This window comes from Streptomyces longispororuber (genome assembly GCF_024448165.1).
GTDB classification, from domain to species: domain Bacteria; phylum Actinomycetota; class Actinomycetes; order Streptomycetales; family Streptomycetaceae; genus Streptomyces; species Streptomyces longispororuber_A.
This window is the reverse complement of sequence record NZ_JAMOLN010000035.1, coordinates 1-57,671: the sequence shown is the minus strand read 5'-3', so window position 1 is coordinate 57,671 and position 57,671 is coordinate 1. Positions and strand designations below refer to the sequence as shown.

Here is a 57,671-nt window from a genome sequence, read left to right as displayed (position 1 = left end):
CCTCGACGGCGCCCTCCGTGACGTGCATCAGGACGTCGTTGCGGAGCTGGAACTCGCGGCCCGGGTCGTGGTCGCCGACGAACTCCTGGGCGTGCATCTGGTGGTGGCCGCGCACCAGGGACCGTACGACGAAGTCGGTGCCCTGCTCGGCGACGGTGGTGTCGTCCGCGCGGACCAGGTCCACGGTGCGGGCCGGGTCGGCGGCGGCGAGGAGTTCGACGGCGGTGGTGCCGAGGGCGTCGGCGACCTTCTCCAGGGAGCGGCGGCTGGGCCGGGCCCGCTCGTTCTCGACCTGGCTGAGGAAGGGGACGGAGAGACCGCTGCGCTCGGCGACGGCGGAGAGGGTCAGTTCGAGCGTCCGACGGCGCCGGCGGACGGCCGCGCCCACGCGAAGTGTCTCCTTGTGTTCATCCATGACGTCCGCTCCCTCCCACGGCCGGCCCTGTTCGTTTGAATGCACCCTACGCATGTTCGTCAAACAGTTTCATGCGAGCGGAGGAAGCCGTGGGTCACGATCGGGCCGTCTGCTACAGCTCCCGCCAGTAGACGAGCTGCCCCTTCTCCCCCGGCGCCGCGCCTTCCCCGGGGACGAACAGGCTCACCAGCAGCGCCGGGTGGCCGTCCGGATCGGTGATCAGGGTCGCCGAGGGATTGGCGAACGCGGTGGAGCCACCGTGGGTGCGCAGCGCGAGCCGGTCGGCACGGCCGGTGACGGGATCGTAGGCGTAGGTGGCCCAGCTGCCGAAGTCGTCGCGCCACCGCTGCCCCTCGATGAGCACCATCCGCCGCCCGGCCAGGTCGAGCGGGGCGCGGTCGCCGATGTTGCCGCTGTTCCCGTACGCCTCTATGGCCCGGTCGACGCGCGGCGCGGCCGTGGCGTGCCAGGTGGTGAAGTCCGTCAGCGTCGCGGTGAGTTGGCGGTCGGTGTCGCAGTCGGCGCGGTAGTGGCCGGTCAGTTCGACGGTGCGGCCGTGCGCGGCGGTGATCGCCGGGGTGCCCTCGGCGCAGGCGGAGAGGGTGCGGGGCGCGTCGAAGGCGTCGGCGGCGCGGCCGGCGAGCAGGTCGGCCAGGCCGGCGTAGCCGCGCACCGCGATGTGGTTGTCCGGGTCCTTCTCGTACGCGAGGACGTAGCCGCCCCGGTCGTCGGCGGCGAGCGTGGGCTGGCTGGAGCCGGGGCCGAAGTCGTGGCGGTGCTGCCAGTGCGCGAGGTCGGTGGAGGTGGCGACGGCGGAGTGGAAGCGGCCGTCGGCGAGCATCGTGTGGTACACGGCCAGGTAGGTGCCGTCGGCGTGCTGGACGATCTGGGCGGCGTCCATGGTGCGGCCGGTGTCGTCGGTCGCGGCGTAGTGGTGGCCGTCCGCCTGGGTGACATCGGCCGCAAGTGCCGCAAAACGGGCGGTGGCCGGCGAGGCCGGGGAAGCGCTGGCGGCGGGCAGCTGCGCGATGAGCAGGACGGCGGCGAGCGCGGCGGCGACGAGGGCGCCCACCCAGGCGCCCTGACGGACATCGATCACGGCGTCTTCGAGCGTAGGGACGCGGGCGCCGGGACCGGAACGGAAAGAGGGGTGGGTTGCCTCACAGCCTCAGCCGTGCGGCGACCCACCCCCCTTCGGGACGCGGAGGTCAGGATCAGGAAGCGGTCATCCGCTTCTCGACGTCCTGGTGCGCCTTGAGCCACGTGGTGACGGCGTCCTCCTCGTGCCCCTGGCCCTGCTTCTTGATCTCGGCCTCCAGGCTGCCCAGCTCGTCCTCGCTCATCTTGAAGTTCTTGAACCACTTCGTGAGCTGCGGGTACTTGCTCGGGAAGTCCTTGTTGGAGATCGTCCGGATCGTGTTGCCCTCGCCGAACTTCTTCTTCGGGTCGGCCAGCTTGGTCAGGTCGTACTCGCTGTACGCCCAGTGCGGCGACCAGAGCACGACCGCGATCGGCTCCTTCTTCGCCAGGGCGCGCTTGAGCTCGGCCAGCATCGCCGGCGTGGAGCCGTCGACGACCTCGTACTCCTTGTCCAGGCCGTAGCCCGGCAGCACGTCCTTCTTCAGGAGCTGCATCTCACCGGTGCCCGGCTCGATGCCGACGATCTTCCCGTCGAAGGTCTTGGCCTTGCCCTTGAGGTCCGCGAGGGACTTGACGTCCTTCACGTAGGACGGCACGGCGAGCTCCAGCGAGGTCGGGCTGTACCAGGTGCCCAGGTCCTTCAGGTTCGCCTTGTTCTTGTTCCAGTAGTTGCTCTGGGCGTACGGCAGCCAGGCGTCGAAGTTGACGTCGAGGTCACCGCTGGCCAGGCCGGTGTAGACCGGGCCGACGTCCATCTGCTTGAGGTTCAGCTTGTAGCCGCGCTTCTCCAGGACGTTCTTCCAGAGGTACGTGACCGCGATGTCCTCGTCCCACGGGAACCAGGCGACGTTCACCGGACGCTTGTTCTCGTCCGAGTCGGACTGCTTCTTGACCGGAGCCCACTGGTCGACGACGTCCGGGTTGTCCTTCAGCCATGCCTTGACGGCGTCCTGCTGGTTGCCCTTGCCCGCCTTGTTGATCTCGGCCTCGAGACTCGTGAGCTGCTTCTCGCTCATCTTGAAGTCCTTGAGCCACTGGGCGACCTCGGGGTTGTCCCCGCTGAAGCCCTTGCGGGACAGCGTGTGCACGCCGTCGCCCTTGCCCCAGGCGCCCTTCGGGTCCTTGAGCTTCTTCAGCTTGAAGTCGCTGTACGCCCAGTGCGGCGACCAGAGCGTGACGAGGATCGGCTGCTTCTTGGCGTACGCGCGCTTCAGCTCGGCCAGCATCGCCGGCGTGGAGCTGTCGACGACCTTGTACTCCTTGTCGAGGCCATACTCCTTGAGCACCGTCTTCTTGAGCATGCCCATCATGCCGGCGCTCGCCTCGATGCCGGTGACCTTGCCGCCGAACTTCGACGCCTGGCCCTTGAGGTCCTCGAGGGAGTTGACGTCCTTCATGTAGGCGGGGACGGTCAGCTCCAGGGACGTGGGGCCGTACCAGGATCCGAGGTCCTCGAGCTGCTTGCCGTACTTCTTCCAGTACTCGGCATGCGTCGTCGGCAGCCAGGAGTCCGTCTCGAAGTCGGTGCTGCCCTGCGCGAGGGAGGTGTAGAGCGGTCCGGCGTCCATCTGCTTGGCCTCGACGTCGAAGCCGCGCTGCTCCAGGATCTCCTTCCAGAGGAAGGTGGAGGCGACGCCCTCGTCCCACGGGATGTAGCCGATGGAGAGCTTCTTGCCCTGGCCGACGTTCGTGCTGTCGCTCGCCGTGGTGGAGGCGGGCGAGCTGCCGAACATGCCCATGCCGCCCGCGACGAGCGCGAGGACGACGACACCGACCACGGCGACGACCGGACGGGGCCGGTACGACCAGATCTTCAGGCCCTGCGCGGAACGCACCTTGGCGAGCGCGCGGCGGCCGAGCGGGGAGACCTGCTGGCCGAGCGAGCTGGTCATCCGGTCGAGGTAGATCGCCAGGATCACGATGGAGATGCCGGCCTCGGCGCCGAGGCCCACGTTCAGCTGGCCGATGGCCTCGTTGACCGCGCCACCGAGACCGCCGGTGCCGACCATGCCCGCGATGGCGGCCATGGACAGGCCCAGCATGATGACCTGGTTGACACCGGCCATGATCGTCGGGAGGGCGAGCGGCAGCTGGACGCGCCACAGGGTGTTGCTCGGCTTGGTGCCGAACGCGTCGGCGGCCTCGACCAGCTCCTTGTCGACCTGCCGGATGCCCAGCTCGGTCATGCGCACGCCCGGGGGCAGCGCGAAGATCAGGGTCGCGACGATGCCGGCGGGGGCGCCGGAGCCGAAGAACAGGATGGCCGGGATCAGGTAGACCATCGCGGGCAGCGTCTGCATCAGGTCGAGGACCGGCCGGAACAGGCCGCTGACCCGGTTGGAGCGGGCCGCCCAGATGCCCAGCGGCACCGAGATGACCAGCGCGATGATCGTCGACACCAGGACGAGCGACAGCGTCAGCATCGCGTCGTCCCACAGTTCCAGGTTGTCGATGAACCAGAACCCGACGAAGGTCAGCACCGCGCCGAGCGTGCCGCGCAGCCAGAACGCGATGACCGCGAAGATGCCCGCGAGGAGCAGCGGTTCGGGGGCCTGCAGCACGTCGGCGATGCCGTTGTAGAGGCCGTCGAAGACGGTCTTGAAGAAGTCGAAGAGCCACGACATGTGGTTGAGCAGCCACTCGACCACGTCGTTGACCCAGTCACCGAAGGGAATCCTAGGCACCGGCGTTCACCTTCTCCACCGGTCCGTCGCCCTCGCCACGCGGCGTCGGGACGGCGTCCTTCGGTTCCTCGTCCTGCTGCACCACGGAGGTGCCGTTCTCCACGGACTTCATCGGCTCGCCGAGCACGGCGAGCAGCCGCTCCCGCGGGACGACACCGACCAGCTTGCCGTCGTCGCCGGTCACGGCGACGGGCGTCTCGCTGGTCGCGCAGGGCGTGAACAGCTCGATGATCGGGGTGTCCTCGGTGACCGTGGCCGGGGCCTCGGCCGCCCGGTACGCCTTGTCGGGCGTGGCCATGATCGCGCCCGCGGTCAGCACGCGGGAGCGGTCGACGTCCTGGGTGAAGGACGCGACGTAGTCGTTGGCCGGCGTGACGAGGATGTCCTCGGACGAGCCGATCTGGACGATGCGGCCGTCCCGCATGACGGCGATGCGGTCGCCCAGGCGCATGGCCTCGTTCAGGTCGTGCGTGATGAAGACGATGGTCTTCTTCAGCGTCTTCTGGAGCTCCAGGAGCTGGTCCTGCATGTCGCGCCGGATCAGCGGGTCGAGCGCGCTGAACGACTCGTCCATGAGGAGCAGGTCCGCGTCGGTGGCGAGCGCGCGGGCCAGGCCCACACGCTGCTGCATGCCGCCGGACAGCTCGTCGGGGAAGGACTTCTCCCAGCCCTTCAGACCGGCCAGCTCCAGCGCGTCGTGGGCCCGCTTCTCGCGCTCGGCGCGCGGGACGCCCTGCACCTCGAGGCCGTAGGCCGCGTTCTCCAGGACGGAGCGGTGCGGGAAGAGCGCGAAGTGCTGGAAGACCATGCTGATCTTCTTCGAGCGCACCTCGCGCAGTTCGCGTGCGGACAGCTGCGTCAGGTCCTGGCCGTCGAAGCGGACGTGTCCCGCCGTGGGCTCCAGGAGTCCGTTGAGCATCCGCAGAAGCGTGGACTTGCCGGATCCCGACAGACCCATGACGACGAAGATCTGGCCGGGTTCCACCGTGAAGGACGCGTCGATCACGGCGGCAGTGGTCCCGTTGGCGCGCAGCTCCTCACGGTCGGCTCCGCGGCGGAGTTCTTCCACCGCCTCAGTGGGTCGTCTGCCGAACACCTTGTACAGGTCTTCGGCTTCAAGCCTGGACACATACACCTCTCGGGTCGAACCAAGACGGCCCGCCTCCCCCGCCGGCGGGCCGTGGAGCGGCGCGGGTTCCGCCCGCCTGACCGGTCAGGCGTTCAGTAGTTGAATGCGTGACCGGATCCGTTCCGGGTCGGCGCCTGCCCGGGCTTATGCCGATCAAACAGAAGAGTGGTCCAGTTCACATTGCGTTCACATCGCGGGCGACTCCCGCACCACCCGTGACGGTCGGCGATTGTCGGAGGGCTGCGGCATGATGCGGAGGGTGACCCAAGGAACCTCGGCGACTCAGCGCCTGATGCTGCTCGACACCGCGTCCCTGTACTTCCGGGCCTACTTCGGGGTGCCGGACTCCGTGAAGGCCCCGGACGGCACACCGGTCAACGCCGTGCGCGGGCTGCTGGAATTCATCACCCGGCTCGTCCACGACCACCGGCCCACCCACCTGGTGGCGTGCATGGACGCGGACTGGCGCCCGCAGTGGCGGGTCGACCTGATCCCGTCGTACAAGGCGCACCGGGTGGCCGAGGAAACGGCGGCCGGGACCCCGGACGAGGAGGAGATCCCCGACACGCTCTCCCCGCAGGTGCCGATCATCGAGGCGGTGCTCGACGCGGTGGGCATCGCGCGGGTGGGCGTCGAGGGGTACGAGGCGGACGACGTGATCGGCACGTTCACCGGCCGGGCGACCGGCCCCGTCGACATCGTGACCGGCGACCGGGACCTCTTCCAGCTGGTCGACGACGAGCTGGAGCGCCGGGTCCTCTATCCGCTCAAGGGCGTGGGCACGCTGCAGATCACGGACGAGGACCTGCTGCGCGAGAAGTACGGCGTGGACGGTTCGGGCTACGCGGAGATGGCGCTGCTGCGCGGCGACCCCAGCGACGGGCTGCCGGGGGTGCCGGGCATCGGCGAGAAGACGGCCGCGAAGCTGCTCGCGCAGTTCGGGGACCTGGCCGGAATCATGGCCGCGGTCGACGACCCCGGGGCGAAGCTGACGCCGACCCAGCGCAAGCGGCTGGACGAGGCCCGGCCCTATCTGGCGGTGGCGCCGACGGTGGTCCGCGTCGCGGGCGACGTCGCCCTGCCGGACGTGGACACGGCTCTGCCGCACGAGCCCCACGATCCAGTGGCCCTTGAGGAGTTGGCGGCACGCTGGGGTTTGGGGGGTTCTTTGCAGCGACTCCTCACCACCCTCTCAGCTTGAGGTGTTAGCTTAGGTATACCTAAGTTGCACTGGATCGAGGGAGACCGCAGATGGCCGAGCGTCCCGCACGCAAGCCCCGCAAGGCCCGCTCCGCGCAGGTCGTGCGCACGGAGCGGCTCACGCCGCACATGCAGCGGGTGGTGCTCGGCGGGGACGGCCTCGCGGACTTCCCGGAGCAGCTCGAACACACCGACCACTACGTGAAGTTGCTGTTCGCGCCGGAGGGCGTGAGCTACGACGAGCCGTTCGACGTGGAGCGGATCCGCGAGGAGCTGCCGCGCGAGCAGTGGCCCGTGACGCGGACGTACACGGTGCGCGCCTGGGACCCGGCCGCGCGGGAGCTCACCCTCGACTTCGTGATCCACGGCGACGAGGGCCTGGCCGGCCCGTGGGCGGCCTCGGTCCAGCCCGGCGGACCGGTCCGCTTCATGGGTCCCGGCGGCGCCTACCACCCCGACACCTCGGCGGACTGGCACCTCCTCGTCGGCGACGAGAGCGCCCTGCCGGCGGTCGCCGCCGCGCTGGAGGCGCTGCCGGAGGGGGCGCGGGCCCACGTCTTCCTGGAGGTCGAGGGACCCGAGGAGGAGCAGAAGATCGACTCCCCCGTCGAGATCACCTGGCTGCACCGGTCCGGCCGCCCCGTCGGCCAGGCGCTGATCGCCGCGGTCACGGAACTCGCCTTCCCCGAGGGCCGGTTGCACGCGTTCGTGCACGGTGAGGCGGGCTTCGTGAAGGAGCTGCGGCGGCACCTCCGGGTGGACCGGGAGGTCCCCCGCGAGGACCTCTCGATCTCCGGCTACTGGCGGCTCGGGCACAACGAGGACGGCTGGCAGGCGTCGAAGCGGGACTGGAACGCGCAGGTGGAGGCCGAGCAGGAGCCTCCGGCGGTTTCCGGGTGAGGTTGCCTTGCGGCGCTTCCCCGGGTGAGGTTGCCTCGCGGCGCTCCCCCGGGTGAGGGTGCCTCGCGGCGCTTCCCCGGGTGACTTCGCCTTGCCGCGGCTTGGGGTGGCACCCGGGGCCTCGCGCCGTTCTGTGTTGCCGGGGTGTTGGCCTCTGTCGCGTCGTCGTGGCTGGTCGCGCAGTTCCCCGCGCCCCTGAAGGGGCGCCGTCGTGGCTGGTCGCGCAGTTCGCCGCGCCCCTGAAGGGGCGCGGCCCTGGCTACACCTTGCGTTGGTACGACGCGAACGTGCGGGTGGAGAGCCAGACCGCGGCCAGTGCCAGGGTCAGCAGGGCGCCGGAGCGGAGCAGGATCGAGGGCCAGTCCGGGTGGGCGGACATCGCCGAACGGCCCGCCACCATCGCCCAGTTGAGCGGGTTGAAGTCCGCGACGTGGCGCATCCACGGCGGCATCTGGGCCGGGGCCATGAACGCCGACGACAGGAACGTCAGCGGCAGCAACAAGAACGTGTTGATGCCGATGATCGACTCCCGCTCCTGCACCAGCACGCCCAGCGCGCTGGAGAACGCCCCGAAGACGGTGCCCAGCAGGACCGAGGTCACCACGAGGATCACGATGCCGGCCGGCCCGCCCGGGTAGCTCGCCCCACCGGCCAGACCGAGCAGCACGATGATCACGGACTGGAGCGCGGTGACCAGGCCGTTGTTCACCACGGTGCCGTTGGCGAGGGCGGCGCGGCTGACCGGCGTGGTGAGGAAGCGGTTGAGCGTGCCGCGCTGGATCTCGTCGAGCGTGGTCATGCCCGCCCACATGTTGGAGCTGAGCGCGCTCATCACGACGACGCCCGGCACCAGGTAGTCCAGGTACGACGTGGTGCCGAAGCCGCCCAGTTCGACGACCTTCTTGAAGAGGTTGCCGAACAGGAACAGCCAGACGACCGGCTGGATCAGGGTGATCAGGAGATAGGCGGGCTGGCGCAGGAACACCATCAGCTGACGCTGCGTCATGTACCAGGTCTGGGCGAGGGGATTGACCCTCGCCGTGATCTCGGCGCTCATCGCGCACCTCCGGCCGTGGCGAGCTCCGCGGGGGCGTCCGCCTCGTCGTACCTGCGGCCCGCGTACCGCAGGTACACGTCGTCGAGCGAGGGCCGGGCGACCGTGGCGGCGGCCACCGTGACGCCCGCCCGCTCCAGGGCGCCGAGCAGCAGCGGCACCGCCGCCGCCCCGTCGTCCGCGCGCACGCTGATGCGGCGCTCGTCGAGGTGCGCGTCGTGGACGCCGGGGAGTCCGCGCAGCGCGCCGTCCAGCAGGGTGCGGCCGGCGTCACCGACGGCCGCGCGCAGCTCCAGATGGACGGCGTCGCCCCGCAGTTCGCCCTTGAGTTCGTCCGGGGTGCCGGTGACCACGACCCGGCCGCGGTCGACGATGGCGATGCGCTCGGCGAGCCGGTCGGCCTCCTCCAGATAGTGCGTGGTGAGCAGGATGGTGAGACCCTCGGCGCCGGCGAGGCGGCCGATCTCGCCCCACATCGCCGTGCGCGCCTCGGGGTCGAGGCCGGTCGTCGGCTCGTCGAGGAAGAGCACGTCGGGGCGGTGGACGAGGCCGAGTGCCACGTCGAGACGGCGCTGCATGCCGCCGGAGTACCCCTTGACCGGGCGCTTGGCGGCGTCCGTCAGGGCGAACCGGTCCAGCAGTTCGTCGACCCGGCGGTTCAGGGCCGGGCCCGTCAGTCCGTAGAGCCTGCCCTGGAGCTGGAGGTTCTCGCGGCCGGTGGCCTGCGGGTCGGCGCCGGACTTCTGGGCGACGACACCGATGGCCCGGCGCACCCGGTCGGGATGGCGGAGCACGTCGTGGCCCGCGACCTCGGCGCTGCCCGAGTCGGGCCGGGCCAGGGTGGTGAGGATCTTGACGGTGGTGGACTTGCCCGCCCCGTTCGGCCCGAGGAGGCCGAAGACGGTGCCGGGTTCGACGGTGATGTCCAGGCCGTCGAGGGCCCGGACGTCGCGTGGATAGGTCTTGACGAGTCGTCGCGCCTGCACGGCAGGCGCCTCGGTGTTCATGACAGAGCTCTCCCCTGTGGGGTGGATGACGACCGATCCACGTGAAGAGCGCCGGGCTATTCTGGGTGTGCCGCACCTCGACTGCCTGGCCCGCTGCACGGTGGGTCGGTCCGGGGTTCGAGACCCTGGCGGGGCTGCTGCAACAGCTCCGCCGGGGTCGTTTCGGTTTCATGGCTTGTCGGTGGGCGGCCCCTCCAGGTCCAGGAACTCCTGCGGGAATTCGCCCGTCTCATGGAACGACCGCCACTGCTCGACGCCCTCCAGCGAGCCGTCCCTGACCTCGGCGAGGAAGGTCCGGACCCACTCGGCCTGCGCCCTGAGCATGTGGAGCTGGTACTCGGTCTCGACGAGGAACATCCGCGGCAGCGTCTCGTACAGCTTCGCGAGCCCGCCCTGCGCGCTCGCGATCCGCACGTCGAGGTCGGCGACCCGGTCCTCCAGGAGCCGCACCACCTCGTCGGGGTGGACGACCCCGATCAGGGAGAGCGCGGTCTCGAAGATCGGGTACTCCTGGGCGGGCACGGCCAGCAGGTCGGACAGCCACTCGACGGCTTCCTCACGTCCGGCGTCGGTGATGCCGTAGAGCGTGCGCTCCGGCCGGTTCCCCTGCCGCTGCACGCCCGCCACCTCGACGAAGCCGTGCTTCTCCAGGTTCTGCACGACCGTGTAGAGCGAGCCGTAGTTGATCTTCGTACTGGTGTCCTTGCCGCGACGACGCAGCGTCTGCGCGATCTCGTACGGATGCATGGACTTCTCCATGAGCAGCACCATGACCGCGAGCGCCAGCGGGTTGCCGAGCTTGCGCCGCTTCGTCGCCATCCTCATCACCTCGTTCACGAATACTCGTAGCCGAACATATCGCGAACCTCCGGACCGGTCAATACGTGTGCACGATCCATTCGCGATGCATCGCGAATGGCCGGGAGGGCTTCGCGCCGGGTGAGGAGTTGGGCGCGGTCGCGACACGGACGCGTGACGCCGCCGAAACAGCGCGCCCCTAATTTCTGTCGCCCGACAGGAACCCTCTCCGGCCCGCCGAGGGCCCGCTGAAGGCAGGTGCGCCCACGTGACCACCCTCGCCCCCACGCACGACCCCTCGCCCCCGTCCGGCGACGACGCCTCGCTCACCGAGTTCGGCTACCGGCAGGAGCTGCACCGCAGCCTGGGCCGGTACGCGTCGTTCGCCGCGGGCTTCTCCTTCATCTCGGTCCTGACGACCGTCTTCCAGTTCTTCGCCGTCGGGTACTCCTTCGGCGGCCCGGTGTTCTTCTGGACCTGGCCGGCCGTACTCGCCGGGCAGTTGCTCGTCGCCGCCTGCTTCGCCGAACTCGCCGCCCGCTACCCGATCTCGGGCGCGATCTACCAGTGGTCGTCGCGGCTCTCCACGCCGTCCTTCGGCTGGTTCGCCGGCTGGATCATGGTCATCGGGCAGACCGTGGTGGTCGCGGCCGCCGCGCTCGCCCTGCAGATGGTGATGCCGCCGTTGTGGTCCGGCTTCCAGCTGCTCGGCGGCGACCCGTCGCCCACGTCACCCACCGGCGCGGCGAACGCGGCGGTCCTCGGCGTGCTCCTGCTGGCCCTGACGACCCTGGTGAACGTCGTCGACAACCGGGTGATGTCCCTGGTCAACCGGATCGGCGTGACCGCCGAGATCGTCGGGGCCGTGCTCATCGTCGTCCTGCTCCTGACGCACTCGGAGCGCTCCCCCGGCATCACCTTCCACACCGGCGCGGCGGGCCAGTCCGGGCTCCTGGCCGCCCTGCTGACGGGCTCGCTCACCGCCGCGTACGTCCTGATCGGCTTCGACAGCGCGGGCGAGATGAGCGAGGAGACGCACCACCCGCGGCGCACCTCGCCGCGCACGATCCTCACCGCGCTCGGCGCCGCGGGCCTGCTGGGCGGGCTGCTGGTGCTCGGCGGGATCCTCGCCGCGCCGAGCCTGACGGACGGCCGGCTCGCGTCGGACGGACTGAGCTACGTCCTGACGAGCAGCCTCGGCGACGGGGTCGGACGGGTACTCCTGGCGGACGTGGTGATCGCCGTCGCGGTGGCCACGCTCGCCATCCAGACGGCGGCCTGCCGGATGCTCTTCTCGATGGCGCGCGACGGGGTCCTGCCCGGGTCCCGCTCCCTGGCGAAGGTCAGCCCGCGCACCGGCATGCCGGCCGGCCCGGCCCTGGTGGTGGGCGCCTTCGCCGCGGCCCTGCTCCTGCTGAACTTCGCGTCGCCCGACGCCTTCCTGGCCATCGGCACGACCTGCATCGTGCTGCTGTACCTGGCGTACGCGATGGTGACGGGGCCGATGCTGCTGCGCAGGCTGCGCGGCCGGTACCGGGGCGCGGCCGCCGACGGCACCGACGAGACCGGCCGCCCGCTCTTCTCCCTGGGCCGCTGGGGCCTGCCGGTCAACGCGCTGGCACTGCTCTACGGCCTGTTCATGACGGTCAACCTGGCCTGGCCGCGGCCCGCCGTGTACGACCCGGCGGGCGGGCACTGGTACTTCCGGTGGTTCACGGCGCTGTTCCTGGCCGCGGTGCTGGCGACGGGCGCGGCGTACCGGTGGCGGCGCCGTACCCTTGCCCTCGATGAGACGCCGCAAGCCCCCGACCCCGCCCTCCCCGCTCCCCCAGCGTGACGGCGTCGACCCGGTGCGGGTCCGGCAGCCGCTCGACGGTTCGTGGGCCACCGTGCGGGACCACCTCGTGGGGCGGCTCGCCGCCGGGGACGGGGTGATCGACGCGATGATCGCCGAGGGGCGGATCCTGCGGGCCGACGGCTCCCCCGTCACCGACCGCACCCCGTACGAGCCCGGCGGCTACGTCTGGTTCCACCGGGACCTGGCGCCCGAGACGCCCGTCCCCTTCGACGTGCACGTCGTGTACCGCGACGAGCACATCGTCGTCGCGGACAAGCCGCACTTCCTGGCCACGACGCCGCGCGGCAGCCACATCGCCGAGACCGTGCTGGCCCGGCTCCGCAGGGACCTGGGGATCGCCGGACTCGGCCCCGCGCACCGGCTCGACCGGCTGACCGCGGGCCTCGTGCTGCTCGTCGTGCGGCCGGAGGAACGCGGCGCGTACCAGACCCTGTTCCGCGACCGGCTGGTGACGAAGGAGTACGAGGCCGTCGCCGCGTACGACCCGGACGTGGCGCTGCCCGTCACCGTGCGCAGCCGGATCGAGAAGGAGCGCGGGGTGCTCACCGCCCTGGAGGTGCCCGGCGGGGAACCCAATGCCGTGAGCGAGGTGCGGCTGACCGCTCACCGGGGCGGTCTGGGGCTCTACCGGCTGACCCCGCACACCGGCCGCACCCATCAGCTCCGCGTCCACATGAACAGCCTCGGGCTGCCGATCCTCGGCGATCCGCTCTATCCGCGGATCGCCGAGCCCGTCGCGTCCGACGACTTCCGCAGGCCCCTGCAACTCCTCGCGCGGACACTGGAGTTCAGGGATCCCGTGACCGGGCGCGAGCACCGCTTCGGCAGTGATCGCGCCCTGGCCGCCTGGGAGTCGTACGAGAGCTGGGATCAGTAGCCGCGCCACCAGCGCAGGAAGCGCTGCCAGGCGCCGAGGGGGCGCTGCGGTTCGGCGGCGGCCGGGACCGGCGCCGGCGCGGTGGGTGCGGGCGCCGCCGGGGCCGGCATCGGGGTCGCCGCGGGCGCGGGCGTCGAGACCTGCCACTCCTTGTGCTGCTGCGGCGGCACCGTGCTCGGCTTGGACACGACGTCCTGCTGCGCACGCGGCGAGAACGCCACCGGAAGCGCCACGAGGTGCCGCGACAGGATCGTCGAGCGCCACTTCAACTCGGCCTCGGAGACCGAGAGTTCGGCGTCCGGCAGGCGCATCAGGAACGCGTCGACGCCGATCTCGGCGATGGCACGGCTGACGTCCTGCCCCGGGCACTCGTGCGGGCCGCCGCCGAACGCGAGGTGCGAGCGGTTGCCCATCATGTGGGCGGTCGGGTCGGGGCGGACGTGCGGGTCGACGTTGCCCGGCTGGATGCCGAAGATCAGGCCGTCGCCGGCCCGGATGTGCCGGCCGCCGAGCTCCGTGTCCACCTTGGCGAAGTAGCCGACCATGGCGCTGAACGGGGGCTCGTCCCACAGCGACTGCTCGACCGCTTCGGGGACCGTCATCTGCCCGCCGTTGAGCTGGGCGCGGAACCGCGGGTCGGTGAGGACGACGCGCAGCACGTTCGCGATGAGGTTGGCCGTGCCCTCGTACGCGGCGATGAGCGCGAGCCGCAGGTGCTGGCCGACCTCGTCGTCGCTGAGCCCGGCGGGGGCGGTGACGAGGGCGCTCGTGAAGTCGTCCTCGATCGGGTCGGCCCGGCGCCGCACCGCGAGGTCCATCAGGACGCTCATGATGAACTCGTTGCTGGCGATGGCCGTCTCGGTGCCCTTGATCATGTCGCGGGCCGCCTGTACGAAGCGCTCGCTGTACGCCTCGGGCGCGCCGAGGATCTCCAGCATCACCATCATCGGCAGGTGCTCGGCGAACTCGCTGACGACGTCGCAGGTGCCGCGCTCGGAGAACCGGTTGATGATCTCCTGTGTCGACTTGTTGACGACGCGGCGCAGGGTGCGGTGCTCGATGGTCTCCATGGCGAGGTTGTTGGCCTCGCGCAGCCGGCGGTGCTCCTGGCCCTCGGTCATGGAGGAGATCGGCTGCCAGGTGAAGACGGGCGCGAGCGGGTGCGTGGGCTTGACCGTGCCGTCCTTGACGGCGGTCCACTCCCGCGAGTCGCGGTTGTACTGCGAGGTGGTGCTCACCATGTGGAGGTTCTCGGCGTGGCCGAGCACCGCCCACATCCGGACGTCGTCGTGGATCAGCACGGGGGCGACGGCGCCGTGCTCGGCGCGGAGCTTCTCGTAGACGGTCGCGAGGTCCTCGTCGGCCTCGGGTCCGTAGAGCCGGCGCAGTCCGTCCGGGCCGAGGGCGTGCGCGGGGCAGCCGGGCGGCGGCGCGGCCGCGGGGTCTGCGTACGAGTCGTGTCCGGCGGGTGACTGGGAGGGCTGGGAGGGAGGCGTCACGGTGATCGCTCCGGTCGTCGGGTCAACTGAGTTCGGGGTCAAGGATGTTCGGGGGCACGGGGGTTCCGGTGCCCTGCCCTCAGGCGTGGTGCAGTGCCATCTCGTGCAGATAGCGCATGAGGGTCATGAGGACGTCGCGGCTGGAGGCCCTGCGGCGCGCGTCGCACTCGATGATCGGGACGTGCGGGTCGAGGTCGAGCGCGTTGCGCAGTTCGTCGGCGGGGTAGCGCGGCCCGTCCGGGAAGGCGTTGTTCGCGATGACGAACGGCACGCCGCGCTCCTCCAGGCGCCCGATCACGTCGAAGCTGACTTCCAGCCTGCGGGTGTCGATCAGGACCACGGCACCGAGCGCGCCCTCGAACAGGCCGTTCCACAGGAACCAGAAGCGCTCCTGGCCTGGCGTCCCGAAGAGGTAGAGGACCAGCTCGTCGGTGATCCTGATGCGGCCGAAGTCCATGGCCACGGTGGTGGCGGTCTTGGTCTCCGAGCCGTAGTTGTCGTCGACGCCGATGCCCGCCTGCGTCATCGTCTCCTCGGTGGTCAGCGGACGGATCTCGCTGACGGAGCCGACCATGGTGGTCTTGCCGACGCCGAAGCCGCCCACGATGACGATCTTCACGGCGGACGTGACCGTCTCGGGCATCCGGTCCTCGGCCCGTGGGCCGGGGATGTGCACACTCCCGAGCACGGTGTCCGTGCTGTCAGAGCTTCTGTAGTCCATGCATCACCGCTTCGAGGAGGGAACGGTCGGCGGTCGCGCCGCGGATCACCGGGGCGCGCGCCTGGACCAGTTCGGCCGCGAGGAGTTCACCGAGCAGCACGGTGACCACGCTGAACGGCAGGTTCAGATAGGCCGAGATCTCGGCTGTGGACAGAGGTGTCCGGCACATGCGTAAGACGGCCGCCTGCTCCGGCGCGGCGGACGGCGGGGGGTCGGCGCGGGCCACGATCAGGGTGACCAGATCGAGGGGCGCCCGCTCGGCCCCGTCGGTGCCGCCGGTGATGACGTAGAGGCGCTCGGGGTCGACCGGTTTGCCGTCCTGTGCGGACCGGCGCTCGCGTTGCGGCGGCTGTTCTCGGAACGGGGGATCCGGGGGGCGCGGACTCATACGGTCTGGCCGTTGCGTCGCGGCGGGCTGGTCAGGTGCGCGCCGATCCGGATGACGAGATCGCGCATCTGGTGGCTGACGAGCCCGGCGTCGACGAACTGGTCGGCGAGGACGGCGAGGTACGCGCCCTTGCCTGCGGCCATCAGGTAGAAGAAGCCGCCGTGGACCTCGATGATGACCATGTTCATGGAGCCGTCGCTGTCCGGGATCTCGGTGGCGACGGCGGAGGCCAGCGACTGGAGTCCCGCGCAGGCGGCGGCGATCCGGTCGGCCGCGTCCGGGTCACCTCCGTAGCGGGCGATGCGCAGTCCGTCCGAGGAGAGCACCACCACCTGGTGGACGTTGGGCACGCACTCGGCGAGCTCCTTGAGCATCCAGTCGAAATTGGCCCGTTGCTGGATCACTGGCGGTCTCCCTCGTCGACCTGCTGGTTGTACGCGTCGTCATGCGGCTTCTCCGTGCCGCCGTCCGGGGCCGGGGCGTCGGGCTTGAGCCCGTTCATGAACGCCTCGACCCACAGGCCGGGTTCGGGCTGCGCCGGCTTGTCGTGCTCCGGCTCCGCGGAGGGCACGGGGCCGGTCGTCGGCGCGCCGTGGGTCTCGGGCGGCGGCATGGTGAGGTCCGGGTTGCGCGGCGTCACGATGATCTGGTCCTCGATGATCTTCGTGTCGTACTTCCTGCGGCGCTGCGGCAGCCCGTTGGCCCGCCATTCGGTGACCACAGGGACGTCGTCCTCCGCCGCGGCGACGAGCGGGGCCGAGGGGCGCGGGCCCGTGGTGGGGCGGCGCGTCTTCTTCAGGCGCGGCTCTTCCTTGATGGGTACGCCGTTGTGGTCGACGCGGGGCACGGCGGTGACGCCGATGCCGTGGGCGAGGCCGGGCGCGGGCTCGGTGCTCATCATGTCGCGCGGGACGACGAGGACGGCGCGCACGCCGCCGTAGGCGGACTGGCGCAGCGAGATCTGCATGCTGTACATGGAGCAGAGCCGGCCGACGATCGCGAGGCCGAGGCGCGGGTTCTCGCCGAGGTCGTTGAGGTCGACGCCCGCCTTGGCCTTGTCGAGCATCCGCTCGACCTTGGCCTGGGCCTCCTCGCCGAGGCTGACGCCGCCGTCCTCGATCTCGATGGCGATGCCGGTCTGCACCTCGACGGCGGTGACGTGCACGCGGGTGGTGGGCGGCGAGTAGCGGGTGGCGTTGTCGAGGAGTTCGGCGACGGCGTGGATGACGGGCTCGACGGAGACGCCCTTGATGGCGACGTCGCAGATGGCGTGCAGGTCGATGCGCGGGTATTCGAGGATGCGCGACATGGCGCCGCGCAGCACGCTGTAGAGCTTGACGGGCCGCGGCCACTGGCGGCCGGGGCGGGCGCCGCCGAGGACGGTGACGGAGTCGGCGAGGCGGCCGATCAGGGCGGTGCCGTGGTCGATCCGCAGGAGGTCGTCGAAGACCTCGGGGTTGCGGCCGTGGTCCTCCTCCATCTCGCGGAGTTCCTGGGCCTGCTTGTGCACGATGGCCTGGACGCGGCGGGCGACGGAGACGAAGGCGCGCTGCGCCGCGTCGATCTCGGAGTCGCCGCGGTCGATCTCGCGCAGGCAGAGCCGGAGCAGTTCGCGCTCGCCCTGGGTGACCTCGCGGAAGTCGGGGTCGGCGTCGCAGGTGCGGGTGACGGCGTCCTTCGGGTTGTCGCCGGTGCGCAGCCGGTACAGGGCGTGCGGGAGGACTTCCTTGGCGACGCGCATCGTGCGGTGTTCCTGGGCGGTGATGCGGGCTTCCAACTCGCTCACGTGCTGGGCGTACCGGGCGCGCAGTCCCGTGAGGATGCGGCCGCGCCGGACGGCCTCGGCCGCGACGGCGATCACGAGGAGCGTGCCGAGCGTGCCGCACAGGGCGACGGCGAGGCGGGCGGGCTGTGTGACCACGGCGACGGCCGCTCCGGTGGCGGCGGCCATGACCATGGCGGGCAGCAACAGCACGCGTGTGTAGGGGACTTCTCGGCCACCGGGAGGCGATTGAACACTCACCATGTATGCCCTCAGAACGGTCGGGTCGGGGAAGGTCGCGGTGGTTCGCCGCACTTTGTTCCGTGGATCAAAGCGAACCATCGGCGCACAGGGGAACAAGCGCCCGAATACATCTCAACTCGGTGCGCTGCGGGCGAGCTTAGTCCGACCGGATCATCGCCGAGTCATATTCAGCAAGGCCCTGAAATAACCCCGGGGACAGGAATACACTCACGCCCATTTGCACGCTCAGCGTCGAATCGCACACATGGAGTGAGGGCGTCCGCCCGTCCGTGGGAACAGGTGTGTCAGATTCCGGCGATGCGCAGCGCCGCGTCGGCCGTGGCCTCGGCGAACACCGCGACCGGCCGCTCCGGATCGGACCGGTGCACGAGGATGACGCCTTCGATCAGCCCGAACAACAGGTCGGTCCGCAGGGCGAGTTCGCCCTTGCCGAGGGTGGCTCCGACGGCGGTTCCGGCCAGCAACTGCCGGTAGGCGTCCTTGAGTTCGGCCCGTACGGCGTGGAAGCCGGCGAACCGTTCGGCACGCACCTCGGGCAGCAGGTAGAGGCCGCCGAGGTTGTGCGGGCCGCCGCACAGCAGCTCCACGTCGGAACGGCACAGTTCCCACAGCCGGTCAGCGGCGGACGCGTCGGCGTCGGCGAGCAGGGTCCGGGCCAGGGCGAGGGACGGCGTGACGGTCGACTCCAGGAGCTCGGCGAGCAGCTCCTCCTTGCCGGAGACGTAGTGGTACATGGTCGCCTGCCGCATCCCGGCCCGTTCGGCGACGGCGCGGGTGGTGGTCGCCGCGTACCCCTTGGTGGTGAACAACTCGGCCGCGGCCGCCAGGAGTTCGGCACGCGGCGCGAGCCCGCTGTCCGGCCGCTGCGCGGCCCGCGGGCGTCCGACGCGACGCGCTCCCGGAGTGCTCATGCGGCCGATCGTTGCACATCCGCTCGGACCGGCGGCGGGGTGAGGACTCGGTAACGGACGCGCAATGGCCGGGCAACGCGCCGGAAGCCGCCTCTCCCTAATTTCTGTCGGGCGACAGAAACCAGGCCCACGACGTCCAGCCGGAAGGTCCCGCCATGGCGACAGCGACCACCTACGGAGCCCGCGACCACGCCCGCGCCCAGCAGGGCACCCGCACCGAGGCGATGCCGGTGGTGCCCGCCCGCGACTGGGCCGAACCCCCGTGCGAGGCAGGCCACTTGGTGTGGGCGGAGACGGTGGCGGGCGGCGGCTACACGCACCGCGTGCTGGCCCGCGGCACCGAACTGCGCCTCACCGACCCGACGGGCACGGCCTGCGCCCACCTCCTCCTCCACGTCGACGGCCGCCCCTGGGAGCGGCTGAACGTCGCCGACACCGTGAAGGTGCAGTGGAACGCCTACCTCGGCGAGGGCAGGCTGCTCCTGTCCGACCAGGGCCGCGTCCTCGCCTCGATCGTGGCCGACACCACCGGCGGCCGGCACGACGCGCTGTGCGGCACCTCCACCCTCGTGCGCAACGAGCGGCGCTACGGCGCGGGGACGCCGGAGTCGGCGTCCCCGGCCGGACGTGAGCTGTTCAAGCTGGCGGCCGCGAAGAACGGGCTGACGCCGCGCGACCTGCCGCCGTCGCTCTCCTTCTTCCAGGGGGTCAGGATCGGCGCGGACGGCGAGGTGGAGTTCACCGGTCCGGCCGGTCCCGGCGCGAGCGTGACGCTCCGCGCCGAGCAGGACGTGACGGTGCTGCTCGCGAACGTGCCGCACCCCTGCGACCCCCAGGAGGCCTATGTGTGCGGCCCGTTGGAGGTCCTCGCCTGGCGGGCCGCGCCGACCACGGAGAAGGACCCGCTGTGGGACGCCACGCCCGAGGGCCGTCGCGCCTTCCTGAACACCGCCGACTTCCTCGCCTCCAGGGGGATCCTGTGACCACCGTCGCCGCCCGTGCCGCCTGGTCCGCCGTCGTCCGCGCCGGCCGGACGCTCACCCTCACCGACCTGAAGGGCAACCAGGCCGTGGACTTCCTGGTGTACGACGCCCTGGACACGGCCGTCCGCTACAGCGCGCCCGACACGATCCAGGCGCAGGGCGGCATCTTCCTGACCACCGGCAGCGTGCTGCTCAGCAACGAGCACACCCCGCTGATGACCGTCGTCGCCGACGAGGTGGGCCGCCACGACACGGTCGGCGGCGCCTGCTCCAAGGAGTCCAACACGCTGCGCTACGGCCACCACACCTGGTCTCAGCACGCCTGCGTCGACAACTTCCTCGCGGAGGGCGCCCGGTACGGCCTCGGCAAGCGGGACCTCGTCTCGAACGTCAACTGGTACATGAACGTGCCGGTGGAGCAGGACGGCACGCTCGGCATCGTCGACGGCCTGTCGTCGCCGGGGCTGCGCGTGACGCTGCGGGCGGAGCGCGACGTGCTCGTACTCGTCTCCAACTGCCCGCAGATCAACAACCCGTGCAACGGCTTCGAGCCCACCCCCGTCGAGCTGACCGTGGCGGGTGGGGCATGAGCTTCGACACCCTGCTCGTCGCCAACCGCGGCGAGATCGCGGTCCGCGTCATCCGTACGGCCCGCGAGCTGGGCCTGCGCACGGTCGCGGTGCACTCCGACGCGGACCGCGGCGCCCCGCACGTCCGCCTCGCCGACGAGGCCGTCAGGATCGGCCCCGCGCCCGCCAAGGAGTCGTACCTGGACGCGGAGCTGATCCTGCGGGCGGCGAAGGACACGGGGGCCGGGGCCGTCCACCCGGGCTACGGGTTCCTGTCCGAGGACGCCGCCTTCGCGCGGCGCTGCGAGGACGCGGGCATCGCGTTCGTCGGCCCGACCCCCCGCCAGCTGGAACTGTTCGGCGCGAAGCACACCGCGCGGGCCGCGGCGCAGGCCGCCGGGGTGCCCCTGGCTCCCGGCACCGGGCTGCTCGCGGACGTGACCGAAGCGCTCGCCGCGGCCGAGGCGATCGGCTACCCGGTCATGCTGAAGGCCACCGGCGGGGGCGGTGGCATCGGCATGTCGGCCTGCCGCGACGCGGCCGGACTGCGTCACGCGTGGGAGCGGGTGCAGCGGGTCGCGGCGGCGTCGTTCGCCTCTGCGGGGGTGTTCCTGGAGCGACTCGTCGAGCACGCCCGCCACGTCGAGGTGCAGGTCTTCGGCGACGGCGCGGGCCGGGTCGTGACGTTCGGCGACCGCGACTGCTCGCTGCAGCGCCGCAACCAGAAGGTGGTGGAGGAGGCCCCGGCCCCCGGCCTGCCCGCGCATGTGCGCGCCCACATCCACGCCTCCGCACGGGAGTTGTGCGCGTCGGTGGAGTACCGGTCCGCCGGGACGGTCGAGTTCGTGTACGACGCGGCGCGCGAGGATGCCTCCTTCCTGGAGGTCAACACCCGGCTCCAGGTGGAGCACCCGGTCACCGAGGAGATCTACGGGGTCGACCTCGTCGCCTGGATGCTGCGGCTGGCCCGCGGCGAGTCCGATGTCGTCCGCGACCCGGGATCCCCTCGCGGCCATGCCGTCGAGGCCCGGATCTACGCGGAGGACCCGAGCCGCGAACACCGGCCGAGCGCGGGCCTGTTGACCCGGGTGGAGTTCCCTGCGGGGGTCCGCGTGGACGGCTGGATCGAGACGGGGACCGAGGTCACCACCGCGTACGACCCGATGCTGGCGAAGGTGATCGCGTACGGCAGCGACCGGGCGCACGCCGTCGCCCGGCTCGACGAGGCCCTGGCCAGGACCCGCGTCGACGGCATCGAGACCAATCTGGGCCTGGTCAGGGCGGCGCTCGCCGAGCCGTCGTTCACCGGGGCCGCGCACTCGACGGCGACGCTCGCGCACGTCACCGACCCCACCCCGCGCATCGAGGTGGTCGCCGGCGGCACGCTCACCACCGTGCAGGACTGGCCGGGGCGGATCGGGCACTGGCAGGTCGGGGTGCCGCCGTGCGGGCCGATGGACGACCGCTCGTTCCGGCTCGGCAACCTGGCGCTCGGCAACGAGGAAGGCGCACCGGGCCTCGAATGCACCCTGCGGGGGCCGGAGTTGAGGTTCACACACGCGACGACGGTGTGCGTGACGGGAGCCCCGGCGCCGGTCACGGTCGACGGCGTGCCGGTCGCCCGGTGGGAGCCGGTGACGGTGCCCGCCGGTGGGACGCTCGCGGTGGGCGCGCCCGACGAGCACGGCCTGCGCACGTACGTCCTGTTCGGGGGCGGCGGGCTCGACGTGCCACCGTTCCTGGGCAGCGCGGCCACATTCACGCTCGGCGGCTTCGGCGGACACGGCGGCCGGGCGCTGCGCACGGGCGACGTGCTGCACGGCGGGGGCGTGGTCACGGGGACGCCGGTCGGGGCCGCCGACCGGCCCGCCTTCACCTCGGCCTGGACGGTCGCCGCCCTCGAAGGCCCGCACGCGGCACCGGAGTTCTTCACCGAGGAGGACGTCCGCGACTTCTACGCGGCCGACTGGAAGGTGCACTTCAACTCGGCCCGCACCGGCGTCCGCCTGGTCGGCCCGAAGCCGCGCTGGGCCCGCGCCGACGGCGGCGAGGCGGGCCTGCACCCCTCGAACATCCACGACACCCCGTACTCGGTCGGCGCCGTCGACTACACCGGCGACATGCCGGTGCTGCTCGGCCCCGACGGCCCCTCGCTCGGCGGCTTCGTCTGCCCGGCGACGGTCCCCACCGCCGAACGCTGGAAGCTGGGCCAGCTCCGCCCCGGCGACACGGTCCGCTTCGCCCCGGTCACGGCGGACGGTGCCGACCGCCCCGCGATCGTCGACGGCGGTGTCCTCGCCCGCGACGGCGACGTCACCTACCGCCGCAGCGGCGACGACAACCTGCTCGTCGAGTTCGGCCCGATGCAGCTCGACCTGGCGCTGCGGATGCGCGTGCACGCGCTGATGGAGGCGGTGGCGGCGGCCGCTCTGCCGGGGGTGCGCGATCTGACACCGGGCATCCGCTCGCTCCAGATCCAGACGGACCCGGCCCTGCTCTCCCAGGACCAACTCCTCCGCACTGTGCGGGAGATGGCGAGGGACCTGCCTGCGTCGGACGAGCTCACGGTGCCCTCCCGCACGGTCCACCTGCCCCTCTCCTGGGACGACCCGGCGACGCGCGAGGCCATCGCCCGCTACATGGCCGGGGTGCGGGACGACGCGCCGTGGTGCCCGTGGAACATCGAGTTCATCCGCCGGGTCAACGGCCTCGACTCGGTCGACGACGTGTACGCGACGGTCTTCGACGCGGAGTACCTGGTGCTCGGCCTCGGCGACGTCTATCTCGGCGCGCCCGTGGCGACCCCGCTCGACCCGCGCCACCGCCTGGTGACGACGAAGTACAACCCGGCCCGCACCTGGACCGCCGAGAACTCGGTCGGTATCGGCGGCGCGTACCTGTGCGTCTACGGCATGGAGGGGCCGGGCGGCTACCAGTTCGTGGGCCGCACGACGCAGGTGTGGTCGGGGTGGCAGCAGCGCGGCGCGTTCGAGCCGGGCGCCCCGTGGCTGCTGCGCTTCTTCGACCGGATCAAGTGGTATCCGGTGTCGCCGGAGGAGCTGCTCGCCCTGCGGGCGGACATCACGTCGGGGCGTTTCGTGCCGCGGATCGAGGAGGGCACCTTCTCGCTCGCCGAGTACCGCCGCTTCCTCGACGCGAACGCCGCCTCCATCGAGGAGTTCCGGGCCCGCCAGGGCGCCGCGTTCGGCGCGGAGCGCGACGCGTGGCAGGCCGCGGGCGAGTTCGCCCGCGCGGCGGCGGCGAGCGATCCGCCACCGCCCGCCGACGACCTGGTGATCCCCGAGGGCGGCACGCTGATCGAGGCCGAGTTCGCCGCGTCGGTGTGGCAGGTGAACGTGGCGGAGGGCGATGCGGTAGGACCGGGTCAGCAGTTGGTGGCCCTGGAAGCGATGAAGATGGAGTCCCCCGTGCACGCGGATACGGCGGGCCGCGTCCATCGGATTCTCACCAAGGCGGGGGCCCAGGTGGAGGCGGGCACACCGCTCCTGATCCTGACCCCCTGAGCCGCGCACGAAGTGCGCCCCTCAGGGGCGCGGGGAACTGCGCGACCAGCCACGACGAACCCGCACTCGCACACGGAGAAGGACCCCTACGGCGAGAAGAAACCCTACGGCGAGAAGGAGCCCACGTGACACGGGCCGTAACCCGAGTCCGCACCGCCTACGCCCGCATCCGGGAGGTGGACCGCCCCGAGATCTGGATCGGCCTGCGCCCCCAGGCGGAGGCCGAGGCGGAAGCCGTCGCCCTCGACGCCCGCGTCGCGGACGGTGAACGCCTCCCCCTCCACGGCACCCTGTTGGCCGTCAAGGGCAACATCGACGTCGCGGGCCTGCCCACCACCGCCGCGTGTCCCGCCTACGCGTACCGGCCGGAGGCGGACTCCCCGGCAGTGGCCCGCCTCCGCGCGGCGGGCGCGCTCGTCATCGGCTCCACGAACCTCGACCAGTTCGCCACGGGCCTGGTGGGCACCCGCTCCCCCTACGGCGCGGTGCGCAACGCCCACGACCCGGCGCGGATCAGCGGCGGCTCCAGCTCGGGCTCGGCCGTCGCCGTGGCCCTCGGCCTGGCCGACCTCGCGCTCGGCACGGACACCGCGGGCTCGGGCCGGGTACCGGCCGCGCTGAACGGCATCGTCGGCCTGAAGCCGACGTACGGCCTGGTCCCGACGGAGGGCGTGGTCCCGGCCTGCGCCTCGCTCGACTGCGTCACCGTGTTCGCCCGTACGCTCCCCGAGGCCTCGCGCGCGCTGTCCTTCATGGTGGACGCCGCTCCCCCGGCCCCGGCCCGCGCTCCCGGCCCCTGGCGGATCGCCGTCCCGCGCCCCGGTCAACTCGGCGACCTGGCACCGGGATGGGCGGCCGCGTACGAGCGGGCCGCCCAGGAACTCGCGCGGTCCGGCGCCGAGTTGACGGAGATCGACCTGACTCCGTTCACGGAGGCGGCCGCGATGCTCTACGACGGCGCGTTCGTCGCGGAGCGCTACACGGCGGTGGGCGCTTTCATCGACAAAGCGATGAACGGTTCGGGCGACGCGTCCGACGCAACCGAAGCCACCGGCTCCACCGACTCCACCGACTCCACCGACGGCACGGGCCTCGATCTCACGGTCGCGGACATCATCACGCGCGCCCGCGACATCCCCGCCCACCGGCTCTTCGCCGACCAGGCCCGCCTGGCGGCCCTCCGCACCCGGGCGCTCGATCAACTCGCCTACGTGGACGCCCTGTTGCTGCCCACCACCACCGAGCACCCCACCCTCGATGAGGTCGCCGCCGACCCGCTGGGGGTCAACGCCCGCCTGGGCCGATTCACCAACTCGACCAATCTGTTCGGGCTGTGCGCGGTCGCCGTCCCCGCGGGCACGGCGCACGGCCTCCCGTTCGGCGTGATGCTGATCGGCCACGCCCACACGGACGACCGCGTGGCCCGCGTCGCCGAGGCCCTGACCACTCCGGCCACCCGGGTCGCGGTCGTCGGCGCCCACCTCACCGGCCAGCCCCTCAACGGTCAACTCCTCGCCCTGGGCGCCGAGTTCGAGCGGACCACGACGACCGCCCCGACGTACCGTCTGCACGCCCTCGACACCCGCCCCGCCAAGCCGGGCCTGGTGCACGTCGGCGCCGCGGGCGGGGCGGCGATCGAGGCGGAGGTGTGGCGCATTCCGGCGGCGGGCCTCGGCCGGCTGCTCACCGTGCTCCCCCGCCCGATGACGCTCGGCCGGGTCACGCTCGCGGACGGCTCCGAGGTCCCCGGCTTCCTCTGCGAACCGTCCGCGCTGGCCGGCGCCGAGGACATCACGGCACACGGCGGCTGGCGCGGCTACCTCGGCCGGCCCACGCCTCCCACCGGAACCGGACCCCGTTGACGCGGAGGCCACCCTCCTGTTCCACTGAGCCCATGCGTCCTCAGCTGCGGCTGGTCACCCGCGACCACATCGACTTCGGTCGGGTGTGGTCGGCGGCGTGTTGCGCCTGACCACGTCCAGGCCCTCACCCGACCCCCTTTCGACAGCTGAAGAGGCGTATCACCATGCCCGTAGAGTTCCTCGGCATCGCCGCGACGAACGAAGGCTCCGAAGTCACCGCCCGCACCGGCCCGTCCTTCGACAAGGACTACACGCTCCGTCTCGCCCGCGCCCACGAGGAGTACGGCTGGGACCGCATCCTCTTCGCGTACGGCTCCGGCTCCCCCGACCCGTCGCCGGCCGCCGCCTACATCGCGGCCCGCACGGAGAGGATCCAGATCCTGGTGGCGCACCGGCCGAACGTCTCCTACCCGACCTTCGCCGCCAAGACCTTCGCGACGCTCGACCGGATCAGCGACGGCCGCCTCGCCGTCCACTTCATCACCGGCGGCAACGACCACGAGCAGCAGCGCGAGGGCGACTTCCTCACGAAGGACGAGCGCTACGCCCGCACCCGCGAGGCCATCCAGATCATCAAGAAGGCGTGGACGTCGCACGAGCCCTTCGACCACGAGGGCACGCACTACCGCTTCCACGACTTCGTGAGCGACACCTTCCCGGTCCAGCAGCCGCACCCGCTCGTCTCGTTCGGCGGCTCCTCCCCCGCGGCGTACGCGGCGGGCGGCGCGGAGGCGGACGTCTACTGCCTGTGGGGCGAACCGCTCGCCCAGACCGCCGAGCAGATCGAGTCCGTCAGGGCGGCGGCGAGGGCGGCGGGCCGCACGGACGTCCCCCGCATCCAGGTCGCGTTCCGCCCGATCATCGCGCCGACCGAGGAGCTGGCCTGGGAGAAGGCCCACGCCACCCTGGACCGCATCAGGGCCCGCAAGGCGGGCAGCCCGATATCACGCCGCCACCCCCTCCAGAACCCGGAGAACGCGGGCTCCCGGCGCCTCCTCGCGGCGGCGGCCCAGGGCGAACGGCACGACCGCGCCCTGTGGACGCCGACGGCGGCGGAGACGGGCGGCGCGGGCAACTCCACGGCGCTGGTCGGCACCCCGGAAACGGTGGCGCAGGCACTGCTCGACTACTACGACCTGGGCGTGGAGATCCTCTCCGCACGCGGCTACGACCTGCTCGACGACGCGATCGACTTCGGCCGCCACGTCATCCCGATCGTCCGCGAGGAGGTCGCCAAGCGGGACGCCGCCCGCACGGCCGCCTGACGGACACCCCGCACGGACGGGCACCCCGCACAGCAGAGAAGCCCCTACGGCGCGTAGGGGCTTCTCCCGGTCAGGCGGCGGCGCTCACTACTGGACGGACGAGTACGCCACGACCCCGCGCAGCACCTCGTCGACCGCCTTCCGGGCGTTCCGCGCCACCGAGGAGCCGCCGGGCGCGGCCGCGGAGATCTGCCCCAGTACGTCGATGACCTGCTTGCACCACCGCACGAAGTCCCCGGCCGGCATCTCCGCCTCCCGCAGCACCTCGTCGAGCCCCTTGCCCGAGGCCCACTGGTACACGGCCCAGGCGAATCCGAGATCGGGCTCGCGCTGCCCGACCCCCTCGGCCTGATTGATCCGGAACTCCTCCTCCAGGGCGTCGAGCCGGCCCCAGATCCGCACCATCTCACCGAGCGCGGCCTTCGCCTTGCCGGCCGGCAGCTTCGGCGCCAGCGCGTCGTCGCCGACCCGCGCCTCGAACACCAACGCCGAGACGCACGCGGCCAGTTCGGCCGGGCTCAGGCCCTCCCAGACGCCGTCCCGCAGGCACTCACTGGCGAGCAGGTCCAGCTCGCCGTACAACCGGGCGAGCCGCTTCCCGTGCTCGGTGACCTCGTCGCCCCGCAGGTAGTCCATCTCGGTCAGGAGCTTCACGATCCGGTCGAAGGTCCGCGCGATGGTGTTCGTCCGGCCCTCGATCCTGCGCTCCAGCTGCGCGGTGTCCCGGCGCAGCCGGTAGTAGCGCTCCGCCCAGCGCGCGTGGTCCTCCCGCTCCGCGCAGCCGTGGCACGGATGCGCCCGCAGCTCGGTGCGCAGCCGCGCGATCTCACGGTCGTCGGCGGCGGCCGCACGGCCCTTCTTCTGCCGGTCGGGCACGATGTGCCCGGCCTTGGTGCGCAGCGCCGACGCCAGGTCCCGGCGCGACTGCGGCGAGCGCGGATTGAACGACTTGGGGATCCGCATCCGCTCCAGCGCCTCCACGGGCACCGGGAAGTCGATCGACGCGAGCCGCTTGACCTGCCGCTCGGCGGTCAGCACCAGCGGGCGCGGGCCGTCGTGGTGCTCGAACCCGCGGTGCCCGTTCGACCGGCCCGCCGGGAGTCCCGGGTCCAGCACGAGCGCGAGCCCGGCGAACTTCCCGGTCGGCACGTGGATGACGTCGCCCGGCTTGAGCTTCTCCAGCGCGGCCGCGGCCTGGGCCCGCCGCTGGGCCGCGCCCTGCTTGGCCAGGTCCGTCTCGCGGTCCTTGAGCTCACGCCGCAGGCGCGCGTACTCCTCGAAGTCCCCGAGGTGGCAGGTCATGGACTCCTTGTAGCCCTCGAGCCCCTCCTCGTTCTTCTGGACCTGCCGCGAGATCCCGACCACCGACTTGTCGGCCTGGAACTGCGCGAACGACGTCTCCAGAAGCTCCCTCGACCGGTGCCGCCCGAACTGCTCGACGAGGTTCACCGCCATGTTGTACGAGGGCTTGAAGCTCGACTTCAGCGGGTACGTGCGCGTACCGGCCAGGCCCGCCAGGTGCTCGGGGCTGAAGCCGCGCTGCCAGAGCACCACGGCGTGGCCCTCGACGTCGATGCCGCGGCGGCCGGCCCGGCCCGTGAGCTGGGTGTACTCGCCGGGGGTGATGTCGGCGTGCTGCTCCCCGTTCCACTTCACCAGCTTTTCGAGGACCACGGATCTCGCCGGCATGTTGATGCCGAGAGCGAGCGTCTCGGTGGCGAAGACGGCCTTCACCAGACCCCGCACGAACAGCTCCTCGACGACCTCCTTGAAGGTCGGCAGCATGCCCGCGTGGTGGGCGGCGATGCCCCGCTCCAGGCCCTCCAGCCACTCGTAGTAGCCGAGGACGTGCAGGTCCTCGTCCGGGATGGACGCCGTCCGCTCCTCGACGATCTCGCGGACCTTGATCCGCGCCTCCTCGTCGTTCAGCCGCAGCCCCGCGTACAGGCACTGCTGCACCGCGGCCTCGCAGGCCGCCCGGCTGAAGATGAAGGTGATGGCGGGCAGCAGTCCCTCGTTGTCCAGCCGCTCGATGACCTCGGGGCGGCCCGGCGTCCAGATGCGGGACCGCTGGCGGCGCTCCCGCTCCCGGTCCGCCTCCCGCATGTTCCGCCCGCGCCGCCGGTCCTGGTAGGACGGGCGGCTCGCCTCCATGCGCGCCATCCGCGTCAGATCGGGGTTGACGGCCTTCTTGCTGCCCTCGCCCTCCTCGAAGAGGTCGTGCATCCGGCGGCCGGCGAGCACGTGCTGGAAGAGCGGCACGGGCCGGTGCTCGGAGACGATCACCTCGGTGTCGCCGCGCACGGTGTCGAGCCAGTCGCCGAACTCCTCCGCGTTCGACACCGTGGCCGACAGCGAGACGAGGGTGACGGACTCCTGGAGGTGGATGATCACCTCTTCCCAGACGGCGCCCCGGAAGCGGTCGGAGAGGTAGTGCACCTCGTCCATGACCACGTACCCGAGGTTGATCAGCGCCTGCGACCCGGCGTACAGCATGTTCCGCAGGACCTCGGTGGTCATCACGACCACCGGCGCGTCACTGTTCACACTGTTGTCGCCGGTGAGCAGGCCGACCTTGTCGGCGCCGTAGCGCTTGGCGAGGTCCTGGTACTTCTGGTTCGACAGCGCCTTGATGGGCGTCGTGTAGAAACACTTCTTGCCCTGCTGGAGGGCGAGGTGCACGGCGAACTCGCCGACGATCGTCTTGCCGGAGCCGGTGGGGGCGGCCACCAGAACACCCTTGCCGGCCTCGAGCGCCGTACACGCCTCGATCTGGAAGGGGTCGAGGCCGAAGTCGTACATCTCGCGGAAGTCCGCGAGCGCGGTGGCCTGCTCGGCGGCCCGCTTACGGGCTGCCGCATACCGCTCGGCCGGTGAGAGGTCCTCTGTCATCGTGCTTTCGAGCCTACCGGCCGTCACTGACATCGGACGATCATTATCCGGTAAGGCCTCCGGTGAGGACCCGCACCGCCGCCGGTACGCACTCCGCGACCAGTGGCAGCGCCCCCACCGGTTCCCCGTCCGCGTACCCGGTGATGTCCGGCGCGGCCAGCTCGACGCGCGCCGCCCGGTACACGCTCACCACCGGATGATCGAGATGGGTTCCCTTGTAGACCCGCGGGAACACGCGCAGCAGCGTCGTGCGGGAGCAGTCACCGACGACGGTCACGTCGAAGAGGCCGTCGTCCATCTCGGCGTCCGCGCAGATCCGCATGCCGCCTCCGTAGGAGGTGCCGTTCCCGACGGCGACGAGCGTGGCGGGGACCTCGCGCACGGAACCGTCGTCCAGGGTGAGCCGGAACGGCACGGGCTTGAAGGCGGCCAGCTCGGCGACGATCGCCAGGTCGTACTTGAAGCGGCCCAGCGGCAGCCACATCCGGTTGCCCCGGTCGTTGACGCGGGAGTCGAAGCCGGAGGCGAGGACGGTGCCGAACCAGTGGTCGCCGATCCGGCCCAGGTCGATGTCACGGACGAGCGAGCCCTTGAGCGCCTCGGCGACGAGGGTGCCGGCCGCCTCCGGGGCGCGTATCGGCAGTCCGAGGGAGCGCGCGAAGTCGTTCCCCGTCCCGACGGCGATCACTCCGAGCGGTGTGCGGGTGCCCGCGACGGCCTGCAGCGCGAGGTTCACCAGACCGTCCCCGCCGACGGCGACCAGCGCGCCCGTGCCCTCGGCCACGGCGGCACGCGCGCGTGCCAGGGCGTCGGGGGCGTCCACACCGATGACGGTGCGCACGGAGAATCCTGCGGCCCGCAACGCGGAAGCGGCCGGCTGCGCAGCGTGTGCGCCCCGGCCGCGTCCTGCGGTGGGATTGACGAAGAGGGTGATCTCACTGCTCACGGCCGGACCCTAACAAGTGCCCCGTCGCGAACTGGAGTTACCTCAGGTCACATCGTCGTAACCGTTGATCCTGTCGTTCTCTCCGGTGGCCTGCTCGGGCAGCGAGCGGCTCGCCGACACCGTCTCCACGTCACCGATGTCCTCGGGCGTGAGGTCGAGGTCGGAGGCCTCGTCGTCGCCGGGGCCCAGCTCGTCGATGCGCCGCTTGCGGCGGTCGTTGAGGAGCGAGAAGGCCGTGGCCGCGAAGTACAGGACCCAGATCGGGCCCGCGAGGGCCAGCATGGTCAGCGGGTCGGTGCTGGGCGTGGCCACCGCCGCGAAGACGGTGATGCCCATGATCATCCCGCGCCACCAGCCGAGCATCTTCTTGCCGCTGAGCACGCCGGTGAGATTCAGCATGACCAGCAGCAGCGGCAGCTCGAAGGAGAGGCCGAAGACGATCACCATGCGGGTGATCAGGTCGAGCAGGTCGTCGAGAGGCAGCTGGTTGTCGATGTTCGCCGGCGAGAAGTCGAGCAGCACCCGCGCCATCGTGGGCAGCGTCTTGTACGCGAAGAACGCGCCGCCGAGGAACAGCGGGACGCCGGTGGCCACGAAGGCCGTCGCGTACTTCTTCTCGTGCTTGTGCAGGCCCGGCGCGACGAAGCCCCACAACTGGTAGAGCCAGATCGGCGACGCGCCGATCACACCGGCCATGAGGGAGACCTTCAGGGCGAGCGTGAAGGGCGTGATCAGACCGTTGAGCACGATGCGGGCGCACTGCTCGTTGGCGTCCTTGTTCTCCGCCGCCTTCGCCGTCAGTTCGGCGAAGGTCTTGTCACAGCCGACCGAGTCAAGGACCGGGTTCGTGAAGAACTCGATGATGTCCTTGTAGTAGAAGGCAGCGACGATCGTGACGACGAGGATGGCCAGGACGGCCTTCCCGAGCCGGTTGCGAAGCTCACGCAGGTGCTCCGCGAGCGGCATCCGCCCCTCGGGATCCTTCTCCTCTTTGCGGGCAGACTTGAGCAACCCACGTCCTCATCTCGTGCGACAGGCCGCCGTGGCAGGGGCGGCCTTCGATCAGCTCTTGATCAGCTCTTCGTCGTGTTGGTCGGCTCGCTCACGGGGCGCGAGCTCGTCACGTCGCCCGGGGCGGCCTGGATGGTGCGCTGGGCCGGCGGCTGCTGGTCGTCCTGCTTCGGCGGGTCCGAGGGAGCCGCATCCTTGTTGCCACCCTCGCTCTTCATGGCCTTGGCCTCGCTCTTGAGGATGCGGGCCGACTTGCCGAGCGAGCGCGCCATGTCCGGGAGCTTCTTCGCGCCGAACAGGAGGAGGATGACCACGAGCAGGATGATCAACTCGGGGGCGCCGATCTTTCCACCGAACATATGCGTTTACCTTCTCACTGAGGCGGCAGGGGCGGGACTGCCGGTACCGGTCGGACTTCGGACTGTTGTCCGACCACCGTGCTGGCAGCGATCGTATCCCGTGGGGGTGAACAGGGGGCAATCCCCGTGCGTACTCCCAGTTGCGGCCCGCGCCTCACTCCCAGGCCGCGTACAGGAGCGTACCCGCCCGACCTGGGCGACCGACAGGCCACAGCGGTAAAGCGCTTTCCATCCCGTCCCGGAAAGCGTCAGACGACTTCGCCGCCGGCCTTCGCGACGCCCACCGCGGCCCGCTCGAGCTCCTCGGCCGCCTGGTTGATCTGCCGTGTGGTATCGGCTACTTGGCGCCCGAGGCGCTGGGCCTCGACGAACACCTTGATCGCAAGGACGGCCAGCACGGCGAGTCCTACGAAACCCACGGCCACCGCCAGCATCGCCCAGAACATGCGCCGAGCCTAGACGGTCTGGTGCAGGCGGAGCGTGCGTACCCCGCCACCGGTGAGGAGTTCGACGATGCGCTCGCCCGCGGGCTTGCGCACGGCGGCGTCGCACTCGGGGCAGGTGAAGGAGTAGAAGGTGGTGCGGCGGCTGCCGCCTATCGCCAACCGGATCGCGGACGCGGCGAGTTCGAAGCCGGCGCGGCAGTCCGGGCAGGCGGCCTTGAAGACGACGGGCGCCGGGACGGTCACGACGGCGGACGCATCGGAAACACCCGAAATGCCGGAGATGTCAGAGAAACCTGTGAAACCCGTGAAACCGGTCACGTCGGTGATGTCGCCCACGTCACACCTTTCATCCGTTCCTGACGGCGCGCCCAACTCCCTCACGCCGCCCCGTCGTACGCGGCCAGCGCCTCGCGTGCCGCGTCCCGCGCGCTGTCCGCGAGCTCGGCGGGCGCCACGATGTGACCGTCCCGGCCGAGCCGCAGCGCCAGCCGGCGCAGCGAGGACGGGTCGGGCGTGCGCAGGGTGATGCGCAGCCCGCCGTCCGCCAACTCCTCGGCGCTGTCGTGCGGGTAGTACTCGGCGACCCACCGGCCGCCGGGGCCGACCTCGACGACGACCTCGGGGTCCTCGGCCGCGGGCTGCACCAGACCCGCGGAGAGGTCACGCAGTTCGATCTCCGGCGGCGCCGACACCTCGTCCATGATCCGGATCTCGGCGACCCGGTCGAGCCGGAACGTGCGCCGCGCCTCGGACCTGCGGCACCACGCCTCCACATAGGTGTGGCCGACGCTGACCAGCCGGATCGGGTCGATCTCCCGCTCGGTGACCTCGTCGCGCGAGGGCGAGTAGTAGCGGATCCACAGCCGGCGCCGCTCCGAGATCGCCCGGTCCACGTCGGCGAAGACGCCGCCCTCCGACTCGAAGGTGACGGACAGCCGCGCACTCGCGCTCGCCACCTCGCCCGCGGCGGCCTCCAGCTTCGCGGTCGCCCGCAGCAGCGCGAGCCGGTCGCTCTCCCGCAGGCCCGGCAGCGTGGCCACGGCGCGCGCCGCCACCAGCAGCGCGGTCGCCTCGTCGGCGGCGATCCGCAGCGGCTCGGCCGCCTCCGCCGACAGGGCTGCCGGGTTGTGCCACCAGATCCGGTCGCCGTCGGTGTCGATGTCCAGGAGGTCCCCGCCACGGAAGCTGGTCCCGCACAGCGGCAGCACGTCCAGGTCGGAGATCAGCTCGTCCTCGGTGATGCCGAAGGCCCGGGCGACGTCACTGACGTGCGCGCCGGGGCGCTCGCGCAGGTACGTCACCAGGGACAGCATCCGCCGGGTCTGGTCGATGGCGTTGGCAGCCATGCTCGTACGTTCCCCCTCAGCCCTTGGCCACGGCGCGCAGCCGGTCCATGACGTCGGCCCGCAGCTCGGCGGGCTCCAGCACGACCACGTCGGGACCGAACTCCACGAGCCAGGCGTCGAGCCCGTGCCCGTACGGAATCTCCAACTCGTCCCAGCCGTCGCCCAGTTCGCGTACGGAACCGGCCTTGGCGCGCAGCGGGTAGCCCGCGCCCGAGCGCAGCCTGATCCGCGCGGAGCGGGTGGCGGTCTCCCCCGCCCAGCTCGCCACGGTCTCCCGCACGGTCACCACGTCCGGCACCGGCGCCTGGAACCGGCCGGCCCGCGAGCGCACCTTGCCGGTGATCCGGGAGAGCCGGAAGACCCGCTCGGCCTGCCGGTCGCGGTCCCAGCCCGCCAGGTACCAGTGGCCGCGCCAGCACTCCAGCGCCCACGGCTCGACGTGCCGCTGCTCGGGCCGGGCGGCGGTCGCCTTGCGGTAGTCGAAGACGACGGAGCGCCGGTCGCGGCAGGCGAGCATCAGCGGTTCGAAGGACGCCTCGTGCACCGGGATCCGGGGTTCAAGGGCGCCATGGGCCTCGTACGGGTCCACGTCCTCGGGCATCCCGGCCGCGCGCAGCTTCTGCAGGGCGCCGCTGGCGGCACCGGCGAGCCGGGCCTGCTGCCAGACCTTCGCGGCGAGGCCGAGGGCGGCCGCCTCCTCGGCGTCGAGCGTCACGGGCGGCAGTCGGTTGCTGTCGCGCCGGGCGAGGTAGCCGACCTCGCCGTCCAGGTTCTCGACGGTCTCGATGACCAGGCCGAGCTCACGCAGGTCGTCCTTGTCCCGCTCGAACATCCGGTTGAAGGAGTCGTCGCTGCCCGCTTCCAGATAGGCCTCGATGGAACCGCGCAGCTCTCGCTTGCTGAGCGGACGCCGGGTCCCGAGCAGACACAGCGCCAGATTCATCAGCCGCTCGGCCTTGGCAATGGCCATCGACGCCCTTTCTTCCCCGGAGGCTCCCCGCGCGCTCCCCAATGCTCCCGACGGTCGACCGTACCGCCCCGGGGTGTCGTGGCAAAAGCCAGGGGCAACCCGGGGCCGAGTCGACAGGGCGAAGGGCCCGTACCGGCTGGCACGGGCCCTTCCCTGACCGTTTGTGGTCGATGCGTGACCGGATCAGACGGCGACCAGGTCGCACACGAAGATCAGCGTCTCGCCGGGGGCGATGCGGCCGCCACCGGCGCCGCGGTCGCCGTACCCGAGGTGCGCCGGGATGGTCAGCTCGCGACGGCCGCCGACCTTCATGCCCTGGACACCCTGGTCCCAGCCCGCGATGACCTGGCCGGCACCGAGCTGGAACTCCAGCGGGTTGCCTCGGTTCCAGGAAGCGTCGAACTCCTCACCGGTGGAGAACGCGACGCCCACGTAGTGGACCTTGACGAAGTCGCCGGCCTTGGCCACGGCGCCGTCGCCCTCCCAGATCTCCTTGATCTGGAGGTCCGCCGGGGGCTCGCCGACCGGGAAGTCGACCTCGGGCTTGTCGATGCTCACGTGAATTGCTCCTGCTTGTTGGCTGTCGGGCAACCGGAACAGTCTGCCACTTCTCGGACGGTCAGTGCGCGGCGAGGATGTCCACCACGAAGACGAGCGTCGAGTTGGCGGGCAGGGTCGCGCCCTTGGCCTCCTTGCCGTACGCCTGGTCGGCGGGGATCACCAGGAGCACCCGGTCACCGACGTGCTTGCCGACGAGGCCCTTGTCCCAGCCCGGGATGACCCGGCCCTGGCCGATCGGAGTGGTGAAGGGCTGACCCGTCTTCCAGGAGGAGTCGAACAGCTCGGCCTTCGCCTTGCCCTGGTTGAGCTTCCAGGCGGCACCGCTGTACTGCATGGTGACCGTCTGGCCCGACTTCACCTCGGCGCCCTTGCCCGGGATGAGGACCTGGTCGACGAGCTTCTTCGGCGGGTCGTTCTTCGGGACCGAGATCGTCGCCGGCTCTTCCTTGTCGGCCTTGATCTGCGGCAGGTCCGACGGGATCGCGGCCTGCTCGCCCTCGGCCTTCTTCGGGATGACCTTGCCGACGTCCAGCGCGAAGACCAGCGTGTCCGTGGCGGTGATGCCGACCTGCGGGTTGCCCTGGCTGCCGAAGCCCGCGGCGGGCGGCGCCACGACGAGGATCCGGCTGCCCTCCTTCTTCCCGAGCACGGCCTGCGCGAAGGCCGGGAGCTGGCCCTCGGCGCCGGCGGTCACCATCTGGTCGCCGCCTCCCTGCGCGCCGTACGTGGTGCCGAGGTCCTTGGCGCCCTTCCAGAGCTTGCCGGTGAAGTTCATCGTCACCAGGTCGTTCTTCTTGACCTCTGCGCCGTCGCCCTCGGAGAGCGTGTGCACGACGAACTTGCCGCTCGGGTCGCCCTTGGGAACCGTGATCGACGCCTTCTTGCCGACGTCTCCGGTGACCTTCGGCATCGGGTTCGCCGTGTCGACGGCGTCGGGCACGCCGGCCGCCTTCGGCGACGCGGACGAGGAGTCCGCCTTGTCCGCCGAGTCCTTCTTGCCGTCGTCACTGCCGCAGGCCGTCGCGGTCAGCGCCAGAGCCGGCACGATCAGTAGAGCTGCAAGTCGGCGTCGCACAGAGATCCTCAGGTCGCTCGAATACGGTCTGGCCACTCTAGGCCCTCGCACAGCTTTGCCAAGGGCAGGTGAAGGGCCCCGTACGAATGATTCGTACGGGGCCCGGGACCGGATTGGTCGAACGTCTGCGCAGACCGCCTACATGCCGGCGATCAGCTTCTCCACCCGGTCGTCCACGCTGCGGAACGGGTCCTTGCACAGCACGGTGCGCTGCGCCTGGTCGTTCAGCTTCAGGTGCACCCAGTCCACCGTGAAGTCACGGCGCTGCTCCTGGGCGCGGCGGATGAAGTCGCCGCGCAGCCGCGCGCGCGTGGTCTGCGGCGGCACGGACTTGCCCTCGAAGATCTTCAGGTCGTTGCAGATCCGGGCGGCCTGGCCCTTCTTCTCCAGGAGGTAGTAGAGGCCCCGGCGGCGGTGGATGTCGTGGTACGCGAGGTCTATCTGCGCGACCCTCGGGTGCGACATGGTCATGTTGTGCTTGGCCCGGTACCGCTCGATGAGCTTGTACTTCATGACCCAGTCGATCTCGGTGCCGATGCGGTCGAGGTCCTCGGCCTCGATGGCGTCGAGCGTGCGGCCCCAGAGCTCCAGGACCTGGTCGACGGTGCCGGTGCGGATGCCCCGGCGCTCCACGAAGTCGACGGCCTTCTCGTAGTACTCGCGCTGCACCTCGAGCGCCGACGCCTCGCGGCCGCTGGCCAGGCGCACCTTGCGGCGGCCCGTGATGTCGTGGCTGACCTCGCGGATGGCCCGGATCGGGTTCTCCAGGGTCAGGTCGCGCATCACCGTGCCCGCCTCGATCATGCGCAGCACCAGGTCGGTGGCGCCGACCTTGAGGAGCATGGTCGTCTCGGACATGTTCGAGTCGCCGACGATGACGTGGAGCCTGCGGTAGCGCTCGGCGTCCGCGTGCGGTTCGTCGCGGGTGTTGATGATCGGCCGGGAACGCGTCGTCGCGGAGCTGACGCCCTCCCAGATGTGCTCGGCGCGCTGGCTCACGCAGTACACGGCGCCGCGCGGAGTCTGCAGCACCTTGCCCGCGCCGCACAGCAGCTGACGGGTCACCAGGAAGGGAATGAGGATGTCCGCGAGCCGCGAGAACTCGCCGTGCCGCGCCACCAGGTAATTCTCGTGGCAGCCGTACGAGTTTCCCGCCGAGTCGGTGTTGTTCTTGAACAGGTATACGTCGCCTGCGATTCCCTCCTCGTGCAGGCGTCGTTCGGCGTCGACGAGCAGGCCTTCCAGAATGCGCTCGCCCGCTTTGTCGTGGGTGACCAGCTCGGTCACGTTGTCACATTCCGGTGTGGCGTATTCCGGATGCGACCCGACGTCGAGATAGAGGCGGGCGCCGTTCCGCAGAAAGACATTGCTGCTGCGGCCCCATGACACGACACGGCGGAAGAGGTACCGCGCCACCTCGTCAGGAGACAGACGCCGCTGTCCCCTGAACGTGCATGTGACGCCGTACTCGTTCTCCAGCCCGAAAATGCGGCGGTCCATGACTGAACATTACGCCCGATCCCCCGAGCTGAAACGGGGTTCGACAGCACGGTTTGGATCATTTTCCGATGAGAGCGCGACACGCCCGGACGTGCGCGGGGGCGCCAGGACCCGGCCCGTGGCCAGCAGTACGAGCAGCGCGACCGCTCCGGTGACGGCCGGTACGGCGAATCCGGCCCGGGTGCCGGCCCACTCGACGACCGGGCCCGCCACGGCCGTTCCGACGCTCGCGCCGACCGTGAACGTCGTCACGAGCCACGAGAACGCCTCGGTCACCGTCCCCTGCGGCGCGTGCCGGTCCACGACGATGAAGGCGCAGGCGATGCACGGCGCGAGGAACACGCCTGCGAGCGCCGTCAGGGCCACCATGGCGACCGGTCCCGGCATCAGGACCAACGGCACGTAGAACAGCGCGAGGAGGGCCACCAGCCACCGGAGCCGCGCCTCCGGGGCGCCGCTCCACTGCCGGGCGCCGTAGACCGTGCCGCCGACGAGCGCACCGAGCCCGAGGGCCGCCATCATCCAGCCGTAGACGGCGTCACCCCCGTTCCCGTCCGCGTACGAGACGCCCGCCACGGTGATCGAGCCGAGCGCGAGCCCGATGAACAGGAAGGCGCCGAGCAGCACGAGCAGTCCCGGCGAGCGCAGGGCGCCCAGCCAGTGCGCCTCGCGGGGCGCCGAACGCCATGCGCGGGACGGCTTCGAGACGACGACCGACAGCGCGCCGACAACCCCGATCACGTTCAGGACGATCAGCGCGGCCTGCGCCGACCACAGCGACACGCACACGGTCACGAGCAACGGGCCGACCGTGAACATGACTTCCTGGGCGATCGCGTCCATCGCGTACGCGGTGTGCACCTGCTCCTCGCGCGCCAGCACGCTGGGCCACAGCGCGCGCAGCCCGCCTTCGAGGGGCGGTGTGAACAGTCCGGCCGCGGCCACGGCCCCGTACGCCAGCGGCAGCGAGCCGGTCCCGGCGAACGCGAACACCGTCATCGCCAGGCCCGACAGGACCGCGGCGGGCAGCTGCACCTTCGGCTGGCCGCGCAGGTCGACGAGGCGGCCGAGCACCGGCTGCCCGATCGCGTTCGCCACCCCGTACACCGCCGCGAGGGCGCCGGCGAGGCTGTACGTGCCGCCCTCGTCGCGGATGAACAGCACGATGGCGATCGCCGCCGTGGCGTTGGGCAGCCTGCCCACCAGCGTCCCCGTGAGCAGCCGCATCGCGTGCCGCGCCCTGAGGATCTCCGCATACCCCGCGGCCATCGCCCCGCCTCACCTGGAGTTCAGTTTTACGTATAACGTCGAAGGGTTATACGTACCACGTGCGCGGTACCGGGAGCCACCCGCTAACGTCGACCACCGCGCGACGATCCACACGGAGGCAGCAAGTGACCAGCGGTACGGACGGGACGGCGACCGCCCGGCCCACCAGCCGGGACGTGGCCCGGGCCGCGGGCGTCTCCCAGGCCGCCGTCTCCCTCGTCATGGGCGACAAGTGGCGCGGCCGGGTGTCACCGGCGACCGCCGAGCGGGTCAGGGCCGCCGCGCAGCAGCTGGGCTACCGCCCCAACCTCGCCGCCCGCAACCTCCGCCTGGGCCGTACCCGCACCGCGCTCCTGGTCGTCCCCGCGCTCACCAACGAGTTCTTCGCGGGGGTCTACACGGGAGCCGCCCGCGTCGCGGCGCAGCACGACTTCGGCGTGGTCCTGTACCCCTCCCCCGACGGCGTCGGACCGGCCCGCGACCCGTTCCCCTCGGCGACAGCCGCGCTCGACGGCGTCCTCGCCTCGTCCATGGCCGCCGGCGCCGTCACGGCCCTGCGCGGCGACGGGCTGCCCCTGGTGATGCTCGACAGCGACCCGGCCGGCAGCCTCGGCGCCGCCACCGTCAATCTGGACCTCACCGACGGCATCCGGCAGATCACCGACCATCTGCTGGCCCTCGGCCACCGCCACTTCCTGCACCTGGCCTCGGCGGTCGACTCCTGGACCTTCGACGTGCGCGCCCGTGAACTCGCCGCCCGTACCGCCCTGCTGCCCGACACGACAGTCCGCACCGTCCGCTCGGACCTCACCGTGGAGGACGCCCTCGTGGCCACGGAGCGGGCCCTGCGCACCTCCGGGCTCGTGCGCCCCACCGCCATCGTCTGCGACGACGACAAGCTAGCCACCGGCGCCTACAAGGCCGCCCGCCGCATGGGCCTGCGCATCCCCGACCACCTCTCCGTCACGGGCTTCGACGACCTCTCCCTCGCCACCGCCGTCGAACCGGAGCTGACCACCGTGCGGCTGCCCGCCGAGGAGTTCGGCGAGCGGGGCATGGCGGCGCTCATCGCCGTCCTGGAGGGCCGTGAGCCCGAAACCGCCGCGCTGCCGGTCGAGTTGATCGTGCGCGGCTCGACCGGCCGGCCGCCCGCCGCCGCATGACGCGCGGGTGCCCCCGGCCGGTTCGGAAACCGGCCGGGGGCACCCGCCAAAAAGACTGCGACCTACTCCTCTGAGGAGTCCTCGTCGGACACCGCGTCCGACGCGGCCTTCGAGACCTCGGCCGCGCCCTCGGCCGTGAGCAGCCGGGACAGCTGCCGCCCGGCGATCCGCTTGAACTTCCGCTGCTGCGGCCGCGTCCGGTCCAGGACCGCCACCTCGAGGCGCTCCGCGGGGATCTCCCGCTCGCTCCCGTTCGTGTCCCGCGACAGGGCCTGGACGGCGAGCTTCAGGGCCTCGGACAGCGTCATGCCGTCCTGGTGGCGCTGGTCCAGATAGTTGCTGATCTGCTCGGCGTTGCCCCCGACCGCGACCGAGCCGTGCTCGTCGACGATCGACCCGTCGTGCGGCAGCCGGTAGATCTGGTCGCCCTCGGCGGACTCGCCGACCTCGGCGACGACCAGCTCCACCTCGTACGGCTTCTCGCCCGCGCTGGAGAAGATCGTGCCCAGCGTCTGCGCGTACACGTTCGCCAGGCCACGGGCCGTCACATCGTCCCGGTCGTACGTGTATCCACGCAGGTCCGCGTAGCGCACGCCGCCGATTCTGAGGTTCTCGTACTCGTTGTACTTACCGGCGGCCGCGAAGCCGATCCGGTCGTAGATCTCGCTGAACTTGTGCAGTGCGCGGGACGGGTTCTCGCCGACGAACACGATGCCGTCGGCGTACTGCAGCACGACCAGGCTGCGACCGCGGGCGATGCCCTTGCGCGCGTACTCCGCGCGGTCGGCCATCGCCTGCTGGGGTGAGACATAGAACGGCGTCGACACCGGCTATCCGTCCCTTTCTGTCAGTAACGCGTCAGTGGGAAAGAAGGGGGACCGTCAGCTCACAGCAGAGCGGCCCGCGGACCGTCCGGCTGCTCGAGGCGCCGCTCCAGGATCGAGCGGGCGATCTCCGACGACTCGTCGTCCGTCAGACGCCGGAACCCGTCCTCCGAGATCACCGTGACGATCGGGAAGATCCGGCGCGCCATGTCCGGGCCGCCGGTCGCCGAGTCGTCGTCGGCCGCGTCGTACAGCGCCTGCACGACCAGCGTCGTGGCCTGCTCCTCCGTCAGATCCGCGCGGTAGAGCTTCTTCATCGCTCCGCGCGCGAACACCGAACCGGAACCGGTCGCGGCGAACCCGTGCTCCTCGCTCCGGCCGCCCGTCACGTCGTAGGAGAAGATCCGCCCCTTCTCGCGGTCGACGTCGTACCCGGCGAACAGCGGGACGACCGCCAGGCCCTGCATGGCCATGCCGAGGTTCGACCGGATCATGGTCGACAGTCGGTTCGCCTTGCCCTCGAGGGACAGTTGAGCACCTTCGACCTTCTCGAAGTGCTCCAGCTCCAGCTGGAAGAGCTTGACCATCTCGACGGCGAGGCCGGCGGTGCCGGCGATGCCGACGGCCGAGTACTCGTCCGCGGGGAAGACCTTCTCGATGTCGCGCTGCGCGATGACATTGCCCATCGTCGCCCGCCGGTCACCGGCGAGCACCACGCCGCCGGGGAACGTGACGGAGACGATGGTCGTGCCGTGCGGGGCTTCGATGACGCCCTGCGTCGGCGGCAACTGCCGGTTGCCCGGCAGCATTTCGGGCTGGTGCTCGGACAGGAAGTCCATGAAGGAGGACGAGCCGGGCGTCAGGAAGGCTGCCGGCAGACGCCCGGTGCTACGAGGGTTGGCTTCCACGCGTTTCCTTCCACGTAAATGCAGTTGAAGCACGGTATGCCACGGACCCTACCCGTCTCGTGGCGATGATCCACCTGTGTGACCGGAGCCGTGCGACGGAACGCCGCGGGCTCCGGTGCACACCCGATGAATCGTCGGGCCGAAGCCGAGGGTGACCTACTGGCCACCCTTCTGCACGAAGGAGCGCACGAAGTCCTCGGCGTTCTCCTCGAGGACGTCGTCGATCTCGTCCAGGACCGAGTCGACGTCGTCGCTCAGCTTCTCCTGGCGCTCCTTGAGGTCATCGGTCGCCTGCGCGTCCTGTGCCTGCTCCTCGACCTCCTCGGTGGAACGCATCGCCTTCTGCTGCCCGCCGCCGGTGTCCTTGGTCGCCATATCCAGCTCACCCCGCTCGGTTCGAGATACAGGTCGTTCGTGATCAGAACCCTACAAGTCGGGTCCGACATCGGCCCCGCAGTTGGTTCAACGTGCGGGACCCACCTCTGTGATTCCCCTGCCGTCCGCTTTTCAGCCGCGGATCAACCCCCGGACAGCACCCTGACCAGATCCTCGGCCGTACGGCACCGGTCAAGGAGCTCCTTCACGTGATTTCGCGTTCCGCGAAGGGGTTCGAGGGTTGGGACCCGCTGGAGTGAGTCCCGGCCCGGCAGGTCGAAGATCACCGAGTCCCAGGACGCCGCGGCGACGTCGTCCGCGTACTGCTCCAGGCAGCGCCCGCGGAAGTAGGCCCTGGTGTCCTCAGGCGGCTTCGTACGGGCCCGCTCGACGTCGCTCTCGTCCAGGAGGCGCTTCATCTTGCCGCGGGCCGCGAGACGGTTGTAGAGGCCCTTCTCGGCCCGCACGTCGGCGTACTGAAGGTCGAGGAGGTGCAGCTTCGCGGCGTCCCAGTCGAGGCCGTCACGGCGCCGGTAGCCCTCCATGAGCTCCCGCTTGGCGACCCAGTCCAGCTCGCCGGAGAGGCTCATCGGATCCGACTCCAGGCGGCCGAGGACGTCCTCCCAGCGGGTCAGGACGTCCTTGGTCTGGTCGTCCGCGTCGGCGCCGAAGCGCTCCTCGACGTACTTCCTGGCGAGCTCGAAGTACTCCATCTGGAGCTGGACCGCGGTGAGCGTGCGGCCGCTACGGAGGGTGATCAGGCGCTGCAGCGTCGGGTCGTGCGAGACCTGGTGGAGGGTGCGCACCGGCTGGTCGACGGCGAGGTCGACCGCGATGAACCCGTCCTCGATCATGGAGAGGACGAGGGACGTGGTGCCGAGCTTGAGGTAGGTCGAGATCTCGGAGAGGTTCGCGTCGCCGATGATCACGTGGAGGCGGCGGTACTTCTCGGCGTCCGAGTGCGGCTCGTCCCGGGTGTTGATGATCGGGCGCTTGAGCGTGGTCTCCAGGCCGACCTCGACCTCGAAGTAGTCCGCGCGCTGGCTGAGCTGGAAGCCGTGCTCGTGCCCGTCCTGGCCGATGCCGACGCGGCCCGCTCCGGTGACGACCTGCCGGGAGACGAAGAAGGGCGTGAGGTGGCGCACGATGTCCGAGAAGGGGGTCTCCCGCTTCATCAGGTAGTTCTCGTGCGTCCCGTAGGAGGCGCCCTTGTTGTCGGTGTTGTTCTTGTAGAGGTGGATCGGCTGGGCGCCGGGGAGCTGGGCGGCCCGCTCGGCGGCCTCGGCCATGATGCGCTCGCCGGCCTTGTCCCACAGGACGGCGTCCCAGGGGTTGGTGACCTCGGGCGAGCTGTACTCGGGGTGTGCGTGGTCGACGTAGAGGCGCGCGCCGTTGGTGAGGATGACGTTGGCCAGGCCGATGTCCTCGTCGGTGAGCTGGCTGGAGTCGGCGGCCTCCCGCGCGAGGTCGAAGCCTCGTGCGTCGCGCAGCGGGTTCTCCTCCTCGAAGTCCCAGCGGGCCCTGCGGGCCCGGTGCATCGCCGCCGCATAGGCATTGACGATCTGGGACGAGGTGAGCATGGCATTGGCATTGGGGTGGCCGGGGACGGAGATCCCGTACTCCGTCTCGATGCCCATTACTCGCCGTACGGTCATGCGGCCCTCCTTGCCCGGCGGCGCCCTCGGTCGGGGGCGGCGCTCAAGTACCGCTGGTTCTCCGGTGCGTGTGCGGTGCCCGTCCCCGCACGGCGCGACTCGGCGGCATGGAAGAGCCTAGAACGCCTTTGCGCTGGTGGGGAGATCATTTGCGTCATTGCTTCGCTCCGACTTTGGGCCGGTCGTTGCCTGGAAAACAGTTGGCTGCGGGTACCCGGTCCGGGCACCCGCAGCCACCCTGTCTTTTACAGGTACTGACCGGTGTTCGCCACCGTGTCGATGGAGCGTCCGGTGTCCGCGCCCTGCTTTCCGGTGACGAGCGTCCGGATGTAGACGATCCGCTCGCCCTTCTTTCCGGAGATCCGGGCCCAGTCGTCCGGGTTGGTGGTGTTGGGCAGGTCCTCGTTCTCCTTGAACTCGTCGATGCAAGCCTGCAGGAGGTGAGAGACCCGGAGCCCCTTCTGGTTCTGCTCGAGGAAGGCCTTGATGGCCATCTTCTTGGCGCGACCGACAATGTTCTCGATCATTGCGCCGGAGTTGAAGTCCTTGAAGTACAGGACTTCCTTGTCGCCATTGGCGTACGTGACTTCCAGGAAGCGGTTTTCCTCGGATTCCGCGTACATGTGCTCCACGGCGGTCTGGATCATTCCGTGGACCGTGGATCCCTTGTCGCCGCCGTGCTCGTCGACGTCGTCGAGGTGCAGCGGGAGGCGCTCGGTGAGGTACTTGCCGAAGATGTCCTTGGCCGCTTCGGCGTCCGGACGCTCGATCTTGATCTTCACGTCGAGACGGCCGGGCCGCAGGATGGCCGGGTCGATCATGTCCTCACGGTTCGAGGCACCGATCACGACCACGTTCTGCAGGCCCTCCACACCGTCGATCTCGGCGAGCAGCTGCGGGACGATGGTGTTCTCCACGTCCGAACTGACACCGGAGCCACGGGTGCGGAACAGGGACTCCATCTCGTCGAAGAAGACGATGACGGGGGTACCCTCGCTGGCCTTCTCCCGCGCACGCTGGAAGACCAGACGGATCTGCCGCTCGGTCTCACCGACGTACTTGTTGAGGAGCTCGGGACCCTTGATGTTCAGGAAGAAGCTCTTGCCCTGCCCCTGTCCGGTCACCTCGGCGACCTTCTTGGCGAGGGAGTTCGCGACCGCCTTCGCGATGAGGGTCTTGCCGCATCCGGGGGGCCCGTAGAGCAGGACGCCCTTGGGCGGCCGCAGCTCGTGCTCCCGGTAGAGGTCCGGGTAGAGGTACGGCAGCTCGACCGCGTCCCGGATCAGTTCGATCTGGTTGCCCAGGCCGCCGATCTGGTCGTAGCCGATGTCCGGGACCTCTTCGAGGACCAGCTCCTCGACTTCGCTCTTCGGTACGACTTCGTAGACATAGCCGGAACGGGGTTCGAGCAGCAGGGCGTCGCCGGGGCGGATGGTGATGTCCAGCAGCGGCTCGGCGAGCCTGACCACCCGTTCCTCGTCGGTGTGCCCGACCACGAGGGCGCGCTCGCCGTCCTCAAGGATCTCCTTGAGGGTGACGATGTCGCCCACGCTCTCGTACTCCATGGCCTCGACCACGTTGAGCGCTTCGTTGAGCATTACTTCCTGGCCGCGCCTGAGCTCTTCGAGCTCGACGCTGGGGCTCACGTTCACCCGGAGTTTGCGGCCGCCGGTGAAGATGTCGGCGGTGCCGTCCTCATTGGCCGTGAGGAAGACTCCGAAGCCGGCCGGCGGTTGCGCGAGCCGGTCGACCTCCTCCTTGAGGGCCACGATCTGGTCGCGGGCCTCACGGAGTGTGTTGGCGAGCCGTTCGTTCTGGGCGGACACGCCGGCCAGGTTGGTCTGCAGCTCGACGATCCGCTCTTCGAGAATCCTCGTATGACGCGGAGAGTCGGCGAGCTTGCGCCGCAGGACGGCGATTTCCTGCTCGAGATAGGCAATCTGTCCGGCGGGGTCGTCGGACCCTCGTCCCGGGCGGATGCCGCGGTTCATGTCGTCGTCGTGGGCTGCCACGGTCCTCACCTCCTCCAAGGGGAGCTGGACGCTTCCAGACCCTACCTGGGCGGGTGTCGATTGAAACCCCTAGATCACAAAGACGGTCGGGGTGTGTCCGATCTTCACCCTTGCGCTCTCCCTCACGCCAGGGGAATACCCACCCAACAACATCGGAAAGCGGGCGGTTGTAGGGTCGAAGTGTTCAACACCCGTCAGGCCTGGCCCGACTTGCTCCTGTGAAGTGGGTTACGACGGGCCCGCGACGCAGGAAACGGCAGGAATCATGACCGTGCAGCAAGAGGCCGGATCCGGCACCGACACCGGCGTTCCGCTTGAAGTGTGGATCGACCAGGACCTGTGCACCGGGGACGGGATCTGCGCCCAGTACGCGCCGGAGGTCTTCGAGCTGGACATCGACGGGCTCGCTTATGTGAAGAGCGCGGACGACGAACTGCTGCAGGCCCCCGGCGCCTCAACACCCGTGCCGCTTCCGCTTCTCACCGACGTGGTGGCGTCCGCGCAGGAGTGCCCGGGCGACTGCATCCACGTACGGCGGGTATCGGACAGCGTCGAGGTGTACGGGCCCGACGCGGAGTGAGCGGGCGGTAGCCGCAGAACGTCTGAAGGGCCCTGTGCCCCCGGAGATCCGGGGGCACAGGGCCCTTCAGACGGTTTTCAGACGGTTTTCAGACGCCGCGCGCCTCGGCCGGCGTGGAGCGGACGAACGTGCCGTTCTTCCACTGCCACTTGGCCTTGTCGTGGACGTCCGGGCGGTAGCGGGGCACCGCGTCGGACGAGTAGCCGTCGAGCGTGGCGGTGACGGCCCCGTCGCGCACGGCGAAGTCGCTGACCGAGAAGCGGTCCTGCGGGTCGACGAGCGTGGCGACGACGCGCGGCTCGGCGCCGGGCGGCTGGGTCAGGACGTACACCCCGTTCGGCGGGGTGCCGGAGCCCGCGTCGCAGCGGACGACCGCGACCGTCTCCGGTCGGCCGTCGCCGTCGAGGTCACCGGAGGCCTTCTTCTGCACGACGACCTTGACGGGCCCGCAGTTGAGCGGGAAGTGGACCGCCGCCGGATCGGGCGGGGCGACGGTCGCGGGGTGGGCGGTGGCCGACTTGGCGTCGGCCTGGGCCGCGGTGGCGGAGTCCGGCTGGAGGAAGCCGGAGGCCGCGACGACGGCGGCGAGGGCGGCCGCGGTGGCCAGCCAGTGGATGGGGCGGGTGGTGGTGTGCGCCAGTTCCGGGACGGCGGGTTGCTGCACTAGGAGCGTCTCCTGTGAGGGCTGTGCCGGTGGGGGTGGCCAGCATCGTGCCATACGTCACAGTGGAGCGGAACGGCGGGGTCCCGGTGTTTTCCGCGGGTCCTGCGGTTCCACGGCTCAGTGGTTCCGCGGTGGCTCGTGGGCGCGGTGCTGCCGGTGTGTCAACGGACGAGCGCCGCCGCCGAGTTCCCGGACGTGCGGGGGAACTCGGCGGCGGCGCCGGTGCGTTGTTCGGTTGTTCCGCTGTCCCTCGCCGGGTCAGCGGCCGCGGTTGCCGCCGTCGGCGTTCGGACCGTCGTAGTCCTCGCCGTAGGCGCCCTTGGCGGGGCGGCGGCGGCGCATGGGCGGCTCGACGCCGTCCGCGAGGCGGCGGGCGGTGAGAAGGAAGCCGGTGTGGCCGATCATCCGGTGGTCGGGGCGGACGGCGAGGCCCTCCACGTGCCAGTTGCGGATCATCGACTCCCAGGAGGTCGGCTCGTTGAAGCAGCCGATCTCCCGGATGGACTCGACGGTGCGGGCGAGCTGCGTCGTGGTGGCGACGTAGCAGCACAGGATGCCGCCGGGGACGAGCGCCTTCTTGACGACGTCCAGGCACTCCCAGGGGGCCAGCATGTCGAGGATGACGCGGTCGACGTCGCCGTCGGACAGGTTGTCCTGGAGGTCGCCGACGGTGAGCTGCCAGGCGGGGTGCGGGCCGCCGAAGTAGCGCTCGACGTTCCCCTTGGCGATCTCGGCGAAGTCCTCGCGGCGCTCGTACGAGTGCAGCATGCCCTCGTCGCCGATGGCGCGCAGCAGGAAGCTGCTGAGGGAGCCGGAGCCCACGCCCGCCTCCACGACGCGGGCGCCGGGGAAGATGTCGGCGAAGGCCAGGATCTGCCCCGCGTCCTTGGGGTAGACCACGGCGGCGCCGCGGGGCATGGACAGGACGTAGTCGGGGAGCAGGGGGCGCAGCGCGAGGTAGGCGACGTTTCCGGTGGTGCGGACAACGCTGCCCTCGGGTGCGCCGATCAGCTCGTCGTGCGGGAAGGAACCCTTGTGGGTGTGGAAGTTCTTTCCCTCTTCGAGCGTGAACGTGTAGTGGCGGCCCTTGGGGTCGGTCAGCTGAACCTGGTCCCCGACCTTGAAGGGCCCGCGCCTGCGGGCGGCACCGGTCGGTTCGGACATGTGAACAGCCTACCGGGCGCGGCGGGGGCTGCCGACCACACGGCCGCCAGGGCCTGCATGGCCTGCATGGCCTGCATGGCCTGCATGGCCTGCATGGCCTGCATGGCCTGCAGCAGATGTACGTGCCGGACACCGCGCCCGCGACATGATCCGCCGGACAGGCCCTAGGAGGGCCGGGCCATCGCTTTCACGAAGGCGCGCTCCACGTCGGCCGCGGAGAGGACGCCGTAGATCGCGCCGTTCTCCTCCACCACCAGGTACTCGGTCGCCGGGGTCGCGCGCAGGGTGTCGAGGAGTTCCTCGCCCGAGAGTTCCGCGGAGACGCGCATGCCGTCGGTCAGGTCCTGGGCGAGGCCGCTGACCGGGACCCAGGGGCGGCGGTGCTCGGGGACGCCGACGATGGCGGCCTCGCGGACCAGGGAACGGGGCTCGCCGTCCGCGTCGACGACGACCAGGGCGCGGGCCCCCGACTCGTTGGCCCGGCGCAGCGCCTCGGAGAGCGGGGTCGCGGGCTCGACCGGGACGGCGCGGCGGGTCAGGGTGCGGGCCCGCAGCTCCGGGAGGTGCTCGCGCAGGCGGGCCATGCGGAGGCTGTTGCCGGCGCCGGTCCAGATGATCGCGGCGAGGATGGCGGCGAGCAGGGCGTCGGTGACGGTGTCCATGCCGCCGACGTCCTCGGCGTTCTTGCCGAGGGCGCCGGACTGGGTGAGCAGGGGCAGGCCGATGAGGACGGTGATGGCAAGGGCGCGGCCGACCCAGGCGGCGGCGACGGTGCCGCTCATCGGCTTGCCGGTGATCTTCCAGACGACGGCGCGCAGCATCCGGCCGCCGTCGAGGGGCAGGCCGGGCAGCAGGTTGAAGGCCGCGACGATGAGGTTCGAGATCATCAGGCCGGCGAGCAGGACGCCGGGCACCGTGCCGGGCTCGACGGCCATCATGCCGAGGTAGAAGACGCCGGCGAGGACCAGGGAGAGCAGCGGGCCGACGAAGGCCAGCACGAACTCGCGGCCCGGGGTCTCGGACTCCTTCTCGATCTCCGAGACGCCGCCGAAGAACTGCAGCTGGATCCGGCGGACCGGGAGCTTGAAGCGCAGGGCGGCGACGGTGTGGGCGAGTTCGTGGACGAGCACGGAGGCGTAGAAGGCGACCGCGAAGAAGAGGGAGACCAGGTAGCGGGCCGCGCCGAGCTCGGGCAGGACGCGGTCGAGCTGGCCGCCGAAGACCCAGGTGATCAGCGCCGCGACGAGGAACCAGCTGGGCGCGACGTAGACCGGGACGCCGAAGGGGCGCCCCATGAGCAGCCCGCCGCGCGGCTCCGGGGGCTTGGCCGGGCCCTTGCGGTTGCCGGCCGTGGCGGCGGCGCGGTGCTGACCGTATGGACCGGTGGCGGTGGGCTCGCCCGCGGCCTGCGGGGACGGCTCGTCGGTCCTCGGCGGCCGGCCGGCCGCCCGGGACTGCGCCGCGTCGTCGGCGGCGGGGTCCGGCGCCGGGCCCGAGGCGGTGTCCTGGGTCGTGTCCGGGGTGGTGTCCACGCCGCTGTCCGACAGGGTGTCCGACGAGGCGCCCGAGGGGGTGTCCGAGGAGCTGTCGGCCGGGGCCGGGGCGTCGCCGGTCCGGTCGGTGTCGCCCGGGTCGGCGGCCGCGGCCCGGCCGGTGTCGGCCTGGCGGGGTTCGGGGGTCGGGGCAGCGGGACGCCCTGCGTCGCCCTTCGCGGGCGGCGTCGCCTCGCCGGTGCCGGACTGCGGCTGCCCGCTCTCGTCCACGGTGATCCCTCGGTCCCCTCGTTCGAGCGTCTCCCGCCGTGGGGCGGGACGTTCTGGCGTCGATGGTATGCGGACGGTGTCCGGTGGCCCCCGTCGACTCCCCCGGGCCACGCTACGCAAGACGCGGTGGGACGCGCAGGTGCCTGACTGTCAGTGCCGGGCCGTATCGTCGTGGGTCATGGAGACCAGTACCGAGACGGGCCCCGAGTCCGGCCCCGAGAAGCCTGCCGTGCGACCGGCGTCGCTGTCGCCGTCGCGCGCGAGCGACTTCATGCAGTGCCCGTTGCTGTACCGGTTCCGGGTCATCGACAAGCTGCCGGAGAAGCCGAGCGAGGCGGCGACGCGGGGCACGCTCGTCCATGCCGTGCTGGAGAGACTCTTCGACTCCCCCGCGGGCGAGCGCACGGCGCCGCGCGCGAAGTCGCTGATCCCCGGGCAGTGGGACCGGCTGCGCGAGGCGCGCCCCGAGCTCGGCGAGCTGTTCGCGGACGCCGACGAAGAGGCTGCGGGCGAGCGGATGACGCGCTGGCTCGGTGAGGCGGAGCGGCTGGTCGAGCGGTGGTTCACGCTGGAGGATCCGACGCGTCTGGAGCCCGCCGAGCGGGAGCTGTTCGTCGAGGCCGAGCTGGAGTCCGGGCTGCGGCTGCGCGGGATCATCGACCGGGTCGACGTCGCGCCGACCGGCGAGGTCCGCATCGTCGACTACAAGACGGGCAAGGCCCCCCGCCCCGAGTACGCGGAGGGCGCGCTGTTCCAGATGAAGTTCTACGCGCTGGTGGTGTGGCGCCTGAAGGGTGTCGTGCCGCGGCGGCTGCAGCTCGTGTACCTGGGCAGCGGGGACGTGCTGACGTACGACCCGGTGATCGCGGACCTGGAGCGGGTGGAGCGCAAGCTGCACGCGCTGTGGGAGGCGATCGAGCAGGCCACGGAGAGCGGTGACTGGCGGCCGCGGCCGACGAAGCTCTGCGGCTGGTGCGACCACCAGGCCGTCTGCCCCGAATTCGGCGGTACTCCCCCGCCGTATCCGCTTCAGATCAGGGTGCCCGAGTCCGGCGGGGCGTAGGAGGGCAGAATGGGGCCGGACTATCGAAGGAGAGTTTCGTGGCCATCCGCGTCCTACTGGTCGATGACCAGCCGCTGCTCCGTACCGGCTTCCGCATGATCCTGGAGGCCGAGCAGGACATCGCGGTCGTCGGCGAGGCCGGTGACGGCCTGCAGGCCCTCGACCAGGTGCGTGCGCTGCAGCCCGACGTCGTGCTGATGGACATCCGGATGCCGCGGATGGACGGCGTCGAGGCGACCCGGCAGATCTCGGGCCCCGGCAAGGACGGTCCGGCGAAGGTGCTCGTGCTGACCACCTTCGATCTCGACGAGTACGTGGTCGAGGCGCTCAAGGCGGGGGCCAGCGGCTTCCTCCTCAAGGACGCCCCGGCGAACGAGCTGGTGCAGGCGATCCGGGTGGTCGCGGCGGGCGAGGCGATGCTCGCGCCGAGCATCACGCGCCGGCTGCTCGACAAGTACGCGGACCACCTGCCGTCGGGCGACGAGCCGGTGCCGGACACGCTGCACACCCTCACCGAGCGGGAGGTCGAGGTGCTGAAGCTGGTGGCCCGCGGCCTGTCGAACGCGGAGATCGCCGCCGACCTCTTCGTCAGCGAGACGACGGTGAAGACCCATGTGGGCCACGTGCTGACGAAGTTGGGGCTGCGCGACCGGGTGCAGGCCGCCGTGTACGCGTACGAGAGCGGGCTGGTCCGGCCGGGCGCGCAGTAGCCCGCCCGCGGGCGGGCACGGACGAACGAAGGGCGGCGGTCACCGGAGTGGTGACCGCCGCCCTTCGTCGTTCCCGCTGCGCGCTCGTCCTGTCCGACAGGACGTCAGCCCTTGCTGATCTCCCAGAACCGGAACACGGTCGACGCGTCGAGGCAGTTCTCCAGGCCGTAGACGCCGTCGCGCACGACCGCGTACTGCTTGGCCTGCCACACGGGCAGGATGGGCAGCTGCTCGGCGACTATGTTCTGCAGCTGGTCGTACTGCTTCGTGGTGGTGGAGCGGTCGCTCTGGGCGCCGGTCTCCGGGATGATCGTGCCGGTGATCGTGCTGTTGGTGTAGTGGTTCCCGAGCACGTTGCCGTCGCCGAAGAACGGCTGGGTGAAGTTGTCGGGGTCCGGGTAGTCGGGCACCCAGCCCTTGACGTAGACGCCGTACTTGCCGGACTTGATGTCCCGCTCGTACTGGGAGAACTCCACGGACTTCACGTCGGCGTCGAACAGGCCGCTCGCGTTGAGCTGCTTGGCCATCGCCTTCAGCTCGGCGTCGGTGGCCGGCCCGTAGCGGGACGGCGTGGACCAGAGGGTGAGCTTGACCTTGTCGGTGATGCCGTCGGCGCGGAGCGCGGCCTGCGCCTTGCTCTTCGAGGGGCGGGACCCGTACAGGTCGAAGAACGCGGTGTTGTGGCCGGTGATGCCCGCCGGGATGATCGAGTACAGCGACGTGGCCGTGTTGTCGTAGACCTCGTCGATCAGGGCGTCGCGGTCGATGAGGTAAGCCATGGCCTTGCGGACACTGAGCTTGCCGACGACCGGGTCCTTCACGTTGAAGACGAGGTGCTGGACCTCGGCGCTGGTGCCCTCGACGACGTCGATGTCCTGGGTCGCCTTGGTGGCCGACTCCTCGATGTCCGCGACGTCCTTGGCGGCGAGACCGCGGTAGGCCAGGTCGACGCCCCCGTCGAGCAGGGACTTCTTCAGGCCCGCCTGGTCACCGTGGAAGAACTTCATGGTGACGCCGTCGTTCTTGACCTTCGCGGTGCCCTCGTACGAGGAGTTGACCGAGAAGACCGCTTCCTTCTTGCCGAAGGAGTCCAGCTTGTACGGGCCGGAGCCGACGGCCTTGCCGTCCGTGCGCAGCCTGTCCGCCGGGTACTCGGCGTGGTCGACGATCGATCCGGCGCCCGAGGCGATCTTGCTGGGGAACGTCGCGTCGGCGTACTTCAGCCGGAAGACCACCGTGGAGCCGTCCGGGGTCTCCACCTTGTCCAGCATCGGGAACATGATGGCGGGACCGGCCTCGTCGCCGATCTTCATCATGCGGTCGAAGGAGTACTTGACGTCCTTCGACGTGAGCTCGTGGCCGTTGCTGAACTTCAGGCCGGAGCGCAGGGTGCACGAGTAGACCTTGGTGGCGTTGTCGCTGAAGTGGCACTCCTTGGCGGCCTCGGGCTGCGGCTCGGTGGCTCCGTTGGGGAAGCTGAGCAGCGACTGGAAGACGTTGTTGAACAGCAGCCACGAGCCCGGGTCGTAGCCGGACGCAGGGTCGGTGGCCTGGATGTCGTCGGACATCCCCATGACCACCGCGTCGCCGGAGCCGGCGGACTCGTCCTGGTCCGTGCCACAGCCGGACAGCAGGGCCGCGGCGAGTCCCACGCCGAGGGGCAGGGCCAACCACTGGTTGCGCATTCTCACGTACGTGCCTTGTCGTCGGTCGTGCGGAACGGGGCGGGGCCGGCCGCGGCGTCGGGACCGGCCCCACGGAGGGCTCAGCCGCTGACGCCGCGGCCCAGCTCCCACAGCTGGAGGATCGACGAGGAGGACAGGGCCCACTCGACGCCCGTGATGTCGTCGCGCGAGGCGACGTACTGCTTGCCCTGCCAGAGCGGGAGGACGGGCACGTCGTCGGCGACGATGTTCTGGATCTGCTGCAGGCTCTTGGACGCGGTGAGCCGGTCGGCCTCGCGACGCTCGGCCGGGAGCAGCTGCCCGCGGATGGTGCTGTTGGCGTACGGGGCGTTGAGGAAGTTGTCCTTGTCGAGGAACGGCGCGAGGAAGTTGTCGGCGTCCGGGAAGTCGGGGAACCAGCCCAGACCGTAGACGTCGTACTTGCCCTTGAGCTGGGCGTCGCGGTACGTGTCCCAGGCGTCGCCCTTGATGTCGACGTCGAACAGACCGCTGGCGTTCAGCTGCTTGCGCAGGACCTCGAACTCCTTCTTCGTGGCCGGACCGTAGTGGTCGGTCGTGTAGTGCAGCGTGAGCTTCACCGGGGTGGTGATGTTCGCCCGGTTCAGGGTCGCGGCGGCGGCCGTCTTGTCCGGGTCGCCGTACTTGTTGAAGAACGAGTTCTGGTGGCCGGTGATGCCGGCCGGGACGAGCGAGTAGAGCGGCTCGGCGGTGGCGCCGTAGACGCTGGCGGCGATCTCGCCGCGGTCCACGATCTGCGCCATGGCCTGGCGGACGGCCTTGCTCCTGACGGAGGTCGCCGTGGTGTCGAAGCCGAGGTAGCGGATCTCCATGCCGGGCATCTCGACCAGGTTGACGTTCTTCGGCGGGTTGGTCGAGTACTTCTCGATCTGCTCCGGCGACATGGTGCGCGTCATCATGTCGATGTCGCCCTTCTCCAGCGCCTTGCCCATGGCGTCGGCGCTCTCGAAGGACCGCAGTTCCACCTTGTCGTTCTTCGGCTTCAACTGCCCCTGGTAGTTGGGGTTCTTGGTGAAGACGGTCTTGACGACGGCGTTGTTCTTGACCTCGGACTTCATGGTGTACGGGCCGGAGCCGTTCACCTCGAAGCCGTTGCGCAGCGAGTGCTTCGCGTAGTCGTCGGGGTTGACGATGCCGGCCGTGGGCGTGGCCAGCTTGTACGGGAAGGTGGCGTCCGGGGACTTGAGGTGGAAGATCACCTCGCGGTCGCCCTGCGTCTCGATCGTGTCGATCGAGGAGAGCAGGCCGTAGGAGGCGCTGTCGCTCTTGATCTTGAGGACGCGGTCGATGGAGTACTTCACGTCGGCGGCGGTGATGGCCCTGCCGTCGGCGAACTTGAGGTCCTTGCGCAGCGTGCACGCGTACCGCTCGCTGCCGCTGTCGGAGAAGATGCAGCTCTCGGCCGCCTCGGGCACCGGCTCGCCGCTGCCGCTGCGGGGCATCGCCATCAGCGTCTGCACGGTCTGGCGCAGCACGTTCCAGGACCCGGCGTCGTAGGCGTACGCGGGGTCGAACGGCGCGGGGACCTTGCCGGAGGCGATGAACCGGTCGGTGGTGCCGACGACGATCGCGTCGCCGCCGTCGCCGCCACTGTCCGACCCGCCGCACGCGACGAGCACGGGGGCGAGCAGGCCGATGACGGCCGGCAGCACCAAAGTCTTGCGGTTCATGCTCGAAAATCTCCAGAGCTGTTGATCTCGCGGGTCCGTGGACAAGGGGTGGTGCGCACGGGCACGGGAGGGTTACGGCGATGTTCTCGCGACGACATTAATGGGCCCGCCGCCGGGGCTCGCAGGCGCTGGAGCCGGGCGCCCATCACGCTGTGGAACCGGGTGTGGACGCACCGAAAACACCTCAGGAGGAAGGTTCGACGCACGGGGCGACCAATCGGGACACAAGGTCACGTCCGGCCGCCCCCAAGGGGGTTGCGCAGCACGACGGCCCGGACCTGTCGACCCCTGTCCGAGTGGGAAAGGTCACACCGCCAACTGGGTTGGGGAGTGCGGTAATTCGGCCATGGGGTTGGGCCGCCGCACCGCCGTCAGAGCGTCATCAGCCCGTGCAGGAAAGGCAGGTTGACGTGTTCGAGGGAGGGCACGACGGTGCGCCGGGGGGCCGGCGCGATGGGCGCGACGGACGGGACGGCGACGACCTGGCAGCCCGCGGCCTCGGCGGCCGCGACGCCGGTGGCGGTGTCCTCGATGACGGCGCAGCGCCCGGGTTCGGCGCCGAGCCGGGACGCGGCGAGGAGATACGGGTCGGGGTGCGGCTTGGTCCTGGACACCTCGTCACCGGCGACCGTGAGGTGGAAGTTGTGGGCGCCGAGCGAGTCCAGGATGCGGTCGATGATGCGCCGGTGGGAGGCGGAGACGAGTGCGGTCGGCACGTTCTGCGCGGCGAGTTCGGCGAGGAGTCTCGCGGCACCGGGCATCAGCGGCAGCGACCGGCTGATGCGCCGCTCGAAGCCGTCGTTGAGCAGGACGGTCAGTTCGGGCAGCGTGATGTCGGCGCCGGTGGCCTCGATGAGGAAGCCGGCGCTGCGGGTCATCGGACCGCCGACGACGACCTGCCGCCAGGCGTCGTCGAGGGCGTGGCCGAGTTCGGCGAAGACGGCCACTTCGGCGTCCCACCAGAACCCCTCCGTGTCGACGAGGGTTCCGTCCATGTCGAGGAGCACGGCCTGCAGGGCGGAGCCTTCGGCCGTTCGGGTACCGAGTGCGGGGACCGTACTGGTCATCCGTGCACCACCTCCATGAGGGACGAAGAGGCCGGTCCCCCTTCCGGACAGAAGTTCTGACCAGAAGGGCGACCGGCCTGCGCTGGACCGACCAGTGTACGACTCTGAGGAATTACCGCATTACCGGGCGTTGAAGTACTTCGCCTCGGGGTGGTGGATCACGATCGCGTCGGTGGACTGCTCGGGGTGGAGCTGGAACTCCTCGCTGAGCTGGACGCCGATCCGCTCCGGCTCCAGGAGCTGGGCGATCTTGGCGCGGTCCTCCAGGTCGGGGCAGGCTCCGTAGCCGAGGGAGAAGCGGGCGCCCCGGTACTTCAGGGCGAACATGTCCTCCATGGCGGCCGGGTCCTCGCCGGCGAAGCCCAGCTCGGTGCGGACGCGGGCGTGCCAGTACTCGGCGAGCGCCTCGGCCAACTGGACGGACAGGCCGTGCAGTTCGAGGTAGTCGCGGTAGGAGTCGGACGCGAACAGCTTGGCGGTCGCCTCGCCGATCTTCGAGCCGACGGTGACGACCTGGAGGCCGACCACGTCGGTCTCACCCGACTCCTCGGGGCGGAAGAAGTCGGCCAGGCACAGCCGGCGGCCGCGGCGCTGGCGGGGGAAGGTGAACCGGGTCCGCTCGTTGCCCTCGTCGTCCAGGATGATCAGGTCGTCGCCCTTGGACACGCACGGGAAGTAGCCGTAGACGACGGCCGCTTCGAGCATGTTCTTGGTGTGCAGCTCGTCGAGCCAGCCGCGCAGCCGCGGGCGGCCCTCGGTCTCCACCAGCTCCTCGTACGTGGGCCCGTCTCCGGTCCGCGCCTGCTTCAGGCCCCACTGGCCCTTGAACAGGGCGCCCTCGTCGAGCCAGGAGGCGTACTCCTTGAGCTGGATGCCCTTGATGACGCGGGTGCCCCAGAACGGCGGCTCGGGGACCGGGTTGTCGACGGCGACGTCGGAGCGCGCGGGCCCGTCGTCGGGCTGCTCCTCGATCTTCACGTTGCCCGCCTTGACCCGGCGTTGCTTGAGTTCGGGCAGGGTGGCGCCGGGCACGCCGCGCTTGACCGCGATCAACGCGTCCATCAACCGCAGACCCTCGAACGCGTCGCGCGCGTAACGCACTTCGCCCTCGTAGATCTCGTGCAGATCCTGCTCGACGTAGGCGCGGGTGAGCGCGGCGCCGCCG

Annotated in this window: 51 protein-coding genes (1 of these 51 running past the window's edge); 13 read left to right on the top strand and 38 right to left on the bottom strand. The window is 70.7% G+C overall.

The window, feature by feature from the left end:
• The 4 genes from M4J07_RS13055 to M4J07_RS13040 form a co-directional block, all read right to left on the bottom strand.
• A protein-coding gene (locus M4J07_RS13055; protein WP_255971244.1) for a helix-turn-helix domain-containing protein crosses the window boundary here: on the bottom strand, positions 1-415 show its 5' portion. It extends 161 nt beyond the left edge of the window; the window shows 415 of its 576 coding nt (coding positions 1-415); the start codon lies at positions 413-415; its stop codon lies beyond the left edge, outside the window.
• A 112-nt stretch (positions 416-527) separates the two neighbouring features.
• Positions 528-1,514, bottom strand: a complete 987-nt coding sequence (locus tag M4J07_RS13050; protein WP_255971242.1) for a hypothetical protein — start codon at positions 1,512-1,514, stop codon at positions 528-530.
• A 115-nt stretch (positions 1,515-1,629) separates the two neighbouring features.
• Positions 1,630-4,239, bottom strand: a complete 2,610-nt coding sequence (locus tag M4J07_RS13045) for an ABC transporter permease/substrate binding protein (RefSeq protein WP_255971240.1) — start codon at positions 4,237-4,239, stop codon at positions 1,630-1,632.
• Positions 4,232-5,368: a quaternary amine ABC transporter ATP-binding protein gene (locus M4J07_RS13040; RefSeq protein WP_255971238.1), complete on the bottom strand. Its 1,137-nt coding sequence runs from the start codon at positions 5,366-5,368 to the stop codon at positions 4,232-4,234. Before M4J07_RS13040 ends, M4J07_RS13045 begins: the two co-directional genes overlap by 8 nt.
• A gap of 250 nt (positions 5,369-5,618) precedes the next feature.
• On the opposite strand from M4J07_RS13040, the gene M4J07_RS13035 reads away from it, so the two are divergent.
• Positions 5,619-6,569, top strand: coding sequence for a 5'-3' exonuclease (locus tag M4J07_RS13035; RefSeq protein ID WP_372352158.1), 951 nt, complete (start codon positions 5,619-5,621; stop codon positions 6,567-6,569).
• Between the two features lie 50 nt (positions 6,570-6,619).
• Positions 6,620-7,468 (top strand): siderophore-interacting protein, encoded by an 849-nt coding sequence (locus M4J07_RS13030; RefSeq protein WP_255971236.1) that lies wholly within the window; start codon positions 6,620-6,622, stop codon positions 7,466-7,468.
• Between the two features lie 259 nt (positions 7,469-7,727).
• Here M4J07_RS13030 and M4J07_RS13025 read toward each other — a convergent pair whose 3' ends face one another.
• The 3 genes from M4J07_RS13025 to M4J07_RS13015 all read right to left on the bottom strand — a co-directional run bounded on the left by M4J07_RS13025 (position 7,728) and on the right by M4J07_RS13015 (position 10,348).
• A complete protein-coding gene (locus tag M4J07_RS13025) occupies positions 7,728-8,525 on the bottom strand; it encodes an ABC transporter permease (protein ID WP_255971234.1) in 798 nt (265 codons plus the stop codon).
• On the bottom strand, positions 8,522-9,529 hold the full coding sequence (locus tag M4J07_RS13020; RefSeq protein WP_255971232.1) for an ATP-binding cassette domain-containing protein: 1,008 nt from the start codon (positions 9,527-9,529) through the stop codon (positions 8,522-8,524). The genes M4J07_RS13025 and M4J07_RS13020 overlap by 4 nt, the downstream gene beginning before the upstream one ends.
• A gap of 168 nt (positions 9,530-9,697) precedes the next feature.
• Positions 9,698-10,348 carry a PadR family transcriptional regulator gene (locus M4J07_RS13015; protein ID WP_255971230.1) on the bottom strand — a complete coding sequence of 217 codons (651 nt, stop codon included), beginning with the start codon at positions 10,346-10,348 and terminating at the stop codon, positions 9,698-9,700.
• A 247-nt stretch (positions 10,349-10,595) separates the two neighbouring features.
• Between M4J07_RS13015 and M4J07_RS13010 the strand changes: the two genes are divergently transcribed.
• Positions 10,596-12,164, top strand: a complete 1,569-nt coding sequence (locus tag M4J07_RS13010) for an amino acid permease (protein ID WP_255971228.1) — start codon at positions 10,596-10,598, stop codon at positions 12,162-12,164.
• Positions 12,115-13,062 carry an RluA family pseudouridine synthase gene (locus M4J07_RS13005; protein WP_255971226.1) on the top strand — a complete coding sequence of 316 codons (948 nt, stop codon included), beginning with the start codon at positions 12,115-12,117 and terminating at the stop codon, positions 13,060-13,062. The genes M4J07_RS13010 and M4J07_RS13005 overlap by 50 nt, the downstream gene beginning before the upstream one ends.
• On the opposite strand, the gene M4J07_RS13000 is transcribed toward M4J07_RS13005, so the two are convergent.
• The 6 genes from M4J07_RS13000 to M4J07_RS12975 all read right to left on the bottom strand — a co-directional run bounded on the left by M4J07_RS13000 (position 13,056) and on the right by M4J07_RS12975 (position 18,607).
• The gene (locus tag M4J07_RS13000; protein ID WP_255971224.1) at positions 13,056-14,561 is read right to left on the bottom strand and encodes a cytochrome P450; all 1,506 of its coding nucleotides are present in this window, start codon (positions 14,559-14,561) and stop codon (positions 13,056-13,058) included. The genes M4J07_RS13005 and M4J07_RS13000 overlap by 7 nt on opposite strands.
• A gap of 79 nt (positions 14,562-14,640) precedes the next feature.
• On the bottom strand, positions 14,641-15,282 hold the full coding sequence (locus tag M4J07_RS12995) for a GTP-binding protein (RefSeq protein ID WP_255971222.1): 642 nt from the start codon (positions 15,280-15,282) through the stop codon (positions 14,641-14,643).
• Complete coding sequence (locus M4J07_RS12990) at positions 15,263-15,670, bottom strand: DUF742 domain-containing protein (RefSeq protein ID WP_255971220.1); 408 nt, start codon at positions 15,668-15,670, stop codon at positions 15,263-15,265. The genes M4J07_RS12995 and M4J07_RS12990 overlap by 20 nt, the downstream gene beginning before the upstream one ends.
• Positions 15,667-16,074, bottom strand: coding sequence for a roadblock/LC7 domain-containing protein (locus tag M4J07_RS12985; RefSeq protein WP_255971218.1), 408 nt, complete (start codon positions 16,072-16,074; stop codon positions 15,667-15,669). The genes M4J07_RS12990 and M4J07_RS12985 overlap by 4 nt, the downstream gene beginning before the upstream one ends.
• Entirely contained in the window at positions 16,071-17,696 is a 1,626-nt protein-coding gene (locus M4J07_RS12980; RefSeq protein ID WP_255971216.1) for an ATP-binding protein, read from the bottom strand. The genes M4J07_RS12985 and M4J07_RS12980 overlap by 4 nt, the downstream gene beginning before the upstream one ends.
• 284 nt (positions 17,697-17,980) lie before the next feature.
• Positions 17,981-18,607 (bottom strand): TetR/AcrR family transcriptional regulator, encoded by a 627-nt coding sequence (locus M4J07_RS12975; RefSeq protein WP_255971214.1) that lies wholly within the window; start codon positions 18,605-18,607, stop codon positions 17,981-17,983.
• 155 nt (positions 18,608-18,762) lie between these two features.
• Between M4J07_RS12975 and M4J07_RS12970 the strand changes: the two genes are divergently transcribed.
• From M4J07_RS12970 to M4J07_RS12950, 5 genes are all read left to right on the top strand, one after another.
• Positions 18,763-19,590, top strand: a complete 828-nt coding sequence (locus M4J07_RS12970) for an urea amidolyase associated protein UAAP1 (RefSeq protein ID WP_255971212.1) — start codon at positions 18,763-18,765, stop codon at positions 19,588-19,590.
• Positions 19,587-20,180, top strand: a complete 594-nt coding sequence (locus tag M4J07_RS12965; RefSeq protein WP_255971210.1) for an urea amidolyase associated protein UAAP2 — start codon at positions 19,587-19,589, stop codon at positions 20,178-20,180. Before M4J07_RS12970 ends, M4J07_RS12965 begins: the two co-directional genes overlap by 4 nt.
• A complete protein-coding gene (locus M4J07_RS12960; protein ID WP_255971208.1) occupies positions 20,177-23,683 on the top strand; it encodes a 5-oxoprolinase/urea amidolyase family protein in 3,507 nt (1,168 codons plus the stop codon). The genes M4J07_RS12965 and M4J07_RS12960 overlap by 4 nt, the downstream gene beginning before the upstream one ends.
• Before the next feature lie 125 nt (positions 23,684-23,808).
• Positions 23,809-25,545 carry an allophanate hydrolase gene (locus M4J07_RS12955; RefSeq protein ID WP_255971206.1) on the top strand — a complete coding sequence of 579 codons (1,737 nt, stop codon included), beginning with the start codon at positions 23,809-23,811 and terminating at the stop codon, positions 25,543-25,545.
• Positions 25,546-25,709: 164 nt separating this feature from the next.
• A complete protein-coding gene (locus tag M4J07_RS12950) occupies positions 25,710-26,810 on the top strand; it encodes an LLM class flavin-dependent oxidoreductase (RefSeq protein WP_255971204.1) in 1,101 nt (366 codons plus the stop codon).
• 87 nt (positions 26,811-26,897) lie between these two features.
• On the opposite strand, the gene M4J07_RS12945 is transcribed toward M4J07_RS12950, so the two are convergent.
• The 12 genes from M4J07_RS12945 to M4J07_RS12890 form a co-directional block, all read right to left on the bottom strand.
• Complete coding sequence (locus M4J07_RS12945) at positions 26,898-29,702, bottom strand: DEAD/DEAH box helicase (protein WP_255971202.1); 2,805 nt, start codon at positions 29,700-29,702, stop codon at positions 26,898-26,900.
• A 43-nt stretch (positions 29,703-29,745) separates the two neighbouring features.
• The gene (locus M4J07_RS12940; RefSeq protein ID WP_255971200.1) at positions 29,746-30,648 is read right to left on the bottom strand and encodes a diacylglycerol kinase; all 903 of its coding nucleotides are present in this window, start codon (positions 30,646-30,648) and stop codon (positions 29,746-29,748) included.
• A 42-nt stretch (positions 30,649-30,690) separates the two neighbouring features.
• The gene (gene tatC / locus M4J07_RS12935) at positions 30,691-31,659 is read right to left on the bottom strand and encodes a twin-arginine translocase subunit TatC (protein ID WP_255971199.1); all 969 of its coding nucleotides are present in this window, start codon (positions 31,657-31,659) and stop codon (positions 30,691-30,693) included.
• 62 nt (positions 31,660-31,721) lie between these two features.
• A complete protein-coding gene (gene tatA / locus M4J07_RS12930) occupies positions 31,722-32,018 on the bottom strand; it encodes a Sec-independent protein translocase subunit TatA (RefSeq protein WP_255971197.1) in 297 nt (98 codons plus the stop codon).
• Positions 32,019-32,266: 248 nt separating this feature from the next.
• Positions 32,267-32,464 carry a hypothetical protein gene (locus tag M4J07_RS12925; RefSeq protein ID WP_255971195.1) on the bottom strand — a complete coding sequence of 66 codons (198 nt, stop codon included), beginning with the start codon at positions 32,462-32,464 and terminating at the stop codon, positions 32,267-32,269.
• 9 nt (positions 32,465-32,473) lie between these two features.
• Positions 32,474-32,737, bottom strand: a complete 264-nt coding sequence (locus M4J07_RS48250; RefSeq protein ID WP_374215028.1) for a hypothetical protein — start codon at positions 32,735-32,737, stop codon at positions 32,474-32,476.
• A gap of 104 nt (positions 32,738-32,841) precedes the next feature.
• Positions 32,842-33,810, bottom strand: a complete 969-nt coding sequence (locus tag M4J07_RS12915) for a helix-turn-helix transcriptional regulator (protein ID WP_255971191.1) — start codon at positions 33,808-33,810, stop codon at positions 32,842-32,844.
• 16 nt (positions 33,811-33,826) lie between these two features.
• Complete coding sequence (locus tag M4J07_RS12910) at positions 33,827-34,780, bottom strand: helix-turn-helix transcriptional regulator (RefSeq protein WP_255971189.1); 954 nt, start codon at positions 34,778-34,780, stop codon at positions 33,827-33,829.
• 183 nt (positions 34,781-34,963) lie between these two features.
• On the bottom strand, positions 34,964-35,338 hold the full coding sequence (locus tag M4J07_RS12905; RefSeq protein WP_255971187.1) for an FKBP-type peptidyl-prolyl cis-trans isomerase: 375 nt from the start codon (positions 35,336-35,338) through the stop codon (positions 34,964-34,966).
• Between the two features lie 61 nt (positions 35,339-35,399).
• Complete coding sequence (locus M4J07_RS12900; protein WP_255971185.1) at positions 35,400-36,416, bottom strand: FKBP-type peptidyl-prolyl cis-trans isomerase; 1,017 nt, start codon at positions 36,414-36,416, stop codon at positions 35,400-35,402.
• A gap of 138 nt (positions 36,417-36,554) precedes the next feature.
• Positions 36,555-37,916, bottom strand: a complete 1,362-nt coding sequence (gene pafA, locus M4J07_RS12895; RefSeq protein ID WP_164558827.1) for a Pup--protein ligase — start codon at positions 37,914-37,916, stop codon at positions 36,555-36,557.
• A gap of 9 nt (positions 37,917-37,925) precedes the next feature.
• Positions 37,926-39,185: an MFS transporter gene (locus M4J07_RS12890; RefSeq protein WP_255971181.1), complete on the bottom strand. Its 1,260-nt coding sequence runs from the start codon at positions 39,183-39,185 to the stop codon at positions 37,926-37,928.
• 125 nt (positions 39,186-39,310) lie between these two features.
• On the opposite strand from M4J07_RS12890, the gene M4J07_RS12885 reads away from it, so the two are divergent.
• Positions 39,311-40,348, top strand: a complete 1,038-nt coding sequence (locus M4J07_RS12885) for a LacI family DNA-binding transcriptional regulator (protein ID WP_255971179.1) — start codon at positions 39,311-39,313, stop codon at positions 40,346-40,348.
• Positions 40,349-40,410: 62 nt separating this feature from the next.
• Here M4J07_RS12885 and prcA read toward each other — a convergent pair whose 3' ends face one another.
• From prcA to arc, 6 genes are all read right to left on the bottom strand, one after another.
• Positions 40,411-41,175 carry a proteasome subunit alpha gene (gene prcA / locus M4J07_RS12880; RefSeq protein ID WP_255971177.1) on the bottom strand — a complete coding sequence of 255 codons (765 nt, stop codon included), beginning with the start codon at positions 41,173-41,175 and terminating at the stop codon, positions 40,411-40,413.
• A 59-nt stretch (positions 41,176-41,234) separates the two neighbouring features.
• Positions 41,235-42,080, bottom strand: coding sequence for a proteasome subunit beta (prcB, locus tag M4J07_RS12875; RefSeq protein WP_255971175.1), 846 nt, complete (start codon positions 42,078-42,080; stop codon positions 41,235-41,237).
• A complete protein-coding gene (locus M4J07_RS12870) occupies positions 42,032-42,154 on the bottom strand; it encodes an endonuclease domain-containing protein (RefSeq protein ID WP_374215027.1) in 123 nt (40 codons plus the stop codon). Before M4J07_RS12870 ends, prcB begins: the two co-directional genes overlap by 49 nt.
• A gap of 82 nt (positions 42,155-42,236) precedes the next feature.
• The gene (locus tag M4J07_RS12865; RefSeq protein ID WP_255971173.1) at positions 42,237-42,455 is read right to left on the bottom strand and encodes a ubiquitin-like protein Pup; all 219 of its coding nucleotides are present in this window, start codon (positions 42,453-42,455) and stop codon (positions 42,237-42,239) included.
• Positions 42,456-42,598: 143 nt separating this feature from the next.
• Positions 42,599-44,110, bottom strand: coding sequence for a depupylase/deamidase Dop (gene dop, locus M4J07_RS12860; RefSeq protein ID WP_255971171.1), 1,512 nt, complete (start codon positions 44,108-44,110; stop codon positions 42,599-42,601).
• Positions 44,111-44,355: 245 nt separating this feature from the next.
• A complete protein-coding gene (arc, locus tag M4J07_RS12855; RefSeq protein ID WP_255971169.1) occupies positions 44,356-46,122 on the bottom strand; it encodes a proteasome ATPase in 1,767 nt (588 codons plus the stop codon).
• Between the two features lie 265 nt (positions 46,123-46,387).
• Here arc and M4J07_RS12850 point away from each other — a divergent pair, with 265 nt between their 5' ends.
• The gene (locus M4J07_RS12850) at positions 46,388-46,702 is read left to right on the top strand and encodes a ferredoxin (protein ID WP_255971167.1); all 315 of its coding nucleotides are present in this window, start codon (positions 46,388-46,390) and stop codon (positions 46,700-46,702) included.
• Between the two features lie 88 nt (positions 46,703-46,790).
• On the opposite strand, the gene M4J07_RS12845 is transcribed toward M4J07_RS12850, so the two are convergent.
• From M4J07_RS12845 to M4J07_RS12835, 3 genes are all read right to left on the bottom strand, one after another.
• The gene (locus M4J07_RS12845) at positions 46,791-47,366 is read right to left on the bottom strand and encodes a hypothetical protein (protein WP_255971165.1); all 576 of its coding nucleotides are present in this window, start codon (positions 47,364-47,366) and stop codon (positions 46,791-46,793) included.
• A gap of 258 nt (positions 47,367-47,624) precedes the next feature.
• A complete protein-coding gene (locus tag M4J07_RS12840) occupies positions 47,625-48,530 on the bottom strand; it encodes a tRNA (adenine-N1)-methyltransferase (RefSeq protein WP_018535043.1) in 906 nt (301 codons plus the stop codon).
• A gap of 164 nt (positions 48,531-48,694) precedes the next feature.
• A complete protein-coding gene (locus M4J07_RS12835) occupies positions 48,695-50,293 on the bottom strand; it encodes a site-2 protease family protein (RefSeq protein ID WP_255971161.1) in 1,599 nt (532 codons plus the stop codon).
• A gap of 178 nt (positions 50,294-50,471) precedes the next feature.
• Between M4J07_RS12835 and M4J07_RS12830 the strand changes: the two genes are divergently transcribed.
• A complete protein-coding gene (locus M4J07_RS12830) occupies positions 50,472-51,356 on the top strand; it encodes a RecB family exonuclease (protein ID WP_255971159.1) in 885 nt (294 codons plus the stop codon).
• Between the two features lie 38 nt (positions 51,357-51,394).
• Positions 51,395-52,066, top strand: a complete 672-nt coding sequence (locus tag M4J07_RS12825) for a response regulator (protein ID WP_255971157.1) — start codon at positions 51,395-51,397, stop codon at positions 52,064-52,066.
• A 104-nt stretch (positions 52,067-52,170) separates the two neighbouring features.
• On the opposite strand, the gene M4J07_RS12820 is transcribed toward M4J07_RS12825, so the two are convergent.
• From M4J07_RS12820 to M4J07_RS12805, 4 genes are all read right to left on the bottom strand, one after another.
• On the bottom strand, positions 52,171-53,757 hold the full coding sequence (locus M4J07_RS12820; RefSeq protein ID WP_255971155.1) for an ABC transporter substrate-binding protein: 1,587 nt from the start codon (positions 53,755-53,757) through the stop codon (positions 52,171-52,173).
• 74 nt (positions 53,758-53,831) lie between these two features.
• Positions 53,832-55,439 (bottom strand): ABC transporter substrate-binding protein, encoded by a 1,608-nt coding sequence (locus M4J07_RS12815; RefSeq protein WP_255971153.1) that lies wholly within the window; start codon positions 55,437-55,439, stop codon positions 53,832-53,834.
• Between the two features lie 371 nt (positions 55,440-55,810).
• Complete coding sequence (locus M4J07_RS12810) at positions 55,811-56,506, bottom strand: HAD family hydrolase (protein WP_255971151.1); 696 nt, start codon at positions 56,504-56,506, stop codon at positions 55,811-55,813.
• A 120-nt stretch (positions 56,507-56,626) separates the two neighbouring features.
• Positions 56,627-57,671, bottom strand: a 1,045-nt coding sequence (locus M4J07_RS12805) for a vitamin B12 dependent-methionine synthase activation domain-containing protein (RefSeq protein ID WP_305127627.1), incomplete at its 5' end; no start/stop codon positions are given.

Excerpts from the sequence above, each read along its gene's own strand:
- M4J07_RS13035 (WP_372352158.1), top strand. The coding sequence starts at position 5,619 with ATGCGGAGGGTGACCCAAGGAACCTCGGCGACTCAGCGCCTGATGCTG.
- M4J07_RS13030 (WP_255971236.1), top strand. The coding sequence starts at position 6,620 with ATGGCCGAGCGTCCCGCACGCAAGCCCCGCAAGGCCCGCTCCGCGCAG.
- M4J07_RS13025 (WP_255971234.1), bottom strand. The coding sequence starts at position 8,525 with ATGAGCGCCGAGATCACGGCGAGGGTCAATCCCCTCGCCCAGACCTGG.
- M4J07_RS13020 (WP_255971232.1), bottom strand. The coding sequence starts at position 9,529 with ATGAACACCGAGGCGCCTGCCGTGCAGGCGCGACGACTCGTCAAGACC.
- M4J07_RS13015 (WP_255971230.1), bottom strand. The coding sequence starts at position 10,348 with ATGGCGACGAAGCGGCGCAAGCTCGGCAACCCGCTGGCGCTCGCGGTC.
- M4J07_RS13005 (WP_255971226.1), top strand. The coding sequence starts at position 12,115 with ATGAGACGCCGCAAGCCCCCGACCCCGCCCTCCCCGCTCCCCCAGCGT.
- M4J07_RS12995 (WP_255971222.1), bottom strand. The coding sequence starts at position 15,282 with ATGGACTACAGAAGCTCTGACAGCACGGACACCGTGCTCGGGAGTGTG.
- M4J07_RS12990 (WP_255971220.1), bottom strand. The coding sequence starts at position 15,670 with ATGAGTCCGCGCCCCCCGGATCCCCCGTTCCGAGAACAGCCGCCGCAA.
- M4J07_RS12980 (WP_255971216.1), bottom strand. The coding sequence starts at position 17,696 with ATGGTGAGTGTTCAATCGCCTCCCGGTGGCCGAGAAGTCCCCTACACA.
- M4J07_RS12975 (WP_255971214.1), bottom strand. The coding sequence starts at position 18,607 with ATGAGCACTCCGGGAGCGCGTCGCGTCGGACGCCCGCGGGCCGCGCAG.
- M4J07_RS12970 (WP_255971212.1), top strand. The coding sequence starts at position 18,763 with ATGGCGACAGCGACCACCTACGGAGCCCGCGACCACGCCCGCGCCCAG.
- M4J07_RS12960 (WP_255971208.1), top strand. The coding sequence starts at position 20,177 with ATGAGCTTCGACACCCTGCTCGTCGCCAACCGCGGCGAGATCGCGGTC.
- M4J07_RS12950 (WP_255971204.1), top strand. The coding sequence starts at position 25,710 with ATGCCCGTAGAGTTCCTCGGCATCGCCGCGACGAACGAAGGCTCCGAA.
- M4J07_RS12945 (WP_255971202.1), bottom strand. The coding sequence starts at position 29,702 with ATGACAGAGGACCTCTCACCGGCCGAGCGGTATGCGGCAGCCCGTAAG.
- tatA (WP_255971197.1), bottom strand. The coding sequence starts at position 32,018 with ATGTTCGGTGGAAAGATCGGCGCCCCCGAGTTGATCATCCTGCTCGTG.
- M4J07_RS12925 (WP_255971195.1), bottom strand. The coding sequence starts at position 32,464 with ATGTTCTGGGCGATGCTGGCGGTGGCCGTGGGTTTCGTAGGACTCGCC.
- M4J07_RS12915 (WP_255971191.1), bottom strand. The coding sequence starts at position 33,810 with ATGGCTGCCAACGCCATCGACCAGACCCGGCGGATGCTGTCCCTGGTG.
- M4J07_RS12910 (WP_255971189.1), bottom strand. The coding sequence starts at position 34,780 with ATGGCCATTGCCAAGGCCGAGCGGCTGATGAATCTGGCGCTGTGTCTG.
- pafA (WP_164558827.1), bottom strand. The coding sequence starts at position 37,916 with ATGGACCGCCGCATTTTCGGGCTGGAGAACGAGTACGGCGTCACATGC.
- M4J07_RS12890 (WP_255971181.1), bottom strand. The coding sequence starts at position 39,185 with ATGGCCGCGGGGTATGCGGAGATCCTCAGGGCGCGGCACGCGATGCGG.
- M4J07_RS12865 (WP_255971173.1), bottom strand. The coding sequence starts at position 42,455 with ATGGCGACCAAGGACACCGGCGGCGGGCAGCAGAAGGCGATGCGTTCC.
- dop (WP_255971171.1), bottom strand. The coding sequence starts at position 44,110 with ATGACCGTACGGCGAGTAATGGGCATCGAGACGGAGTACGGGATCTCC.
- M4J07_RS12850 (WP_255971167.1), top strand. The coding sequence starts at position 46,388 with ATGACCGTGCAGCAAGAGGCCGGATCCGGCACCGACACCGGCGTTCCG.
- M4J07_RS12840 (WP_018535043.1), bottom strand. The coding sequence starts at position 48,530 with ATGTCCGAACCGACCGGTGCCGCCCGCAGGCGCGGGCCCTTCAAGGTC.
- M4J07_RS12830 (WP_255971159.1), top strand. The coding sequence starts at position 50,472 with ATGGAGACCAGTACCGAGACGGGCCCCGAGTCCGGCCCCGAGAAGCCT.
- M4J07_RS12815 (WP_255971153.1), bottom strand. The coding sequence starts at position 55,439 with ATGAACCGCAAGACTTTGGTGCTGCCGGCCGTCATCGGCCTGCTCGCC.
- M4J07_RS12810 (WP_255971151.1), bottom strand. The coding sequence starts at position 56,506 with ATGACCAGTACGGTCCCCGCACTCGGTACCCGAACGGCCGAAGGCTCC.